Source organism: Vibrio sp. N418 (assembly GCF_000222565.1).
Taxonomy (GTDB): domain Bacteria; phylum Pseudomonadota; class Gammaproteobacteria; order Enterobacterales; family Vibrionaceae; genus Vibrio; species Vibrio scophthalmi.
In genome coordinates, this window is sequence record NZ_AFWD01000035.1 from 1 (window position 1) to 57671 (window position 57671).

The following is a 57671-nucleotide window of genomic DNA, read 5'->3' on the forward strand; positions in this document are numbered from 1 at the left end:
CCTTAGGGTGATCAATAACGTGGATGATCGTCATATTTCAAAGGTTGCACCACACTATCCAGACCTTCAACCTTGAGAGCTAAACACAGTTGCATCAAGCGGCCCAATTCCCCTTCAGGAAAACCCTTCTTATCAAACCAAAGCAAATATTCTTCTGGTAAATCAATCAACACTCGCCCTGCATATTTACCAAAAGGCATCTGCATACGCGCTAACTTGATGAGGTTTTGTTTTTCGAGCATTAGGTCTTCTAACGATGGTGTTATATTGAGTTAAGATTAACAGACAAACACCTCTTTCGGCAGAGGTATTCTAGCCCAAATAACGCGAATAAATATTTTCTCTCTCGCTCATAATCATTACGGCTGCTACCGCTCTTGCATAGTAATACCTAATCGAGCCACCCAGTAATCGATCGCGTCTTTGGCATCATCAAGGGAATCAATCATGGTCGAAATATCTTTATTTCCCGCTTGTCGGTCAATGGCGGCGAATAAGGGTTTACCAGACATAGCGTCACTAACCAACAACTCAATACTCGCACTACCGACGTTGGTGTGTTCACCGGTTGTGACTTTTGAAATGGTTGAGATCGCTAAACCAAATGGCAGCACACTGCTTGTGACCGCTAAGATTGGATTAGGGGTTTCGACATTGCTCAGTGCGATACTGAGTCGTAAAGAGTGCTTGGTGGGTTGAGCAACCACTGACTTGTAAGGCGAAATCTTATGCTTGATTTGTTCGACTAAATAACAACTTAACTCATCAATCTCCGCTTGGCTAAGCGACTCATCTTCGACAATCACGATCACTTCATCAATCACTACCGAATCATATTCAGCCAACTTACGTTGCAACCGCGAAGCATCACGTAACCCCATTTTAGCCCACACAAGATCGACACCGCCTTCAGGGCCAGGACTAAAATCTTGGTACGATGTAAACGAGGTGGCTTTAGTTAACGGGCCCGAAGCGCAACCAACCAGTAATAGCAATGTTGCGAATAGCCACCAAACTCGTTTTGTTCTCATCAGCACTGGTCTCCAATTTATTTATTGGTACATCATACCTTAAATTAATTGTCCGTGCTGATTATTTAACCGTTTCTTCGCTCGTTGAGCGAGCCCGTTATGCGGGTTGAAATACCGTATGTAAATATTCAACCACGACCTGATTTCCTTCAATATAGGCCCGCTTGATTTCCCCATCCACTGTCATGCGACTCTCTAAGTACACTTCTTTCACGTTCGGCTGCGTGCGAAGTGATGGAACAACTCGGTGAGATTCCAAGTTAAGCAAATTGCAAAATCGTGATACGAACGCCATCGAAAGTGGTCGTTCACCTCTCAAAATACTCGAAAACTCTAATTGATTCATACCCAGTTTCTTGGCGAACTCCATCTGGGTTAGGCGCATTTTAGATTTCTGTGACATCCAAACTTGGTATAACGCTTCGTTGTCTTTTACGGTAAATTCCATGATGAGTTCCTACACTGCTTTCGCCTCGATTCGGGCGCATTCATTTTGACGTTATTGTGGCGTTTTCAACAGGTATAATGTCAGTGTAAGGTAAGCGAAGTTTAAGGATTCAAGCAAATTGCGGCTTATTGAATAAGCAAAGAGGATATAATGTAACTAAGTGAAACAAGTCTCGAAAATAGCGGGCTTCTCGCCCGCTCGAAAGATCATTCAAGGTAATAGATAGGAGGGTGAATTATAACCAACTCGCCACTAAGCGTTTAAACCAATCAATAATGCGTTTAACGAAGCCGCCCTCTTCAACGGGATCTAATGCCACTAATTCAGCGCTAGCCACTTCATCACCATCGACACTGTAAATCACTTTACCAATTACTTGCTCGCTCTGAATTGGCGCAATCAAATCACCATCATAGAGCAGTTCAGCCTTAACTTTGCTCGCTTGGGATTTTGGTAGGGTAATAAACACATCTTTAGCGACACCAACGCTGAGCTCATCACTGTCCCCCATCCAAACTCGCGCTTTAGCGATCTCTTGCCCTGCATCACCTGCAGAGACCGTATCAAAAAAACGGAAGCCGTAACTCAACAGTTGCTTACTTTCCGATTCACGACTTTTGGTGCTAGACGAGCCCATCACAACCGAAATTAAACGCATATCACCGTTCGTCGCAGACGTCGCTAAGCTATAACCCGCACCACTGGTGTAGCCCGTTTTCATGCCGTCCACATTTAAGCTGCGGTCACGTAGTAAGCCATTTCGGTTGTATTGGGTTATTCCGTTATAAGCAAACTCCGTTTCACTGTATAGCGGATAAATGGTCGGCAAATCACGAATGATTGCTTGGCTCAATAACGCGATATCATACGGCGTAGAATACAGCCCATCGCTGTCTAAACCATGAGGGTTAGTAAAAGCGGTATTGTCCAGGTTTAGCTTTTCAGCCCAATTGTTCATCAAGCCAACGAAAGCATCTTCACTGCCTGCAACATGCTCTGCAATCGCCACACTGGCGTCATTGCCAGATTGCACAACTAATCCACGATAAAGATCCATTAGCGATACTTCAGTACCCACTTCAATGAACATCTTCGAAGAATCGGGAAAGTTCTTAGCCCACGCTTTTTTACTGATCGTAACTTGGTCGTCTAAGCTGACATTACCAAAATTAACCTCTTGTCCCGCAACATAAGCCGTCATCAACTTAGTTAAACTCGCTGGGTTTAAAGTCTGATGGGCGTTTTTTTCTACCAATACTTGTCCAGTATTGTAATCCATCAAAATATAACCCTTCGCACCTAGTGCTGGAGCATCAGGCGTGATCGACGGTGCAGCAATCGCAGCAGTTGAACCCAAAGTTGCAGTAATACAAACCGTCTTGATGAAACGTTTTTTGTTCATGGCACTCTACCAATTAGGAGACTTCACTCAGTATATTCAAAGCGTAGCTACTTGCAGCACTACTGTTACGCTTAGTTACGGTTATACAAGGTTTGAGGCAAATTAATGTGATATCGGTTGAAAGGTATAAAAAAGCCAGCATTCAAGCTGGCTTTCCATACAAATAATAAATGCGTTACGCAACTTGCAACGATTTTGCCTTCGAAGTGATGGCATCGCGGTAACTAAACCACAAATAACTCACCACTAAGGAGAAGAATAAATAAGACAGAGCAAAGATAAACGGAGAAGTAATCAGCTCAGCTGACATCCCCCAGCTCACCCCAACGATTGTGACCGTTAATTTGGCCAGCATGCCACACATCAGTAGCAGTAATCCTAATTGAGGAAAACGTGTCGAGCGAAAAGCAAACCAGTAGCAGCTACCCACAGCTAAAGCGGCAATTGATAGACCAAGCATGAATGAATGAAGATGATCAGCAGATGCAACACCTGCAGATAACGATGCCATGATAATTAGAACCAGTTTCATAGAATTTACCTCATAGATAAGTGGTTAAAAGCATCCTTCCATAAATGCAAACTCATTTTGCGGGTATTTTCTCAGGTAGAATTTTAATTTCAAGTGACTTTTTGAGCACTTTTCTCAGTAAAAATCTAATCCATAGCAGATGTAAATCAATGGTTAAAAAATCAACTCTTTTATTTTGTTTGATTAAAGCATCTTAGCCATTAAACAATGGAAAAGAGAGATTTCATTAACATTTATGAAACAGAGAAATAATTTAAATTTCTTGTCATATTTGTGATATCCCCCACTGACACATCATGTCCAAATAATCCGCAACCACTGATCGATTTTCAATCAGTTATCACAATAAAATCCCGTCAATAAATGTTATTCGAGCTTACTTGGACCATGCTTGTTTATCTCAACTAAAGGGAAATCAAGAAACCAATAATTAATTTTAAAAACATCATGTTGCAACAATGGCATGGCGTAAAATCCGTCATTTTAATATGGATTTTAAAATACGATATTTAGTTCAAAACATTGGCCGAAGTCACTGGAAATGTAGTTGACTTCAATCGGTTAAACCTTAGACTACTTATTAGCTAGAAAACGGTTCTTGGCTAGACGCGTTTCGTTGGAATTCATGGACTTCTATCGTTACGTCGTGCGCAATAGCAGTCTCCTTTTCCACGCTATCCGTGCCCTTAGGCTTATTTAAGATATACGAAGGAAAGACACATGTCAGATACAGTGACTGGTACAGTTAAGTGGTTCAACGAAACTAAAGGTTTCGGTTTCATCAAACAAGAAAACGGCCCAGACGTTTTTGCACACTTCAGTGCAATTACTGGTGACGGTTTCCGTACCCTAGCTGAAGGCCAGCCAGTAGAATTTACTATCTCGCAAGGTCAAAAAGGCCCACAAGCTGAGAACATCAAAGTTCTTTAACTTGTTGCCAAAATAGATTGTAATAGCCAGCTCATTTAGCTGGCTTTTTTATTGGCGACTCATACATGGCTCTAAAACCAACAATCTACAAGTTTCGTATTTCCCTTTCAGATACCAATCGTGATTATTACGATTCACTTTCTTGCACTATCGCACTTCATCCGTCAGAAACCACTAGTCGCATGATGGCTCGCGTATTGGCTTACTGTTTGAATGCCAAACCTGAATTGCAATTTACCAAAGGTCTCTCTTCAATCGAAGAGCCTGACCTGTGGTTAAAAGCGTTAGATGGAACTATTGAAGAGTGGATCGAAGTGGGTGAGCCAGCCGTCGATCGGGTAAAAAAATCAACCCGCTTAGCAAAGCGTGTACAAGTCTACGCATTCAACAGCAAAGCAGACGTATGGTGGAATCAATCTAAAAGTAAGCTTAATGCGCTACCAGCAACCATTCATTGCTTTGATGGCGATGCAATTGAAGCACTTGCTGCCGATGTAGAGCGAGGTATGGAGCTGTCAGTGATGATCACCGGTAACAGCTTATTTGTCGATGGCAAAACCTCACACGAAGTGACTTGGGAAACACTACAAAGCCATGAGTAATCTGGCTCAAGCACTGATCAATATTGGTGCAGATCAACTTGACCACGTCAGCAGTGACTCAGTGGAATGGCAAGCCTTTTGCCAACACAATGAATCATTATTTAATCGGGTTCAACTTGCTAAACCCGAGCAAGCATTCACTCATCATTTGTTGGGTATTTTGACGAAAGCTCATATTGAAGCTTTAAGTCGTGTCGAGCAACAGCGTGATTCTGTCGAGGCGATGAATCAAGCCATAGAACAGAATGTGGGCGCCGAACACCATAGACGCTTTCGATATCAAGAAGGCGATCAGCTGCTAGTCATTACGCATCTGTGGCTTTATGTACAGGGCTATCTGGGGATGGACTTTAGCCTTGCTAATGACCATGCGCAAAGTAGCGTCCAAGCCCTAATAACAATGCAAGGGGGCGATAGCCAAGCTCTTCGCAGTCAGTTGATGGCCAGCTTTTATCAAGGTAAAGCGCTTACCACGACTAACCTGCAGCAAAGCCATCCCATCATTCAATGGTTAAAAAGCCTATTCAAATAAGCAAAAAGCTCCCTTGGGAGCTTTTTATTTAATCAGACGAGCGCGAATTACAAATAACGATGAGGGCCAAAGACCTCATAGTGGATCTGTTCTCTCGGCACCTGCAATGCCTCAAGCTGTTGCACAGCATGCTCCATAAACGCTAGTGGTCCACACAGATAAAATTCACCATCACTCACCGGAATTTTCTCGGCAATTGACGCCAAATCCATCATGCCATCCTGATCGCGATACCACACCTTTTGTTGCCACTGGTTGGCCTCAATGAGCTGTGCACTTTCCACGCGAAATGTATGTTGTGCTGCGTCTTCACAGGCATAGAAATAGCTCACATTGGCCTTTTTCTGTTGTGATAATGTATGCGCCATTGCTTGAATCGGCGTCGCACCAACTCCTGCTGCAATCAACACCACAGGTTTCTCAGTGGGTTGGTAAAAGAAGTCACCTGCGGGTGGATACAAGGTCACGGAATCACCCACTTCTAACTCATCATGGAGATAATGGGAAACCAGCCCTTTGTGTTCATCACCTTCGCGCTTTACTGAAATACGGTAACTGATTCCGTTTGGCGCTTGTGATAGTGAGTACTGACGAATCTCAGTATTCTCGCTACTGCTTGGCTTCACTTCAATACCTAAGTATTGACCAGCAAAGTAGTTGAGCACCGGTTTATCATCTGCTGGTCGCAGTTCAAAACTGGTGACTCGCTGTGACTCAGGCGTTTTACGATCGATGATAAACTCACGCCCTTCACGCCAGCCGCCCGCACCTTGCGCATTCAGTTGGTAAATTTGCTCCTCACGCTCAATAAATATATTGGCAAGGAAGAGGTACGCCTGTGTCCACGCTTCTTCTACCTCAGTGGTAAACGCATCTGACGCTAACTCACGCAGCGTCTCAATCAAATGATGACCAACAATCTGATAATGCTGCGGCTGAATATTAAAGCTGGTGTGCTTATGAGCAATACGCTCCACAGCTTGAGACAGTGCAGCTAGGTTGTCGATATTTTTCGCATACGCCGCGACGGCCTCAAACAAAGCAACGCTTTGACGGCCCGTTTGCTGATGCGTCATATTAAATATGTCTTTTAGCTCCGGGTTATGGCGAAACATGCGTTGATAGAAATGCTGCGTCAGCGCTGGGCCCGCGGTTTCTAATAAAGGGATGGTGCTTTTAACAACCGCTATATGATGATCATTGAGCATAAGAGCTTTCTCCTAATTATTATTTTTAGTGCATTCAAGATGCACCACATAGAGAGCACGAACCATGCCAAGATACAATCACTTGTAATTACATGATTTAATTGAATTTACAACATAAAAACAAGTCAATAAGACATACTTGAAATATGTCATTTAGACACTACAATAGTGAAATAACTTTTTTAGAGCTGATGTTATGCAAGAAATATCTGTTTCCACCTTGCTCGATATGACAGCAGGGCTCGCAAGCGCACACAATGCACAAGATAGATTCAATCGCCTACTCGATGCGATACGTCGAGTCATCCAATGTGATTGTATCGCGTTACTCGGGTTACACGGTGACACTTTAACCCCGTTGGCGATTCAAGGTGTGACTCGAGATACTTTAGGCCGCAGATTTAAAGTGAGTGATCACCCTCGCTTTGATCAAATCTGTCAAGCGCAAGGTGTGGTGATATTTGATGCGGGCTCGCCTCTGCCCGATCCTTTTGATGGCCTGCTTATTGATTATGATGGCGATTTACCAATGCATGCCTGCATGGGCTTACCTTTGCATTATTCCGATCAATTGCTCGGAATTTTGACCTTTGATAGTTTGACTCCCAATATCTTCGACACCATTCCACGTCGCAGCCTCGAAGCGCTATCAGCGATTGTGGCATCGCACCTCAAAGTCGCCCTCACTGTTTCTCAGTTAGAACAGCAGGCAAAACGAACCCAGCAGAAATTAGAAGAGTTGAACCTTGAAGCATGGGAACGAGAAGGAGGGGAAATCATTGGAGAAAGTCCACTGATTAACGCTCTTAAAACAGACATATCGGTCGTGGCGCCTTCCGACTTCACTATTTTAATTCACGGTGAAACCGGCGTAGGTAAAGAGCTCGTCGCACGCAGTTTGCATCATCAATCAAATCGCCGCCAACAGCCCTTAATCTACGTGAACTGTGCAGCCATCCCTGAAAGCTTGTTAGAGAGTGAGCTATTTGGTCATATGAAAGGGGCATTTACCGGTGCAGATAAAACACGCTTAGGTAAATTTGCGCTTGCAGACGGCGGCACACTATTTCTCGATGAAATCGGTGAACTTAGCCTTAGCGCTCAAAGTAAACTACTGCGTGCATTGCAAAACCAAGAAATTCAGCCCGTTGGGCAAGACCAAGTCCAAAGTATTGATGTGCGCGTACTGGCGGCAACCAATCGTGAATTGAAGCGAGAAGTAGAGCAAGGTCGATTTCGCGCCGATTTGTATCACCGACTCACGGTGTACCCAATCACCGTTCCCCCTCTTCGTGAGCGTGAAAGAGATGTTGAACTGCTCGCCGGCTATTTCCTTGAGCATGCGCGTAAAAAACTTGCATCGTGCAATTAAAACTGACCAGCGAAGCCCTATTTCAACTTTCTCGCTATGACTGGCCTGGCAACGTTCGTGAGTTAGAACATGTGATCAATCGCGCCGCGTTAAAAGCTCGAGCCAAGGGTTTATCAGACAATACCGTTAGTGTATCTGCCAGTGACCTGAACCTGACCGATATCCCTGATATGCCCGAAATCAAACAAGAGCAACCACATCAGCACTCAATCTCTATTGATGCTACGCAAGGACTACGCCAAGCCACTGACCAATACCAGACACAACTGATTATTCAAGCGCTCACGCAAAGCAATTTCAACTGGGCAAATGCGGCGCGGCAACTGCAGCTTGACCGAGCCAATTTAGTCCGCTTGGCCAAGCGACTCGGCATCAACGTCACCAAGCAGCACAAAATTGATTATTAATGCTTGTTGAGTGTTGGCAAGTTGTTACAATAAAAGGGTAATTTAGTTCATCAAGGGTTATCATGAAAGTTATTCGTTGGTTGTTAGGTCGACTTATTTTGCTGGGCAATTTTGTATTTTCACCGCGCGGAATCAAGCGCACCGCAGAGCAACAACAGCAAATCGATGAAAAAGCAGCAAAGCTTGCTTTATACCAATTCGAAGCATGCCCTTTCTGCGTTAAAGTTCGTCGAGCCATGAAGCGTCAATCGGTCAACATCGAGCTGCGCGATGCCAAAAGCAACGCTCAACATCGTCAAGAATTAGAAACTGGCGGTGGTAAAGTAAAAGTGCCTTGCTTGAGAATTGAAGATCAGCAAGGCGTACAATGGTTATATGAATCATCCGATATCGTTACATACCTAGAAAAAGAATTCGCCTAATTGCAGCACCCCTCACTGATTGAGGGGTGTTTTGTTTTTGGAGTCATAATTATGGATAGAGTTAACGTCGTACCCTTTAACGCCAAGCGTCTACGCGCCATCGTGTTTGACTTAGACAATACCCTTGTTAGCTCCAATATGGATTTTAAATGGCTACGAAGCCAAGTTGGCTGCCCACAACATCTTGACCTACTTAGCTATACCAACAGTATTGATTGCCCTAATCAACGCGCCATCGCTCAGCAACAAATTCTCAACCATGAAATCAACGACGCCCAACAGTCACACACTATGCCGGGCTGTCGTGACTTACTCACCTTTATCGAACATCAAGCGCTGCATACTGCGATTATTACTCGCAATTGCCTGCAAGCAGCTCAACTCAAAGTCAGCCATAATCAACTGAATATCACTCGAATTATTAGCCGTGAACATTATCCGCCCAAACCTTCACCACTGTCATTACTCGCCCTTGCGGACGATTGGCAGATTACAGCGGATGAACTGTTGTATGTAGGTGATCATCTTTATGATTTAGAAGCGGCGGCAAATGCTCAAATGCCATCATGTTTGGTCACCCACGGTCAATCCTCGGTATTTTCGGATAGCGCATCGGTGGTCGTTGAACAGTTAAATGACCTCGTGCGGTTGCTTGAGCGGCGCTAAAGCGCAACAATAGTGTTCAAAACATTTAAAAAGATGTTCAAAATTAACTCATTAGAATAATAAACGACTACCGCCAATAGGATGCCAACATGCCAAAAAATAAAGTGCTTGTCCTGTACGCTCATCCATCTCAACACCGCTCGGAGGTCAACCAACCTCTGTTCAATGCTGCTCAAAATACCGAAGGGGTCACCTGCGTCGACCTTTATTACGAATATCCAAGTTACAACATCAATATTGATCGTGAACAGCAGCGTTTGATGGATCACGATGTGATCATTTTCCAATTCCCACTCTATTGGTATTCCACCCCTGCGATGCTCAAAGAGTGGCAAGATTTAGTGCTTGAATATGGTTTCGCTTATGGCAGCCAAGGCACTGCGCTTAACGGTAAACATTTCATGTGCGCACTCTCAGCCGGAGGCAAAGCCGACGCTTATCAAACCAAAGGCTATAATCACTTTACCATTCGAGAACTCCTCTATCCGATGGAGCAAATGGCCGCACTAACTGGCATGAAATATATGGCCCCGCTTGCTTTATTTGGTGCGCGCACAGCCAAAGAAGAGGGACGAATTACCCAGCACGAACAGCGTTGGAAACGGCTGCTAACAGCGTTAGTCAACGACCGATTCGACTACAAACGAGCTTACGAAGTGGAAAAATTGAATCACCACTTAGACGAACTCATTTTAGGAGATAACGCATGACCGGATATTTTCTGCAAGCTTTCATCTATCTCGCCGCCGCCGTCATTGCCGTGCCAATTGCAAAACGTCTCGGCTTAGGCTCAGTGCTGGGTTATTTGATCGCTGGTGTGGTTATCGGCCCAATCATTGGTTTAGTGGGAGAAGAAACAACCACCATTCAGCACTTTGCCGAATTTGGCGTCGTGATGATGTTATTTCTCGTCGGCCTTGAACTTGAGCCGAAAATGCTTTGGGGAATGCGAAACCGACTATTAGGTTTAGGTGGATTACAGGTTGCTGTCACCGCGGCACTGGTGATGGGGATTGCCATGTTCTTCAACCAAACATGGACTGTTGCTCTCGCCATCGGCTTGATCTTTGCGCTCTCTTCTACTGCGATTGTCTTACAAACCTTTAACGAGAAAGGGTTAAGCCGTACCGAAGGCGGCCAGAATGCATTTTCTGTTTTGTTGTTCCAAGATATTGCAGTGATCCCAATGCTGGCGTTTATTCCATTACTGGCACTACCAGAACTGGTTCAGCAGGCTCAGGCGATGGCATCAACGGCTGCAGAGCATCATGAAGAATTAAGCCTTGTCGCAGGCCTACCTGGCTGGGCATACGCCTTAGTGATCGTCGCTTCAATTAGTGGCTTGGTCGTCGGCGGGCATTATCTGAGTCGGCCGTTATTTCGTTTTGTTGCCAGCTCAGGTCTGCGCGAGATATTTACCGCAACCGCCCTGATGTTGGTGGTCGGTATTGCGGCTTTAATGAGTTTGATCGGCTTATCTCCCGCACTTGGCGCTTTCCTTGCTGGGGTCGTTTTAGCCAACAGTGAGTTTCGCCACGAGCTGGAGTCCAATATTGATCCGTTTAAAGGGTTACTACTTGGGTTGTTTTTCATCACCGTTGGCGCGGGGATCAATTTCGCGATTTTATTTGATGACTTCTTCCTCATCGTCGGTCTCACGCTCGGCGTAATGCTACTCAAGGCCGTTGTACTGTTTGTGCTGGCCTTTTGTTTTAGGATCCGCCAAAGCAATCGCTGGTTGTTTACGTTAAGTTTGGCTCAAGCCGGTGAGTTTGGCTTTGTATTACTCAGCTTCACCACGCAAAATCATGTTATTCCGGTCGAGTTAGCGCAAACACTTTCTTTGGTTGTCGCGCTCTCGATGTTCTTAACCCCGGGCCTGTTTATCCTATTTGATAAGGTTATTCTGCCGCGCTACGAGCAGGCTTCGAATCAGGGAGAAGCTGACGAAATTGATGAAAAAGGCACCGTAATCATCGCAGGCATTGGCCGATTTGGTCAAATCGTCAACCGTCTGCTGGTCGCCAATGGCGTTAAAACCGTGGTGTTGGATCACCAAGCAGATCAAGTGGATGTGGTTCGTCAGATTAATACTAAAGCGTTCTTTGGCGACGCGACACGCCCCGATTTATTGCACACAGCGGGCATAGAGGAGGCGGCTATGATTGTTGTCGCCATTGACAATCGTGATGCCTCTCTTGCGTTAGTGAAATACATTAAGCACACCTACCCTAATGTGACGATTCTCGCTCGTGCTTTTGACCGCGGTGATGGCTATCTGCTTCGTCAAGCCGGTGCGGATGTCATTGAATCTGAAACTTACCATTCAGCCTTAGAGTTGGGTGCGCATGCTTTGCGTGAACTAGGCCAACACCCGTTCTTAGTTGAACAGCAAAAGGCCAGCTACAAGCGAGTAGAAGATAAGAAATCGGACGCCTTGTACCAAGCGTGGTTGGATGATTCGGATAATGAGCGCTTCGACAACAACTATCGACAACTGTTCATGCACTTGGAAGAGCAGATCAAACTCGCGATTACCACTGACCGAGCAGATAAACACAACAATGATGAGCGAGGCTGGACGCCTCCGCCAAAAGGCTACGATGACGACTTTAAAGAAAATGTTTAAAGAGTTTCAAGCAAGCGCCGCTCGATTTCATCGTTCAATCAAGTAAACTAGTCTTTACTAACCTAATAAAGCTGAGCCTGTCTCAGCTTTATTTTTTATTTCCAATCCAGTAGTGGCTACACCATGCATTCTAACGATCTTGGCAAACAACTGTTTTCAATGACTTGGCCAATGTTATTTGGCGTACTCTCTTTAATGAGTTTCCAACTCGTTGACAGTGCGTTTATCGGCCAGCTAGGTATTTTACCCCTAGCGGCGCAAGGCTTTACTCTACCGATCCAAATGATCATCATCGGCCTTCAAGTGGGGTTAGGTATCGCAACCACGGCCGTGATTGCCAGAGCTATTGGCGCAAAGCAACAACGCTATGCACAACAGCTCGGCGGGTTGGTTGTTGCACTTGGCTCCGTCGGTGTTGCTATTTTCTGTGTACTTCTCTATTTGATCCGCGAACCTATTTTATTCATGCTCAGCGCGCCACAAAGCGTCTTTACCATTATCGATAGCTACTGGCTTTATTGGTTAGTCAGCTCATGGACTGGCGCGTTGCTCTACTTTTTCTACAGTGTTTGCCGAGCCAACGGCAATACTATGCTGCCTGGGAGCATGATGGTTGTCACGAGCTTACTTAACCTCGCTCTCGACCCGCTGTTTATTTTCACTTTCGACCTGGGCATTAATGGTGCTGCGTTGGCAACCATAATAGCATTCGGCTTAGGCATTTTGTTCGTCGCTCCTAAGGTAGTGAAAAAGCAATGGATGAGCTTCGATTGGCACGATCTAAATGTAGCTCAGAGTCTTGCGTCCATTGGCAATATCATGGGGCCAGCGATGGTCAGTCAGCTATTGCCACCACTCTCTTCCATGCTCGCCACCAAATTGCTAGCAAGCTTCGGTACAGCAGCGGTCGCTGCTTGGGCGCTAGGATCTCGTTTTGAGTTTTTTGCTATTGTCTCAGTGTTGGCCTTAACCATGTCGATGCCGCCAATGGTCGGTCGTCTATTGGGCGCAAACAAACTAGAAGAAATTCGTCAATTGGTGGTTCTGGCCTGCAAATACGTTCTCGGCTTTCAGGTTATTGTCGCCACAATCACGTGGTTCAGTGCTGATTTTCTTACGACTATAATGACCAGCGATCATCAGGTGAAGCAAATCCTCATGTGGCATTTAATGATTGTCCCTTTTAGTTTAGGTCCTTTAGGGATCTGCATGTTGATGGTATCTATCAATAATGCACTTGGAAAATCCTACACCGCTCTGACGATTTCAGCACTGAGGTTATTTGTGTTTTTCCTACCTTGCTTATGGATCGGCTCAATACTCGGTGGTATTGAAGGCATTTTTTGGGGCGCTTTCATTGGCAATATTGGCGCGGGATTCAGCGCTTGGTTGATGTATCAAAAAGCCTTTAAACAAGTCTCTTGCAAACTAAGTATCAAATAAGTTGCATTATGGTTGCACACTCGTTAGTCTAAATTTTCACCCGATAGGAATAGTATTAAATGCAACTTAGTCTTACTTACTCTACTTTTCGTCAGATAAGCAGCCCATTGTTAACACAACAATGGCTCCTCCTCCTGAATGCCCGTAGTCGGTAGGTAATACTCTGTCTGGCTGCGAATTTTGCAGCCAGATCGCATCACTCGTAGCCTTGTTATTTATGATTACTTATCAAGTTTTTATAACGATAAGGATACGAACCCATGAGCGATACCAGTGAGTCTACTCGCGAATCAAAAGTAAGGTCCATAGCGACAAGCACGACCAATACGCCATCACACCATTTGTCTGCGTTTTCGTCCCAATATCAGACTGGACTTCTGTTTGCTTTAGTCGGTTGTGTACTTTTTTCACTCAAACCCATTTTTGTCAAACTCGCTTATCAAGCGGGCGGTGATGCCACTTCAATCATGGCTTTACGAGCCTTTAGCTCGTTACCTTTCTACCTTGTGACTTTGGTTTTTCTGTGCCGTAAGCAGACTACGCGTATGAAATTGCGTTCTCATGGCTTTAAAGCGGCGATGATTGGCGTTTTGGGCTATTACATCGCCAGCTTTCTTGATATTTCCGCATTATCCTATATTTCAGCCCAACTAGAACGCTTGCTTATCTTCCTATTCCCTTCTTTTGTCGTACTTATCAGTTGGGTGATCTATAGGCAGCCACCAACACGAACCATCGTTGCGGCAACCTTCGTTGGCTACGCCGGAACCGCGCTAATCTTAGCGCAGGACTTCCAAACTCTTGGAAGTTCGGTGGGTTTTGGGGCGCTGCTTGCCGTTAGCTCAGCGTTTGTATTTGCTATTTATCTGGTTGCCAGCAAGCCGCTGATAGGCTCTTTAGGGAGTTCGTTGTTTACCAGTATCGGTATGGGCAGTGCGGGTATAGCGATCCTCATTCATCTTTATTTCAATGGCGCCGATATTCATACTTGGTCAGTGGAGCTAATGAGTATTGGCGTCGCTCTGGGACTATTTTGTACTGTTCTGCCATCTTACTTTATCGCCGCTGCGATGGCGCGTCTCTCGCCGACCGAGTTGAGCTTAACCAATAACCTTGGCCCCGCCATCACCGCGGCAGGTGCGGTACTGATTTTAGGAGAATTATTCACCGTTTGGCACGCAATCGGTATGGGCTTAGTCATATTCTCTGTTGTCATGATAAATCGGACAAAAAAGTAAGGTAAGCCTGTAAAGAAAGTCGTATGATTCAGCCACCTTTTTCGAGTACCTAATTTTTATGAGTCACAATCATCACCCAATCCAAGGCGCAAGTTGGATGCTTACTGCGGGGCTATCCTTCGCGATCGTCAATAGCCTTGCACAAGTCGCCAGTATCAGTTTTGGCTTATCGTCAACGACCGTTGCCTTGATCCAATACGCCATCGCATTGGTCGCGATTTTGCCTTACTTAAAAACGTTAGGTATTCGTCAGTCTCTTAAAACAGACAAGCTTGGTTTACATATTTTCCGCGTATTTTTATCGGTGATTGGTATTCAACTGTGGCTGTGGGCACTTGCTTACCCTGTGCCTATTTGGCAAGGCATCGCGTTATTGATGACCTCGCCTCTGTTCGCCACTATCGGCTCAGGTCTTTTGCTCAAAGAAAACGTTGGCGCTGCTCGTTGGGGAGCCACCATTACCGGTTTCATTGGTGCAATGATCATCCTTGAGCCATGGGGCGACGACTTTAACTGGGCAACATTGTTACCTGTTGGTGCTGCCTTCTTTTGGGCTTGCTACTCTTTGATGGTGAAAAAACTCTCTGCAAACGATTCACCCTCGACAATGGTGGTCTATTTGCTGATTTTAATTACGCCATTTAACATCTTACTCGCACTGCCTGACTGGCAAATGCCAAGTGGTCTTAATGTATGGCTGATTTTGATCGCTGCTGGTATCGCCACAGCACTCGCGCAGTGGGCAATTGTAAAAGCATATGCGGTGGCTGATGCGTCTTTTGTACAACCGTTTGACCACGCTAAACTACCACTGAATGTGTTAGCTGGCTGGGTTGTGTTTGGTTGGGTACCACCAGGTCGTTTATGGCTAGGCGCGTTTATCATCATCGCCTCCGTTGCCTTTATTACCCAATGGGAAAGTAAGAAATTTCGTAAAAAACGTTGAGTTGTTGAAATTAATCTTCCCTTTCACCGTTCTTAATATCTGAAATGGTTTGGGTTTCCTTCTACGCTTAAACAGAGGCGCTGAAACAAAGACGCTTTCCCAACCGCTTGGCTCAATTCGGGAGAAGATAATGACACAACCAATTAAAATAACGCTCTATCGCTGGGCAGGTAGCTGGGGACCTTTTAAGGTCAACATTCCGTGTGGGGAATGCACCCTGACAAAAGATATCTTACAAGATACTTTTGACAATGAATTGGCAGGTATTCCGATTGAGCTAGAAGTGAAAGATTGGTTATCTCATTGGTGGGAGCCACTCAAACTCGGTTCATGGCATGCACCAATTTTAGTGGTTGAAGGCAAGGTCGTCAGCCAAGGTGAAGCCTTAAACCGCGGTGTATTGATTCAATCCGTAATTGAACAATGGACCAAGCGCGATACCTTAAAAGGGAATATTGTTTATGGTAAAGCTACCTGTCCATATTGTGTGAAAGCGAAAAAGCTCCTCGATGAAGCAGGCATCCAGTATCAATACTATGATGTGGTGAAAGACAGTGCAGCACTGTACCGCATGATCCCGGAAGTAAAAGCGATTATCGGGCTAAAAACACCAGTCACTGTGCCGCAAATTTGGCTTGATGGTCATTACATTGGTGGTGCGGATAATCTACAAGCGTGGATTGAGGAAAAAGGACTCAACACAGTGCCTGACAACGTCATCAATCTTGAAGCAAACCAAGGTTGACTCTCACTTTCACAGCTCTGAATCTTCAAAATAAAAAGCCCCAGCACATCACATGCTGGGGCTTTTACATTCAATGATATGCGGAATTAGCTACGTTTAGGCTGTAGGTAAGTTTTACCTGCTGCTTGATAGGTATCTTTGCGTTTTACTTCAAACATGGCATCGAAGAACCAAGCAACAAAGCGAATTACTTCGTCGCCTTCATTCATCACATGCTCTACAAATTCTTGTTCTTCGCCTTGCTCATCTTCGTGAGTCGTTACATGGTAAATGCGCTTTTCACCGTCGACTTCCGCCAAGGAGAACTGACCAGCAAGTGACGCAGCCGCTTCTGCAACTTCTTGATCTTCACTGGCTTTTAAAATTGCTAATGCTTGTGGCAAAGCTTCTTGCTGACTGGCTGCTTTGACCAGTTCTTCAAACTCTTTATGTTCCATAATGTCACCTAATGGTGTTGATAACGCGAATGGCGGGCATTGTAACCTCATGTGCTCATTTTGGCGATATTCAGTTCTCGTATTCCATAAGCTTATGCAATGACAATAAACGGTCTACGCCTGTTGTTCTGTATAGAATATGGATTTTTGAGACATTAATACTGCCGCCATTACCACCGCAATCAATAAGTAGAATAGCCCTAATCCAATTTGAGTATGCACCCAGTACTGCACCAAGTAGCCGCCAAATATACCTGATATTCCCATCTGAACCGATCCAGATAGCGCCGATACCGCCCCAGCTTGTTTCTTATGTGGCTCAAGCAACATACTAATGGAGATTGGAAATGACATACCTTGAGCAAAGCTGAGCCAACTAAACGCCCAGACTAAGTGGAATAGTGTCATTTCAAAACTGAGCAACCAAAGCCCTGATAACGCAATGATAGTGATCGCAATAGCGAGTAGCTGAGAACGACTCAAAAAACGATTAAGCACGTTGAGCGCCAAACTACCACACATAAGCCCCACAGAAGGAACGATCATGATCGAACCATACTGCGCCGCAGATAAACCCAAGTTTTGTTGCAAAATAAACGGTAAGACAGACAACGAAACGAGCGAGGCTAGATAGCTTAACCAATTGTAACTGGCGCTGGAGATCACTTGTCGATTTGTCATCAAGCGACGATAGTTTTTCATCACAGCCAGCAAATTGAAACGACTCGCCTCGTATGGCAAGGTTTCCGGTAGGATGAAAATACCGAGTAAATAAATTGCGGCTAAATAAATAAAAACAAAAATGAATACAGCTTGCCAACCAAACTGATAAGTAATCCAACCACCTAATACTGGGGCAAAAATAGGGATTACTGAAGCTGTGACCGAAATATAGGCAAAAGCTTTGGTTAGGTGCGCACCATCGTAGCTATCACGCAGTACACTTCGCCCCAATACCGAAGCACTCCCCGACCCTAAGCCTTGCAACAGACGGCCAAATGCTAACCAGTATAGATTGTCGATAAACAGTAAGCAGACGATCGTGCCGAGCAAATAGATCCCCTGCCCAAAAATGAAAACAGGCCGGCGGCCAATTGCATCCGAGAGCGGACCATAAAAGAGCTGTGAACCACCAAAACCAACCAAAAATAGGGTAACTAACAGCTGAACATCGGCTTGATCGACCGATAGCGATTGGCTGATGTGAGGCAGTGCTGGTAAATAAATGGACACGCCGACTTGGCCGGTTGCGATGATCATCATCGCCAGCAATAGAGGGATTTTATTAAAAGGAGAAGTTTGCTTGCTTTTCATGCGATTGAGTTTAAATTGTAAACTCACAAATGATAATACTCTAAAAAGGAAACTAATTAGTTCCTTTAGGGATTTAATAATAAGGTCATACAATGGACTGGCTACAGAACGTAAAAAGCTACATTTTGGTCGTAGATGAGGGCAGCTTCAACGGCGCAGCAAGACGTTTAAACACCACCAGCTCAGCAGTGAGTAAGCGCATTCATTGGCTTGAAGAGCGTATTGGCGTGCAACTTCTAAAACGCACTACGCGCTCAGTTTCACAAACTGAAGCAGGCGCGCTGTTTTACGAACGCGCGAAAGTACAATTAGACGGTTGGCAATCGATTGTTGATGAAACGCGCTCCATTGATCAATCCCCTGCAGGGCTTCTCAAGATTGGAGCGACACTAGCGGTGGGTTCGAAATTTCTTGTCCAATATCTGGATGATTTTCTCTCTCTCTACCCTGACATTCGTATCCAGTTAACCACCACCACTCCAGGGCAACTACCGGCACTCAGCTTAGATCTGTTCATTAGCCGTGAAATTGAACAATTAAATTCTCTGAGCTTTATCGCTACCCGCCTTTTTGAACACAAAGCCGGATTTTACGCATCGCCCCTCTATCTCGGCCGTCATGGTGAGCCAAAAACGGCGCAAGATTTGAGCTTACACAATATGCTCAATTGGGGGGAAAACCCGCAGCGAGAAGTTAAACTCTCAAAAGGGCAACGAGTTCTGCTTTCTGGTAACTTCGCCACCACCAACCCAGAGGCGCTCTTCTATGCAGCTAAAGCTGGGATGGGCATATTGCTAACCAACGATGTCATGATCAAAGAAGAGCTAAAACTCGGCACGTTAAAACGTATCCTACCTGACATCACCGCCGATGAGGCAACGGTTTATGCTTATCATCCTAAGTTAGATTACAAAAATACCCGAACTCAATTGTTTCTCGATTACTTAAAATCACGCCTAGCCTAAATTGATACGCCTTATTTGCAAACATATGCGCCATGTACCATATTTAACGATGCGAACTCTGTCAATAAGTGACCAGAATCACACAAATAAGGAGCATTCGTCATGGCTAAGGATAACAAACCCGACGTAATTGACATTGATGAACTCAACCAAATTATGGCACTTGATGGGCCAGAACTACTCCATCAGGTCACATTGAAATTGCATAAAGCATTTAACAGTCAATGTTGTTGTGTCATCGAAATAGACAAGCTGAACTTTACCGCGCATACCCTCTCCTTTGCCTGCGAAAAACAGAACCAACAACAGTTTAGTTATTCTTTGGCGGGAACACCTTGTGATGTCGTTAGTAAATCAAACAAACTCTTTTATTTATTTGAACAAGGTGTTTCAAAGCAGTTTCCACAAGACACTTACCTGATTGATCACGGCGTCGAGGCCTATCTAGGCGTTCCGTTACGTAATCGCTCTGGTGATATTTTGGGCATCCTGCTTTCTACTTTCACCAAACAAACAATTCACAATCAAAATCTGATTGATTGCCATCTATTATTTGCCAACATTATCGTTCACAGCTTGAGATCAAAATGGCTTTCTGCTCGCTCCGACACACTGGTTCATCAACTCAGCCACGAAGTCTCTCACGACAATCTCACCGGACTACTCAATCGCAGTTACTTGTCTAATTCGCTCGAACATATCATCGAAACACGAGCTGAGCCTTTAACACTCGCCTATATCGACATTGATAATTTCAAATCGATCAATGACCTATACGGCAACTACATTGGCGACCAAGTGATTAAATTTGTCGCAAGAGCCGTTGAATTTGCGGTTCCAGAAGACCATCAAGCCTACCGTATCGCAGGGGACGAGTTCGCGTTTGTCACCTTCTCTAGCGATCCATTGGCCATCTGCCAAACCTTGATTTCACGCTTAAATGAAGGCTATGTCGACCCATCACATACGATTAAAATTAGTGTCAGCATTGGTCTTGCTCGCACCTCTGAACAACGATTGACCTCTGACCAATTGATATTAAATGCCTCACTGGCCTTAAAAGATTGTAAGCAAACTCGCAACAGCAAAGTGCAAAGCTACGATACCCACCTCAGTGCTCAGTATTACCGTCGTACTATGGTGATTGACGCTCTGCGCAACGAACTTGATCGTACTTCGAGTAAAGGGGGGGAAATTTATGTCGCAGTACAACCTATCGTTTCATTAGATTCGCCGACGTGGGATTATTTTGAAGTACTGGCTCGCTGGAACAGCGAAACGCTTGGCGTGGTCTCACCAATGGAGTTTATTGAAGCGGCAGAACAGTCCGGTTTGATCATTGAATTGGGTGAGCGTATCGTTGAATTGGCTTGTCATGCAAAATGGGAATTAGAGAAAGGCCTCGGTTATAAAGTTCGCCTTAGCCTGAATTGCTCAGCTCACGAACTGAGTGACTCCTCGCGCTATATGCGCCATCTCACAACCACCATTTCACGCTTTCACTTCGAGCCGAGAGAATTCACCATAGAGCTCACTGAAACAGTGCTGCTATCGCAAACCAATGAAGTCCGATACATATTAGATAAACTTCGCAATCAGGGGTTTACTATTGCTCTTGACGATTTCGGTACGGGTTACTCAAGCTTAAATTACATCCATAGCTACCCTATCGATACGATTAAGATCGATGCGACTTTCATTAAAAATATGCTGTGTAACGAAACAGCTGAACACGTTGTTTGTTTAATAGTACAACTTGCACAACAGCTTGAAGTGAATTTAGTGGCCGAAGGGGTTGAAAGTGAAGACGCGCTACAAAAGCTCAGTGATATGGGGTGTACACAAATACAAGGTTATTACTTCTCGAAACCGGAGATCCCGCTCAATATTATCAGCTACTACTCAAATCTGTGTTTAATGCAACCAAAGACCATTTCTAATTAGCTGCCTATGTTGCAATAGGAGAGAAATAAAGTGCCACTAAAACGGCACTTCAATTTGCATCATGACATTATCTTGATCTTCGTCGTGCCAAAGATAGTCGAGTCTAAACCGAGGCTGACCAATGGTCTTATCGCCAAAACCAATGCTAAACATTAGACCGTGATTCATTAACCACTCTTCCGTGGTCTGTTCATCACCTTGAAGAACATTATCTTCAGGAGACCACCAACCAACACCAAAATAATTATCTGCGTAGTTTTGGGTTAACACCGGATTGGATTCGGTTTTCAACACCCAATCAGACCAATAGTTGGATTGGTTATATTTTTCCTTCACCAGCAATAGGGGGGGAATTATTTTATTTACTGGATAAACACTCTCCCCAAGCATGGGAGAACACAGCTCACGATCGAGATCGTGTGTTGTTGAGTCAGCTCCAATACTGACTCCTTGGTTATTTTCAATGCAAGCGTAAGCAGAAGCTGAAAACAGACCAAAAACAAGCAAAACGCTTTTCTTAGCCATAAGCACCTCAATACATTCACCGAGCCTTTGACTGACTAATGAATAATACTGATAGATAAGTTAGTAATAGTTATTTTCCACTAACATAGCGCAAACATTGGGGGTTGTTAAGTGATTAATTTTCTGTCCATCTGCCAATAAAGTGCGAATGTCGGTGCTGCGAATCTTAACTTTCTCTGGGCATGCCATGACAGACCAACGACGAACAATTTCTTGTGCATTATGGAACTTAGCAAAATTGAAAAAATTGTCAGGCCCGATCACGAACGTAAGTTCAGCTGTTGGGTTTTCAACTTGCAATGCCTCAAGTACGGCATAGGTCGTTACCGATGATTGTGCACGATCCAATAATATTTCTTCAATCGTGCAGCGCTCGACATTCGTCATATTCAAATCGACGATAAAAGCATCGACCAATTGAGTTCGTAACGCATAATCCAGCATCTCTTTTCCCCAAGCATGCGCGATGCTTGGAAGCAGTAAAATACGGTCAAAATGCGAGAGTGATTCTATAACACTCTTGTGACCTAAACTGGGTGGGTTGAATGCGCTGCCAAATACGGCGATTTTCATAATTTTTACCTTGAATGGGCGGAAATCCGTGTTCTCGGTTTTCTATTTATTGGTTTTAGGTATGATACTACGATAAACAACCTTGCTGCAGGAAGAAAACTAATGGAACAGTTGATTCGCGATGAAATGCGCGTCTTACCATCGATTGACCCTCATTTTGAAATCACCCGTCGCGTCGATTTTATCAAACGTAAATTAACAGATTCTGGCTGCAAAGCGCTGGTTCTCGGTATCAGTGGCGGCGTAGACTCCACGACCTGTGGCCGACTTGCCCAAATTGCGGTAGATGAGCTAAATGACCAAAGCGGTGGTGGCTATCAATTTATTGCAGTGAGATTGCCTTATGGCGAGCAAAAGGATGAAGACGAAGCGCAACTTGCTCTACAGTTCATCCAACCAAGCCACTCCGTTTCCGTCAACATTAAAGAAGGCGCAGATGGCCTGCATGCTGCCTCTCTGCTTGGTCTTGAAAATACGGGGCTGATCCCACAAGATCCTGCTAAAGTGGACTTCATCAAAGGCAATGTAAAAGCACGTGCACGTATGATTGCCCAGTACGAAATTGCCGGTTTTGTTGGTGGCTTAGTGCTTGGTACGGATCATTCAGCAGAGAACATCACCGGTTTCTATACCAAGTTTGGTGATGGTGCTTGCGATCTCGCGCCTCTGTTTGGTTTGAATAAACGTCAAGTCCGTGAAGTTGCCGCCACACTGGGCGCTCCTGAACAGTTAGTCAAGAAAGTACCGACTGCCGATTTAGAAGAACTCGCACCACAAAAAGCCGATGAAGATGCGTTGAACCTGACTTATGAGCAGATTGACGACTTCTTGGAAGGCAAACCCGTTTCTCAAGAAGCCTCTGATCGTCTCGTACACATATATCGCACGACGCAACATAAACGTCAGCCTATTCCGACCATTTACGACTAACACGTAAATTAAGGCTAAGCGAAAGCGAGTGCTACGATTTTTAGCCAGGTAAATAAAAAGGGAGCCGTTGGCTCCCTTCTTTCATTCCAAGTAACATTCTACACGCGCTCTTCCAAGGCGATATTGTTGTTTGCCCATAGCAACGCCTGTAGTCGATTCTTAGCGTTTATTTTCTTAAAGATATTGTGCAAGTGTGTTTTAACGGTGTTCTCACTGACAAACAGCTCATCGGCAATTTGGAGGTTAGATGCCCCATGGCCTAACAAACGCATGATCTCTTTCTCACGTTTGGTTAAGTTGGCATACACTTGCGATGTCGTTACCGTATTCGCACAACGGAAATGTTCGATATAATCTTGTGCGACCTTACGTGATAACCACATCTCATCTTGCATGACTTTTTCCATACCTTTAAGCAGCAGGCTAATGTCATCTTCAACATAAAACACACCAACAAGATTACGCCATTTAAACAATTGCGATGATGCGACCTCTTTCGGACAGTTGATCACTATCTCTTTTGCATTGCTATTGACCGACAGCCGAGCTTGATTATAGATTTCAAAATTAGAATCATTGAGATAATTAAAATCAATCAATACATAGTCACCGAGCAACGAATCATCGCTCTCAGTTCCAATGCTCAAATCGTCAAGAGAAACTAAACGCACCTCTAACTCAATGCCACGCTCTAATGAATCCTTAAACAACTTCGACTGCATGCTGATGTCAGATAACAAGGTAATGTTATAGGTACTGTTGGCGCTCATATTCGTTTCTCCACACTGTGCTCTGGCTTTTATAATGTAAAACTATCGTTTAGAAACAAATAGTCAACATTCACCCAGTTCACACTTCTTCAGATATGAATAATTTAAACAACAATTTCATCAGGTTACGACGATCATCTTAATTTTGAGAACGTAGGTAATTACTTGAACAACTCATATGCACACGGCTGCAATGTCGCATAAGCGATATAAACAAAAGTCCTAACAAAGAAATGATAGAAGCGCTGCCCCCTGAGCTACCTGAACTTCCTGAACTTCCTGAACTTCCTGAAGAAGTCTGTGTAACGGTAGTCGGATCAACCAAAACGCGCTGTCCATTTTGAACTTGGATGTAATAAGTGGGTGACACATTGCCCGTAATGACATTGTCTATCCATGATTTGTAATCATAGACATCCGTAAACACCGACGTCACAGCTTTGGTTCTATCACCACACCTCTCAAAACCAAAACTGGCAACCCCAACTTGAATCCTCGGTCCCGTTCCATTCTCTTGATAATACACTGGCCCACCAGAATCTCCTGAGCAGATAGAATCTTTATCACCGCCGTCATCAGCACCATCAAAACAGATCTGTTTATCGGAAATATTTGTCCCCAACGCAGCAATACAAGTAGCATTATCGATATAGGTTAACTCGACTTCTTGCAAGTTCGGGCTATTTGCCGCTGGGACTTCAAGATAATCATTTTTACCGTGCCCCACAGCAATAAAGCGATCTGCCACGGTAAAGCCACGATCCTTAGAAAAATTGAGGCTCGAATATAAATCCCCACGACCAATAGAACGATCAAGTTTTAAAATTGCAATGTCATCCGGCCAAAGAATATCTCGTTCGTTTTCGAATCCATTTGGAATATAGTATTCAATCACACGAGGATAAGTTAACGGCGCATAGTTATTTTCATTTTGTAAGCTAGCGGCGACAGTGATATGAGGTAATTGAGAAGAATCAGCCGCCACACAATGAGCAGCCGTTAATACATAGTAGTCATTTATAATCGTCGCACCGCAAAAACTTCTGGTCGAATATTGGCGATCATCTTCATAAAACAGACTCGCAAAACTCGGGAAATCTCCGACATTCGCATCAGAACCATTCACAATATAGGTACTAATATCGCTGGTATGAGCTGCTGCAGAGAAACTGAGTAAGCTTACCATCACTGCCTTTCTCATCTACTTCATCCTTGGTCTATCTCTATCGTGTACAACTCTATTTATACGAATCAAACTATCCTATTAATCGTAATTCATGCGGTAACACATCATTTTAAAACAACAAAAATACACGCACAACAAACAAATCGTACACCAAAAACACACAATTATGTAGCAATTCTATTTGCTTCAGTTCCTAGTACATTACCTTTTGAGTACAGCTAACGCTCTTGAGTCTTGTTTTTTTGCTGACAATGATTCTTCTATTGCGCCTCAAGGTGCTTCACAAATCACACCATTAGTTTGCGCTCAATATCAAAGTTTCTCCGATTAGGATTGCGTTCATAGATAAACTCTTTCAAGCTTTGGCATCAACATGCAATCCATGCCTTAAGTTGTTTTAGGAGTCGTTGTCGTGGTCGTGTATTCATCAAAAGGTCGATTTAGATCTCGAACAATAGCGAATTTATCCGTTGTTCAATCGCTGTTTATCGCCTTTTGCGTGGCAATTCTAGCCACCTTTGCAACAGCCATCTATTACAGTTACCTTGACTATATTAATCCGCATAATGTCCATGGCCGATGGATTGAAATCGGCACTGCCAACTACAATCAAGATACACTAGAGTTAAATTCAACGGGCGTTTTTCGGAATCAGCGGCTGATCGCGACTCAGTTTGAATTTGATGGCAGCAAGATTTTCGTATCTACCGGTGCTGGCGTTTCAATTTACCAGCTTGCTGGTACATTCAACTCCCCTCAATTACGCCGCTTACAGCCAAATAGTCCGACTCAACGTTTTATAAAACAGGGATTCGAACACACTGTTGATATGGAAGGAGGAGGGATAGCGAAGCGTCGTCGTGCTGCTCTTGCAGAACATTTCAGCGAAAAATGATCGGCACGTTTACAACTGGGGCTTTTTCTTAACGGCACCATTTTCGTGGTTATCGCTAGCGTATATACTTGGCCACAACTTACACCCGATTTTTTGTAGGCATTAAGTTATTACTAGAATCGGCTTGTTTTACCCATTCAACAACGGATCACGTTGGGGTGATACAACATTATTAACAATAAAGAAATCACTAAATGAATCAACTGAACCAGCTCTTGCCGACTGATTGGGCTTCCTTTTCTAACCAACTCGATACCAATGTCTTGTTTATTACTATCGCAAGCTTTGTGGCCTGGATTATATGGCGCATCCTCTATGGCCGACTAGAAGTCTTGGTTAGCCGCACCGCCTTTCATTGGGATGATTTAACACTAAGCGCGCTTAAAACACCGATTAGTACACTGATTTGGTGTTGGCCTGCCACGATTTCACTGGGTTTTTTATTGCAGACCCATATGGGATCTAAGCTAAATTGGCTCAGTACCCTAAAACTCATTTTAGTCATTGGTATCTTTGTCTGGATAACGATGCGCCTTATCAATAACGTCGAAGAGTTTGTATTAAACAAAAAGAATCGCGATGAAACTACCGTGCAAGCAGTCGCAAAAGTTGCTCGCTTGTTCTTTATTGTAATTGGCGGACTCACGGTAATGCAGGCGTTTGGTCTGAGTTTATCCGGCCTATTAACGTTTGGTGGTGTCGGGGGTTTAATTGTCGGTTTGGCGGCCAAAGATCTCCTTTCGAACTTCTTTGGTGGCATGATGATCTATTTTGATCGTCCATTTAAAGTCGGTGATTGGATCCGCTCACCAGATCGCCAAATCGAAGGAACCGTTGAACGTATTGGCTGGCGCATGACCATCATCCGCACTTTTGACAAACGTCCAATCTATGTACCAAACTCCGTGTTTAGCAACATCGTGGTCGAAAACCCTTCACGCATGCTTAATCGCCGAATCAACGAAACCATTGGTATCCGTTATGATGACTGTGCAAAAGTAGCACTCATTGTAAACGACATAAAAAGCATGTTAGAGACACATCCCGATATTGATGCCAACCAAACACTCATCGTCAATTTCAATGCTTTTGGCCCCTCTTCGCTTGATTTGTTGGTTTATACCTTTACCAAGACAGTGAACTGGATTCGGTACCATGAAGTGAAACAAGATGTCCTGCTCAAGATCATGACCATAATCCATCAACATGATGCTGATATCGCCTACCCAACCCAGACATTAAAAATCGACCCAGTGCATGCGGGTGAGATTCCGCAAGTGATTACCAAGTAGAGTTTTTAAGCGGGGGGAGTTAGCAAACTTTTGCTAACTCCCCGTAAACATCTCCTCGTGTAGTAGAGCATCACCATTAGACGATTTAGACTTTCGTGACTGATACGCTACCCGACAAAGTAAACGTTAGTGTATACTTCTGTTTCAATCTAATAAAAGTACTCTCTTTCGTGTGCTTTTGGTTATGTAGAATTGACTCATGATAAAAAGAAGCGACATTAAGCAAGACGATATCATTAAATCTGCTATTACGGTTTTTTCGCAAAAAGGCTTTAAGCAAGCCAGCATGGAAGGAATAGCGAAAGAAGCGGGCGTCTCCAAACGTACTTTATACAAGTACTACCCAAACAAAGAAGCGTTATTTGAGGTCATTGTCAGCACGTTGATGTGTCGATTTGATGATCAGTGTCAGGCTGAATTTAATCCTTCAGTTTCCATCGCAACTCAATTGGCGCAACTTACGCTAAAACAACTTTGTTATATCAATACTGAAGATTTTCAAGCCACTGCAAGGTTGGTGATAGCTGAATGCATCCGCTGTCCTACTGCATCACAGATGCTAATACAAAGATTTTCCGCCATTGAGGATACTTATGGCCTTCAAGAATTGATCCGACAAGGCGTTGAAGCAAAAGCGCTCAACGTTGCCAATATTGAATTAGCGATTGAACAATTCATTGGCAGTATTAAAGCCGTCGTATTTTGGCCGCAACTCCTAGCCCATCAACCACCACCAAGTTGCGAAGAATTAGAGCGAGTAGTAAACGCTGCCGTTAACGGTTTCGTGGCGACATACGCGAGCAAGTAACGTTACAGATTAATCTCTGAACCAGCTAACTCTGTGTCATTTGAGCTCGACAGCAGAAGAATAATCACTAATGTCTGCCTACGATCTTTATTTGCTGCAGATGACCCGATAAAATGCGTCAAAGATAAAAACGAATTGGAATGATCATGGCAAAGTTAACACTGCAAGAGCAAATGTTAAAAGCAGGCTTAGTAAACGAGAAGAAACTAAAAAAAGCGAAAAAAGGCTCTAAAAAGTCTCGTGTGCAAGCTCGTGAAGTAAAAGCTGCGGTTGAAGAGAACAAACGTCAGCAGCAAGAACGTGACAAAGAATTGAGCAGCCAGCAAAAAGAGCAACGTTTAAGCAACGAAATCCGCGCTCAAATTAAGCAACTGATCGAAATGAACAAAGTTGATTTAGGCGATGGCGATATCAAGTATAACTTTACCGATGGAACCTTGGTTAAATCCTTCTATGTTGATATATTAATCCGTAAGCAGTTGATCAGTGGCATCTTAGCGATTGCACGTTATGAAGAAACTTACGTTGTAATCCCAAGTGTTGTCGCAAATAAGATTGCTCAACGTGACGAGCAAGTCATCATTGAACAGAAAGAAGCAGAATCAACCGAGATCGCCGAAGATGATCCGTACGCAGATTTCGTCGTCCCTGATGACCTAATGTGGTAAATGCAATCGAGCTGCTCTATTTTATGGGCAGCTCTCTTTGTTTTTTATCAACAAGTTACATTATTAAATAATATTTCCCCTACGTTAAAACCTCTTCAACACATCTTTGGTCTGCTTAATTCGCTGTTACACTGAATATCTTTGCTTTATGTGCAATGAATTGCATTAATAATCCATGCGCTTTGCTATTATCGCGACGATTTTAACTTTTTGTCGTCGTCGAGTTGTTCATGAGATCACTATTCAATAATCATCAGTTGTCCCACTGGATCTTTACCAGTGCGATCACTTTTTCGATTGTTCCTATCGTCTATATCGTGCCAGTGTTTGTATTTCAGATCCCAGTAGAATCTATTTATGATTACCTATTGGAAGTCGTGCGCCTGTACTGCGTAATTTTATTGACTTCGATGATTGGTAAACTCGTCAATTCGAAGGTGATAAAATTAGGGCTAATGATTGCAGTCGTAAATGGCGTTTATGACTCAATAACCGAAATCGTCTACATAGATTTAATGATCAGTAATCGCTTCCCATTTGCCGATGCATTATTGGATGAAGCACTGCTCATCATTGGCTACGGGTGCATCATTAAAGGCTTATATCAACACTTCACACGTGTCAATAAGCTTACTTTGACCGATAACCTCACTAAGTGCTATACGCTTGCAACACTTGACCTCGTCCCACTAGGTGCCTATCAGGTGTTTTATTTTGATATCAACAACTTCAGTGAGATTAACCGGACGAAAGGCCATAACATCGGCAATAAGGTACTGACTGACTTTGCCTCACAATTGATTGATGGCTGTTACGATTTTGGCTACGTATTTAGAATTGAAGCGGACAAGTTTCTTGTGGTGGTCGATATCGATCAAGCACAACTCTATATTGATTCAGTAACCAAAGCCTATGAAAGAAAAGAGATTAGCTTCAGTTCCGGAACAGCCGCGTGCCTAACTAACTGTTTTAAAGACGCCATTGCAGAGGCGGAGGAAAATCTACATGAAATGAAACGTTGTAATAACTCCCTTTATAGCAAAGAGTTCGAACTCGAAGGTTATGAGTAAGACCATCACTAGTCACTCAATTAATCGAGTTGTACCGCGCCACGACACAGTGATAACTCAGTTCTCTGAGTATCAAGTAGGTTGACTGACAAATAAATTAATGCCTGAAAGCGCAAGTAACCCCGCACAAGTGCGATTAAAGCGTTTTGCCATCTTCGGCTGAACAAACCAATGGCGAAGATATAACCCAAATAACGCATAAAGACTTATTGCCATCAGTTCTAATAATAAAAATGTCACGCCTAAGATGAAAAACTGTTGATTGATGGAGCTCGTAACATCGACAAACTGAGGCAAAAATGCCGTAAAGATCAAAATCGCTTTCGGGTTGCCCGCCGCTAAAAGAAATTCTTGCTTTGCTAAGCCAAAGGAGCTTTTCGTTGAATCGACATTCGCTAAAGGAGTCGCTTGAGAGCGCCATAGATTCCATGCAACCCAACCCAAATATAGCGCGCCAGACAATTTAATTGCCAAGAAAATCGCTTCTGAGGTGTAGAGCACGACTGCCAAGCCAGATCCCGCAAGCGCAATCATGAATGAAAATGCGACAATACGCCCTAAACCTGCAAACAAGGCGGACTTAAAACCAAAGCAACGGGCATTATTCATCGACAACAAATTGTTGGGTCCGGGCGTCATATTCAAAGCAAAGCACGCAGGGATAAACAACAGTAATTTCCATAATTCCATGATCGTTTCTCTTGATGTTACTAAGTTGGGCGTAACGTTAATCGTTGAGCACACTGAAACGATTAACTTTCTTCTTACGAGTAATCGCTTGAAGTCAAACAAATCATATTGCCTCAATCACCGCTGTTTTCCTTCTTTTGAATCACCACTTCACTCACACACCCGCCTGAAAGTCATGTAATCAAGGTTTAACTAAGCACCAATTGCACCTCAGTTAACCAACTGGTCAAGCACATAGCGCAGAAAACTCTCTATGCTAAGTGCATGTGTAAATAAACAGTACTAAAAATATGAAGAGTCAGTTTTTACTTAGTTTTAAAGAACATATGCGCTCTCGCTACTACGCGACGAAAACAATCGAGGCCTATGCATTTTGGGTTGCGCGTTATATTCACTTTCATGAGTTCGAACATCCAAGCAAGCTGGGTGATGAACATATCGAAGCCTTCTTATCTGACTTAGCCGTAAAACAACGTGTAGCAGCAAAAACGCAAGCTCTCGCGCTCAATTCCTTGTTGTTTCTTTATCGAGAGTTTCTGCTGGTTTCTGTTGATCCTAATATGAAATTTCACAAATCCCTTAAAGACATCAAGCTACCTGTGGTGCTTACAAAACAAGAGATGCGACGCTTCGTCGAACATATTGATCCAAGGCATAAGCTTCAGTGTATGTTGCTGTACGGTTCAGGGCTGCGTTTAATGGAGTGCATACGACTGCGAATACAAGATATTGATTTCGACTACGGTGCTCTGCGTATCTGGCATGGTAAAGGCGGTAAGAATCGCACCGTCACCTTAGCCAAAGAGCTCTATCCTTTGCTGAGTGAGCAAATCGCGTTAACACAACGTTTCTATGATAAAGATATGCAGACTAAAGGCTATGGTGGCGCTTGGATCCCGCAAGCTCGGCTTCCCAAGTACCCTCAAGCGCAATACGAATTTCGTTGGCACTATCTCTTTCCATCGACTCGACTCTCGGTTGATAAAGAATCCGATCTAATGCGCCGTCATCATATGGCAGAAACCGTTTTACAACGATCGGTAAAACGCTCCGCTGTTGATGCAGGAATAGAGAAACACGTAACTTGCCATACGTTAAGGCACAGTTTTGCTACACACTTGTTGGAAGGAGGCGCAGATATACGCACCGTTCAAGAGCAACTCGGCCATAGCGATGTGAGAACAACGCAGATCTACACGCATGTCATTGACCGCGGTGCGAACGGCGTGTTAAGCCCACTATCTAGTTTATAGTTCAAAAACTGGGTAAAGCGAAATAAAAGTGTGTTAGCAGAATTTATACGTTGGAGGGAAAATTGAAGATTAGAAAAGAAAAAAGGAGAGCCTAAGCTCTCCTTTTATTAAACCTGAACTGCTAATTAAAGAGCAGCTTTCGCTTTTTCAACTAGTACAGCAAATGCTGCTTTGTCGAATACTGCGATGTCAGCAAGGATCTTACGGTCGATCTCGATAGATGCTTTCTTAAGACCGTTGATGAAACGGCTGTAAGATAGACCATTTTGACGAGATGCCGCGTTGATACGTGCAATCCAAAGTTGACGGAATTGACGTTTCTTGTTGCGACGGTCACGGTAAGCGTATTGACCAGCTTTGGTAACTGCTTGGAAAGCTACGCGGTAAACACGTGAACGTGCACCGTAGTAACCTTTAGCTTGTTTTAGAACTTTCTTATGACGTGCACGAGCTTGTACACCACGTTTTACGCGAGGCATTATGCTTCTCCTAAACTAAACGAATATTAAACTAAAAAGAATTAAGCGTATGGCATCATACGAGCAATTGCAGCCACTTCACACTTAGGAAGGATTGCATTTGGACGTAGCTGACGCTTGTTCTTAGTAGTACGCTTAGTCAGGATGTGACGTTTTGTAGCGTGCTTAAACTTAATACCACCAGCAGTTTTCTTAAAACGCTTAGCAGCACCTTTGTTGGTTTTCATCTTAGGCATGATGAATAACTCCGCATTGTTGAGTTGTTTATAACAATAGTAATTAGGGCGAACAAAACCTAGCCGTTTATCTTTTTCAAGAAAAGCGACTAGATTTTCTTACTTGCAAAAGCCGTTAATTACTTCTTTTTAGGGGCCAACACCATGATCATCTGGCGACCTTCTATTCGAGTTGGGAAAGACTCAACAACAGCAAATTCTTCTGTGTCAGCTTTCAATCGATGTAGAACATCAACGCCGATGTCTTGGTGAGCCATCTCGCGGCCACGGAAGCGAATAGTTACTTTCACTTTGTTGCCGTCTTCAAGGAAACCAGTCAGGTTGCGTAGTTTTACCTGATAGTCTCCAATATCAGTTCCAGGTCGGAATTTAATTTCCTTGATCTGAACCTGTTTTTGCTTTTTCTTCTGCTCTTTAGCAGACTTGCTCTTTTCAAAGAGGAATTTGCCGTAATCCATCACGCGACAGACTGGTGGCTCCGCGTTAGGGCTGATCTCTACAAGGTCCATACCTGCTTCTTCAGCAGCAGCTACAGCTTCTTGAATTGATACAACACCAACTGACTCACCGTCAGCACCAGTTAAACGAACTTCACGTACGCCACGAATTTCACCGTTTAAACGGTGCGGGTTTTGTTTTACCGGCTGTTGGCCGCGTCTTCCGCCTTTAATAGCTTATTCCTCCAGATTGAGCTTACGGCTAGTAATCTCGGCTTGGATGTATGTAATTAAATCATCCACTTTAAATTTGCCAAGATCCTTGCCTCTACGTGTACGGACTGCGATTTCGCCTGCTTCCATCTCTTGGTCGCCACAAACTAGCATAAACGGTACACGCTTCAATGTATGTTCGCGGATTTTAAAGCCAATCTTCTCATTTCTCAAGTCCGCTTTGGCTCTAATTCCACTTTTTTGCAATTTTTTTGCTACTTCTTGTGCGTAATCAGCCTGTTTGTCAGTAATGTTCATAATTACTGCTTGTTCAGGAGCCAACCACGTTGGGAAGAAGCCCGCATATTCTTCAATTAGAATACCGATGAAACGCTCTAGAGAGCCTAAAATCGCGCGGTGGATCATAACTGGTACAAGGCGCTCATTGCTCTCGCCTACGTAAGTCGCACCTAGGCGATTTGGTAGGTTAAAGTCTAGCTGTACTGTACCACATTGCCACGCACGGTCTAAGCAGTCATGTAGAGTAAATTCAATCTTAGGACCGTAGAATGCACCTTCGCCCTCTTGAATTTCGTATGGGATATCCATCGATTCAAGAGATAGTTTAAGCGCTTGTTCTGATTGATCCCAGATTTCATCAGAACCAACACGGTTTTCAGGACGTGTTGATAGTTTAACAACAATGTTGTCAAAACCGAATGTCTGGTATGTATCATAAACCATCTTGATACAGCTCGTCACTTCCTCTTGGATTTGACTCTCAGTACAGAAAATATGAGCGTCATCTTGAGTAAAGCCACGTACACGCATGATACCGTGTAGAGCACCTGATGGTTCATTACGGTGACATGAGCCAAACTCAGCCATACGTAATGGTAGATCACGGTAAGATTTCAGGCCTTGGTTAAAGATCTGAATGTGACCTGGACAGTTCATCGGCTTCAGTGCGTAATCACGGTTCTCAGAAGAAGTCGTGAACATCGCCTCAGCGTATTTGTCCCAGTGACCAGAACGCTCCCAAAGAACGCGATCCATAATAAGTGGACCTTTTACTTCTTGGTAGCCGTACTCGTCTAGCTTAGAACGTACAAATACTTCTAGATCACGGAAGATTGACCAGCCATTATGGTGCCAGAACACCATACCTGGTGCTTCTTGCTGCATGTGGAATAGGTCAAGCTGCTTACCGAGTTTACGGTGGTCGCGTTTAGCCGCTTCTTCAAGGCGAGTTAGGTGCGCCTTAAGTGCTTTCTTATCATGGAAAGCAGTACCGTAAATACGTTGTAGCATTTTATTGTCGCTGTTACCACGCCAGTAAGCGCCTGCAACATTCAACAGTGTGAAGTGTTGGCAGAAGCCCATGTTTGGTACGTGAGGACCACGACACATGTCAATGTATTCTTCATGATGGTATAGGCCTGGACGGTCGTCACGAGCAACGTTCTCATCCAAGATTTCCATTTTGTAAGTTTCGCCACGCGCTTCGAATGCGTCACGCGCTTCCTGCCAGCTAACTTTCTTTTTAACAACTTCGTACTTGGTCTTCGCAAGCTCTTTCATACGCTTTTCGATCTTTTCAAGATCGTCTTGCGTTAGCGACTCTTCTAGATCGATATCGTAGTAGAAACCGCTGTCGATCGTTGGACCGATCGCCATTTTCGCTTGTGGGTAAAGCTGCTTGATTGCATGACCTAGAAGGTGAGCACAAGAGTGACGAACGATTTCTAGACCGTCCACTTCATCTTTTACTGTGATGATTTCTAGGCTTGCGTCTTGTTCAATAAGATCGCATGCATCAACGCGTTGACCGTTAACACGACCAGCGATGGTTGCTTTTGCAAGACCAGGGCCGATAGATTGTGCAACTTCAAGAGTAGAAACTGGGTTGTCAAATTGACGCTGACTGCCGTCAGGAAGAGTAATAATAGGCATGTATAATCCTTACAGTGGTGTTGCATACCAAGCAACACTTGCTTATTTAATCGCTTTAAGCCATTTAAACCGATTAGTGAATTTGGTTTTTCGTTCGCATTTAGAGACAAATACGGATGCCCCTTCCTACGAATAGGCGCACATTGTAACCGAACCAGACAAAATAACAATCAAAGTCACACATTTCGATGAATAACCTTTACTCGTGATTATTTCATAAGCAATACAACAAAAACGCCGCCAAGCGAAAGACGCTGGCGGCGTTTAGATATATTGCTGTATGCCTGTAAGCTTTGCTTTTCAAGGCTTAGGGGGATACCCCTAACATTGTAGCCCTGTTTCTAGTCATACCATTTCTCGTATTCTCGCATCAAGAAAGACAACATTGACCACGACACGCCTTACAGGGTAAAGAACGATAATTGTGCTTTTTGCTTCTCAGCTAGCTGAGACAGTTCATTACTCGCACTCGCGCTTTGGCTAATACCTGTAACATTCTGATTTACCAACTCAGACATGTTCACCACGTTACGGTTAATGTCTTGCGTCACTTGCGATTGCTGCTCAGCTGCCGTTGCAACTTGTGTATTGGCATCATTAATGTGCGTAACGGCTTCGGTAATACCCACTAACGCTTCATTAGCGTGACGCGCTAGGTCGTTATTCTTGGTCAACATATCAAGGCTCATCTGCATACCATCGTTCGCAAGGCCCGACTGCTTCTGTAGCTCTTCAATAATACTTTGAATTTCAACCGTTGAAGCTTGTGTACGTGCAGCCAGCATGCGCACTTCATCAGCGACAACCGCAAAGCCACGGCCCGATTCACCGGCACGTGCCGCTTCAATTGCTGCGTTTAACGCCAACAAGTTGGTTTGTTCAGAGATACCACTGATCACTTCAATCACATTGTTGATTTGCTCAGATTGTTCTTTCAGCTTAGTCACGACCAGTGCCGCATCGTTAAGTGCATGGCCCATTTGTTCACTGGCAGCATTACTTTCTTCAAAGGTCGCTAAGGCAGAGAGGGCTAATTGTTCTGCGTCACGAGCAGTGGTATCAGCCAATTGTGCATTATCGCTAACGTTGTCAGCCGTACATGCTAACTCGTTAACCGCTGAAGCGACTTGTTCAATCTCCATCAGCTCCTGTTGAGCATTGTTTTCTGCTTGCGTCATTACCGCTGCAAGTTCTGTTGATGCCGACGCGACTTCTTCACTAATACGAGTTAAGTGATCAACGGTCGAATGCAGCTGCTCAACGGTTTGATTTACATCTTGGCTAAGCTGTGCCACTTCGTTGTCACCATCAGTCTCCGCACGGACAGATAAATCACCGTGAGCAATCTTACGCATCACTTGTTGCAGAGTCTGAATTGGCGTCACAATCATACCTGACAGGAACCATGCCACAACTAATGACAAGCTCAAAACACTTAGAACTGTCCACATAGCGAAACTTTGTACGTTCTGCGCCGCTTTTTCACTTTCTGCCATCGCCGTTGTGGCGACTGCGTTTACTTTCTTAGAAAGTTCATTAATTGAACCAACCATCACATTGCCGGCAGTACGATATTTGGCAATAAAGTCATTATATTCTTGCTGTGATACCAAACCTTGGTCACGACGGTTGAAAAACGTTACCGCTTGCTCTGACTGACGTACATAGTCTTCAATCGTACGGTTCACTTGATTAACTTCGGTGCGGAATGTACCTCGTTTTGCCATGCCATCTAAGTCACGTTGGATCTCGCGCATACTTTGCTTCAGCTCGGCAAGAAATGAATCGCGACGATCGGCATCGTAAATGGCATACACCGCACTAATACGTAGTGGGTAAACTTGGTCGTCGATTTTGGCTAACGAATCTTTATAGTAAACCAAGGACTGGGTGTTATCAGAAACCACCGCTTGCTCTTGCTGTAGATTGTTTTTGGTGATCCAAAGGGCAATAAAGAGAGCGAAAGTAGTGAACAGCACTGGCAACAGTACTTGGGTGCGAATAGAAAGGTTTTTCAGTGAAAACTGCATGGTTGGCCTTTATTATCAGGTTCTAAGTGCGCATCCATGCTTTGGGAATTCTCCCATCGAGGCGGCGAGTCTATTACAATTACACACCACAAGTCCACCCGATTAAGTCATTAAATTATAACAACTTAATATACAAAACCCGTCAAAAAAACGTCACCACGGTCAATATGCCGACAAGTTTTTTAAGCCACTGAACTAAAAGAAAAAAGCCAGAGCATTGCTCTGGCTTGAAGAAATGATGGGCTCACGCCAGTTAGAAATCGTAACGAACACCAAGACGAAGCGTATCCTCACCTTTAATCACTAGACCACTATCTACATCTTTTACTTCATCCAAACCGTTTAGGTAGTATGAAAGATAAGTGCGGAAATTACCGTTAAACTTGTAGTAGCCGACCAGTTCTACGCCTTCGGTCTTGTCATATTTTGCGCTATCCGCTTGTTCATTTTCTTGCTTGGTATAAAGCGCAGCCGCTGAAAACTGTTTATTGAATTGATACTGAGCGACAAATTCCATCGCAGTAAATTCTTTATCTTCCGTACCGCTGGCTTTGTCATTTAGGTCGCCGAATGAATATGTGCCTGCAAGGTAAAGGTTTTCTATTGTAAAACCTAAGCCAAATAGCGCTTCAGAAGCACTACCCGCCCCTTGACCTAAATCAGTACCAGAGAAGGCCAAACCTAAATCTAACCCCATTGGCAGTGAATAAAGACCAGAAATACCGTAGCCATCCGTGTCTTTCGCCTGGTTCGCTTGATAAGTTGCTTCAACTTGCAGCGCATCAAAATCGCCTGCGTACTTAAACACGCTGTTTTGCTTGTCGCTTGCAGACTCAATCACTTGCTGAATGCCAGAAAACTCGGTGATATCGGTCATATCTGACACAATCACTGATGCCATATCTTGACGGCCAAAAGAGACTGCGCCGAATTCACCTTGAAGACCAGCGTACATGTAGCGGTTTTCAAATAGGTTATCACCAGTATCTTGCTCACCTTCGTAAACGGCAAAAGCGGTCAACTCATCCGTAATTTGAGATTTACCTTTAAGGTTAAGACGTGCACGCGTACTGTCTTTCATCGTACCGTCGATCTCAGCCCCTTTTGATGTACCGATAAAGTCACCACGAAATTCAACACGACCACCAACTTTCAACTCAGTGCCATCCGCACTATATACTGTTGCGGCTAGCGCTGAACCTGAAGTTAGACCGGCAAAGACGGCAAGTGCCACTGCTGCTTTTTTCATTTTCTTTTCCCTAAGTTAGTCGTGAGCTATGCGCTCAATTGCTTTTGCTGGTGACTAAATTAGCGATCAAATATGAAAATCACATGGCACAAAAATGAAAGTTAAATTTCATATCTATTTGTTTTTTATTACAAACTCACTTTTTGTGGGGTTTTAAATAGCAAGATTAACCCAGTATTAAAAAGCTAACGTGCGTCTTTCGGAGAGCCCATGACAACCATGGTGGTGATGGAATTGACATGCTCGCACTCGCCCAATACATCGGCGTGAAATTTTTTATAGCTGATGAGATCCTTGGTTTCAACACGCAATAGATACTCTGTCGAACCGGTAATATTGTGGCACTCCACCACTTCATCTACGTCACGAACATGCTCTTCAAAAGCCAGCTGTGCTTGCTTGCGATGACTAGCAAGCCCAATCGAGACATAAGCAATAAAACCAATACCTAGCTCGATGGTATTGAGCTTTACTTTATAACCGGTAATCACACCACGCTTTTCTAAATCTTGTACTCGACGCAGTGTAGCTGAAGGTGACAGACCTATGATATTGGCCAAATCCACATTCGAGATTCGACCGTCCCTTTTTAGCTCCTGCAATATTCTTTCTTCAAATCTATCCATAACGAACTTTCATTGCTTATTTAATTCAATACCAAGCAATAAAAGCACAAAATTGAGCCAATTACTACGTAGACTATTTTTAGACCGGTCAGCAATACATCACTCTATTGAACTTCACTTTCAAAACAGCGAGAGAATATTATGCAATGGGAACAACTTACCGCACTGGCGCTGTTTGCGTTTGTATCTACCTTTACACCCGGACCGAATAATTTAATGCTGATGTCTTCTGGGGCAAACGTCGGCTTTAATAAAACCATTCCCCACATGCTTGGTATCACCATTGGCTTCCCTGTCATGGTGATACTAGTGGGATTCGGCTTAGTTGAATTATTTGAGCAATACCCGATCGTACATCAAGGTCTCAAAGTCGTCAGCTTAACCTATTTAGCCTATCTCGCCTGGCAAATCGCACGCAGCCAACCTCCTAGCGAAACCACCCTTAACTATCAACCACTTAGCTTTTGGCAAGCCGCTAGCTTTCAGTGGGTGAATCCAAAAGGTTGGTCCATGGCGCTAACGGCAGTGAGCGTATACAACCCACATAATAGCTGGCTTGGATTAACGATTATCGCACTGGTTTATGCCCTCGCGAATGTCCCATCCGTTTCATTTTGGACCGTAGCAGGGCAAAAACTACAGCACTTTTTAACCACACCAGTTCGAGTGCGAACGTTTAACTATTCAATGGCGCTGCTACTCGTGGCATCAACGATACCGATGTTGTAAATCGTTATGTCATCATAAGCAAAACAGGCAATGATTAAATACACGCTTTGATCGCCACGTTAACGCGCCCTAGACCTAGATTTATCATTCCTCTCTAGGGCGTCACAAATGTAAATTAGTTTAAAGATGCTGTTTGCGGACGATATTGAGTGTTATTCTCAATAAAAATCACTATTCACTATCGAGTTGACTATGCCGCAAGCGACTAGACCTCAAACTTCCACTTCTCAAGCAGTAACGGTTCGCAGTAATAACATCATTACGCCAAACATGCAGCGTCTTGTCTTACAAGGCGACGTGCTAGCAAACTTCCCAAGCGATTGTGAAGGCGGCTACATCAAACTGCTGTTTAATCAAAACGGTAGTACCGACTTATCTTCGCTTGCTGAGGGTGAACGTCCAATGATGCGCACCTATACTATTCGTCGCTTTATGGCCGATGAAAACGCCATCGAAGTTGACTTCGTTCGTCACATTACAGCGGACAACCAGTGTGGGTTTGCATCACGTTGGGCGATGAATGCCACACTAGGTGATACGATTGAAATTCGTGGACCAGGCACAATTTCTAGCCTAAATCTTTCTGCTGACTGGTTTGTATTAGCCGCGGATATGACGGCACTGCCAGCGTTATCAGCCAAGGTGCGTCAGTTGCCTGCAGAGGCCAAAGGTTACGTCGTCGTTGAAGTGCTTAGCGAAGAAGACATCCAAGAGCTTGTGGTGCCAAAGGGTATTGAAGTGCATTGGGTTACCAGTGACCTAGCTGAGGCAGTGCGCCAACTTAACTGGTTAGAAGGTCAAGCTTCTGCATGGGTAGCGTGTGAATTTGATGCTATGCGTGCACTGCGTCAATACCTGCGTAATGACAAAGCCATCGAGCGTGATTTTATTTACATCAGTAGCTACTGGAAAAATGGCGTATCAGAAGATGGCCATAAAGTGATTAAACAGCAGGATGCGCAGGAGAACGACTGATTTAGCGGAAACCAACAGCATAAATCTCTCGCTTGTGATTTGCTCAGTCACGCCCTCGTAATAAGAGCGTTGCTCTGGCTATAACGAGATTCCCTTAAGAAGGGAGTCTCGTTATTAGTTACAATACCACTGAACCAACAAAGACCAAGCCTCTTAATCCGCCATCTTCTCAGCCAAAAAATCGATCAATAGACGTACTTTCGGTGATAAGTTGCGGTTTTGTGGAAACAGCGCCCAAATCCCTTCACGTTCATCACGATACTCTTTTAACACTTCCACCAATTCGCCGCTGTCTAGCCCTGCTTGAACGTAATAATCAGGTAACTGTACTAACCCCAATCCGCGTTTCGCAGCATCAAGCAGAGAAAAACCCGAGTTGCATTGAATTCGCCCACTCACTCGCAATGATTTCTCAGACTTTTTATCTTGAAAGTGCCAATACTCCACCGACCCGACTAAACACTGATGATGTGATAATTCAGATAGCGTATGCGGCGCACCATAACGTTGAATATAGTCCGGGCTCGCACACACATAAAGTTGGCGAGAAGAGAGTCGCTTAGCGATCATGGTAGAATCGCGTAAACGTCCCAAACGAATGGCAATATCATACCCATTCTCAATCAAATCAACCGTTTGGTTAGTCAGGTTCAACTCCAAATCTAATTGCGGATAAAGCAATAAAAATTCGTGCAGTAATGGCGCAATATGCATTTCACCGTAAGTGACTGGGGCGGTAATTTTTAGTTTGCCTTTTGGCGCTGTCTGCAACTGCGTTACCGCTAATTCAGCCAGCTCTAATCCTTCCACGAGCAATTTACATTGTTCAAAATAGACCTGTCCCGCTTCCGTTAACGTCACCTTACGAGTCGTTCTGTGCAATAACTTTACCGCCAGACGATCTTCCAATGCTGCCACTCTGCGGCTTATCTGCGCTACTGAGGTATTGAGCTTTCTTGCTGCGCCAGTAAAGCTATTGGTTTCTGCAACCGCAACAAATTCACTTACCCCTTCCCAAATCGCCATCGTCACTCTCTATTATTACGTATTGGTAAAAATCATTTACAGTTTAACCGGATTATCATTTGATGTGAAATACCTAAAATAGGCACCATCTGATGAGGCAGCGTGACATAAAAACCTCAACTATTCTTAAACACAGAATTGATACCAGTGAATTTGCACTGGTACGTTAATAAGGAAACTCCAATGGCGCTTGATATCAAACCGGGTCAAACTCACATTAAATCTAAAGCAATGGTTGCTTGGGCAGCTGGCGAACCTCTAAAAATGGAAGAAGTTGATGTTCAACTTCCAAAAGCAGGCGAAGTGCTGGTACGCATCGTTGCCACTGGTGTTTGTCACACTGATGCATTCACACTATCAGGTGACGATCCAGAAGGTATCTTCCCTTCAATTCTAGGCCACGAAGGCGGCGGCATCGTTGAAATGATCGGCGAAGGCGTAACAAGTGTTGAAGTTGGCGATCACGTTATCCCTCTTTACACCGCAGAATGTGGCGAATGTAAATTCTGTAAATCTGGTAAAACCAACCTATGCCAAGCCGTTCGTGAAACGCAAGGTAAAGGTCTAATGCCAGACGGTACTAGCCGCTTCTCTATCAATGGCGAAACCATTTTCCATTACATGGGTTGTTCTACTTTCTCTGAGTACACAGTGCTTCCAGAAATCTCACTAGCGAAAGTAAACAAAGAAGCGCCACTTGAAGAAGTGTGTCTGCTAGGCTGTGGTGTAACAACAGGTATGGGCGCGGTTCTAAACACTGCAAAAGTTGAAAAAGGCGACAACGTAGCAGTATTTGGCCTAGGTGGTATCGGTCTATCTGCAATCATTGGAGCTCGCATGGCGGGTGCAAACCGCATCATCGGTGTTGATATCAACGAGAGCAAATTTGAGCTAGCAAAACAACTTGGCGCAACTGACTGCATCAACCCAATGAAATTCGACAAACCAATCCAAGATGTGATCGTTGAGATGACTGATGGTGGTGTTGAGTACTCATTCGAGTGTATCGGTAACGTAAACGTGATGCGTCAAGCACTTGAGTGCTGCCACAAAGGTTGGGGCGAATCAGTGATCATTGGTGTTGCCGGTGCTGGCCAAGAGATCTCTACTCGTCCATTCCAACTTGTGACTGGCCGTGTATGGCGTGGTTCTGCTTTCGGTGGTGTTAAAGGCCGCTCTGAGCTACCAGAAATCGTTGAACGTTACATGGCTGGCGAATTTGGCCTACAAGAGTTCATCACTCATACCATGGGTCTACAAGACGTTAACGAAGCCTTTGAACTAATGCACAAAGGTGAGTCTATCCGTACTGTTCTACATATGGATAAGTAACATCTTTACCTATTGCGAATGATTAAATCATTCCTTTTAAAGGTCGGTGCCGCCACCAGCGGCATCGACACTCTTCATCAGCATGCTTATCTATATGGTTGATGAATGACAAATTTCATTTGGCTCGAAGTGGTTTAGCAACCGCTAATTATCCCCTCGAGGCAAAGAGCAATCTCATTGAGGATGAGTATGACCATCGAAAACATTAGCCAAGCGAAAGTCTTTGGCGGTTGGCACAAACAATACACGCATCAATCTGACGTTTTAGCCTGTTCGATGCGTTTTGCTATTTTTCTTCCACCTAATGCATCACCAAGTAACCCTGTTCCTGTGATGTATTGGCTATCAGGCTTAACTTGTACTGATGAAAACTTCATGCAAAAAGCTGGCGCTTTCCGTATTGCGGCTGAGTTAGGTATCGCGATTGTCGCTCCTGATACCAGCCCTCGTGGAGAAAATGTCGCCAATGATGAAGGCTATGATCTTGGCCAAGGTGCAGGTTTCTATCTCAATGCAACCCAGCAGCCTTGGGCAAAACACTACCAAATGTACGATTATATCGTGACAGAATTGCCTAAACTGATTGAAGCAAATTTCCCAGTCAGCGATGTAAAATCGATTTCTGGACACAGCATGGGTGGCCATGGTGCGTTAACAATTGGTCTAAAGAATAGCGCGAATTATCGTTCAATCTCAGCGTTTAGCCCAATCAGTAACCCAATTCAATGTCCTTGGGGACAAAAAGCATTTACGGCGTATCTCGGTTCTTCGGTAGAAACGTGGAAACAATATGATGCATCTGAATTGCTAAAGCGTAACAAATCAGCGCTGCCAATCTTAGTTGATCAAGGTGACGCAGATGGCTTCTTACATGAGCAATTGATGCCAAATGCATTGCAAGCGGCTGCGGATCTACATGGTTCCGACCTTACTTTGCGTATGCAAGCAGGTTACGACCACAGCTACTATTTCATGTCGACATTTATTGAAGAGCACTTACGCTTCCATGCTAAGTACCTTTTCGCTTAAAACGCAGTGTCGATTGAATGATGTTAGTGAGCATCACTAAATAATATCACTGCCTAAAACCCCGCCCTCTCAAATTTCACTGGCGGGGTTTTTACTCTCTACTTAGCGAAAATCATGCACACCAACTTACCCTTATCAGAACGTTCCTTTCTTGGCTCTCTTTTTGTCGCTTTGCTCCCTCGTCAGGCTAAGCTAAACTAGCCGCTATCTATGTTCGCTTGTTTTATTCAGAGTCGATAATGTCAAAAATTAAAATCGTACTACTTGCGCTGGTGCTAATTGCCGCTGGCGTGGCTGCTTGGGTATTCATCCCAACTCACACCTCTCTCGGCCCACAAGTTTCTTCAACGCCGATTGGCGAAGAGTTTAGTTTGGTCGGTTACAAAATCGTGTCTACCGATCGTAAACTCAATAAAATGAACCAATATTTTCTGATCGCCAACGGGTCAGAATTGGGTGATAACGAACCTGTATTGACTACATCCGATCAATTCCTGCGCGTTGTTGCGGTTAAAGACAACACGTTTAAACTCAGCGTAAAAGGACGTATTGAGCAATATCGTAATGATATCTGGGTGGAAAAAAGCGACGGCACGGCACACCATTGGTTGGCCAGCATGCAATCAGACTACGTGAAATAATCCTCACGACTTAGCTTCAGAACCACCGCAACAAATATCCAATTACCCACCTTGCCTCCCCCTAAGGTAACGCAAGGTGGTATTCCTGCTCTAAACAGGTAAAATCGCGCCTCATCGTGTCGCTGATAGAAGTTTACCATGCACCAACCAGAGCAATTATTTACCCGCTTTAACGCCGCTATTGATCAGTTCGATCTACCAAGCGCGTTCACATTCCCGTTTTACTATCAGCCACATCCGCTTTGTGTGCTTGCGGCCAACGAGTTACAACAACACCTCGCGACTCAAACAGCATGGCAACATGATTTTGGTCTAACTGACGAGCAGCAACTTGCGACTGATGAGCCAACAACGGTGACGGGAAATGGCACCGGTAAAATGTTTGGCGTGTTATTAGTGCGCTCGCCTCAAGGCGAACTGGGTTATCTCAGTGCCTTCTCGGGTAAAATTGCTGAGCAAAACCTATTGCCAAACTTTGTCCCTCCAGTGTTTGATATGCTGGCTGAAGAGTGCTTTTTCCGCACAGAGCTAGAAGAAATCACCGCATTAAATACCCAAGTTAAAGCACTGACGGCAAATCCATTGGTCGCAGAACTTACCCAGCAGTTAGCGCAATATAAAGCAGACTACCAAGCACAAGAAGCACAGCAGCGCCAAGCGATGATCGATGGTAGAGCAACTCGTAAGCTACAACGCCAACAAGCTGAGCAGACGTTGGGTGGCCAAGAATTAGCCGCCGTTGTTGATGATCTTGCCAAGCAAAGTGTGGCGGAAAAAAACGTACTCAAGTACCTAAAATTAGAATGGGATGAGAAAATTAGCCTTGTAGAGGCTCAACTCTCAACATTGACTGATGCCATCACTCACGCAAAGCAGCAGCGAAAGCTCCTTTCCAATGCGCTGCAAAACAAATTGTTCGAACAATACCGCTTCCTTAATGCGCGCGGTGAAGAAAAATCGTTAAAAGCCATTTTTGCCCCAAATACTAACCCGGTACCGCCTGCGGGTGCGGGCGAATGTGCCGCGCCAAAAATGCTGCATTACGCCTATAAGCATGGCTTTACCCCATTGGCGATGGCGGAATTTTGGTGGGGCGTGTCGCCAAAGTCAGAAGTACGCCAACACGCCAAGTTCTATCCTTCTTGCCACGGTAAATGTAACCCGATCCTTGGCCACATGTTACAAGGGCTAGAAGTCGACCCAAACCCACTTGAAGATAACTGGGCCGCGGACAAAGCGTTAGAAGTCATCTATCAAGATGAAGCGATTGTGGTGGTCAACAAGCCCTCAGGTCTACTTTCCGTTCCTGGCAAAACCATCAAAGATTCCGCTTATACTCGCGTACAAGCGATGTTTAACGACGACGCAGAGGGGCCATTTGTGCTGCACCGCCTCGATATGGCGACCTCCGGCTTACTGGTTTTTGCTCTAACGCGCCGTGCGAATAAGAGCTTACAAAAGCAGTTTATTACTCGCGGCGTTGAGAAGCGTTATATCGCGATGGTCGAAGGGATCGTTGAGCAGACTGAAGGGGAAATTAACCTGCCAATGCGTGGTGATCCGGATGATCGTCCACGCCAATTGGTCTGTTTTGAGCACGGAAAGCCCGCCACTACCTATTGGCAATTAATAGCGACTGAAGATGGCCGCAGTAAACTCTATATGCATCCTAAAACGGGCCGTACGCACCAACTTCGTGTCCATTGTGCCCACCATATGGGGCTAAACATGGCGATGGTCGGTGATGGTTTGTATGGCGAGAAAGATTCACGATTGCATCTGCATGCAGAGCAACTTTCGTTTGATCACCCCTACGATCACCGTCGTATGGTCTTCAACGCCAAATGTGACTTTTAAGTAGGCACGCGGCCGAAACATCGACGACTTGTCGGATATCAATACAAAAACGCCTAAGCTCGGCTTAGGCGTTTTAATTATCCTGAAAACAGAACGATTAGCGAGAAGGACGATCCGTCTCTTGAAGCGGACGAATCACTCGGCACGGATTACCTGCAGCGACCACATTGGCTGGAATATCTTTTGTTACCACACTGCCTGCACCAATCACCGAGTTGTCGCCAATCGTGATGCCCGGACAAACCACCACACTGCCACCTAACCAAACATTATCACCAATCGTAATTGGCAAGCCAAACTCAATACCTTGCTCTACCCGCCCTTGAACATCCAAAGGATGACCAGCGGCATAAAGCTGGATATTAGGGCCAAATAAAACGTTGTCGCCAATCGTGACCTTCGCGACATCAAGCACCACGCAATTGAAGTTAGCAAAGAAGTTTTTGCCAATCTCTATATTGGATCCGTAATCGCAACGAAATGGCGGTTCAATATACGCACCCTGTGAGTTGGGGATCAGACGATCAATCGCGTCACGCCACTCGGCTGAATCTGGCAGCGCATTATTAAGTTGCTGCAGTGTTTTACGACACTCAATACGCTCGCTGTACAAGGTTTTGTCCCAAGCGTCGTAAGGCTCACCGGCTAACATCTTCTGTTTTTCAGTTTTCATTGTTCTTCTCTGTAGGGCAACGTATTCGCGCCTTTAGCATCCTTGCAACATGCAGAGGACTGACTATTTTCGTTTGTTATATACCACGCAGAAGTTACCGCGTTTGGTTCGACACTTAGAGCAGCGCTCACAGTCAACCTCATCGCGTTGTCCCTCTTTCCAACGTTTGATCAAATCAGGTTCAGCCAATAATGGGCGAGACAGTGCAAAGTACCCGATGCCGGTATTTTCAGCCATCTCTTCAATGGCATGAATATCACTCAAGCCGCCAACGGTAATGATAGGTACGTTTACATCTTGGCTAATGGCATGTCCGTACTCGTGGAAGTAGCCTTCTTGCTGCAGGGTAAAACCATCAAAAGACTCACCCACTAAGCTACTCGCATTACCGTGAATGTTGCCTGAGATAATAATCGCATCAACACCAATCTGTTCGAGCTTTTTACAGATTACACGAGTCTCATCAAACGTTGCGCCACCCGCGAAAAACTCTGATGCGGTCAACTTAACCAAAATTGGGAAATCGTTACCGACAAGTGCACGACAAGCCTGATAGATTTCAATCAAAAAGCGCATACGATTTTCTAAGCTACCACCATATTGATCATCACGACGGTTATAATACGGGCTTAAAAATTGGTTGATCAGATAGGTGTGTGCGGCATGAATCTCAACACCATCAAATCCAGAATCTTGAGCGCGTTTTGTGGCAAGAGCAAACGCTTCAACAATATAGTCAATCTCTTGCTGCGTCATCGCTTTACCGAGCGTTTGCGTGCCTCGCTCAGCGACCTCACTCGGAGCAAAGATCACTCGTTCGCCAACATTAAAGGTGGTTTTAGTACCACCATAAGCTAACTGCATCACGATCTTGGCATCATATTGATGCACAAGTGACGTCAGCTTTTGGTACTCGTCGATGAATGAGTCATTGTACATCCCCATCATGCCTGCATTAGGCTTCTCTTCTTCAACAATGTTGGCATAACCGGTCACAATCAGGCCCACTTCGCCTTCCGCTAACTCTCGGTAAACGTCGTACAACTTTTCGGTCATATGACCATCTTCAGTCGCCAAATTTTCCCATGTTGCACTACGGACGAAACGGTTTTTTAATGTCATGCCGCCAATGCGGGATGGTGAAAACAAAATGCTCAAATCTTTTCCTCAATCAAATTCTAACTCCTTTCTTCCCCTTGCTCTCGATACCGATTCAGCTCGAAGCGCATAGTGAGAAATAAAGGAATTGGTTGCTTCATCGACACAACCAAAAAGAACAGCCCTACAATTGCAGGGCTGTTCTTCATTAGTGACTATTGCCAATATGAGCGGCATGGTAACGACTTCGACAAGTAAAAACCTTAATCTGGATTAAGGAATCTCACGCTTCAAGCTTGCAGCTAAGGAAAGTTACTTATCCAAACCTTAGTTTGGCTAAGTAACTTTTATCAGTAATACTGACCTAGTCATCACGGCGCTAAACTATTTATCTAGTGACTATCTCAAAATGTGACCGCCCGCATAACACCCTTGGTTCGAAACCCTTTATCTTGTTTGTAGAGGCAATAAGCCTTAAGAAAAAATAGAGGATTTTATGATTGTTTGGTCGATAGCAGGTTTACTTATCTTTTTTGCTACTCAGTTTTTTACGCCAGCGAAAGCTAACCCTTTAAAACAAGCAGCGTGCGCTCTCATGTCATGTCTACTTGGACCACTGATGATTGTGGCGTTTGTGGGATCACTCACTAACACCAATATTTGCCTCAAACATTCTATTTCAGCGTAATCAGCGATAGTAAAATCCGCTGGTTATCACCTAACCAGCGCGTTTGTGCGATATTCCCCTGACAGCCCTCTAAGTTTGCAGCCTTAATGCCCCTTTCTAAATAGCCAATCCCAATCTGACACGGCACTCCTTAGCGAATTATTTGATTTTACCGTGATCAACATTGACTGATTCTGCGATTTTTGACGTATACTCACCACTTAAAATACTACGGTGGATACCTCATGAGCCAAGCGCCAACTAAGATTACTTTCTTTGAATTTCTAACCCCGTTGATCACCTCTGGTATGAAGACTATTACCATTCGTGATGAAGCTGAAAGCCACTATGTTCCGGGCACACAAGTCGAAGTGTTTACCTTAGAAACTGACAAAAAAGTGTGTGAGATTAAGATTTTGTCTGTTGAGCCACTATTGTTCGATGACATCAATGAATTCCATGCGGAACAAGAAGCCCTACCGTTAGATGAATTAAAGCGATTAATTGGGGAGATTTATCCTGATCTCGACCAACTTTATATGATCAGCTACGAGTTGGTGTAAGACTGACCTATCGGCTATTAAATGGTGATAAAAAAGAGGCTTAAAGCCTCTTTTTTATTGCCTGATGTTTCAATCACCCTTTCTACTTATCGCATCCACTCATGAAAGTTTGAATTACTCAATGAAACCATGAGCGTCGGGCAGCCAAGACATACTGACGGCGTTTCATATTCGCACAAATAAAAATCGTTACCATAAAAGGCAAATACCACACTAATGCCTTTACCAAGGGCTGAGTCAATACCGGATTAGGCATCACACCGTTAGTCAAAAAACCGCTAGAAACGAAAGCCATTAATGCTGGACTAATCAGATACATAAAGCCTATAAACACGCCCAAAATAACAAAGTGCACATATCGGATTAAACCCGTAAATATCGCCAGCAATAAACTAAACACCATCGCAAGCGCACCACTTAAAACCAGAACTTGAATAAGAGTAAAAACCAACTGCAGATCGATAAATTCAGCATTAATAGCCCAAGATTTAACGCTAGGTACTTGGCTAAGCAGCATCAACAACATTTCCGTTGAATAGCGTATGTACCACTCGTTCGAGAGCAAGGTAACGTAACCAGCAAAGATCAGTAAACCGATCGCTAACGATGCCAACCCAGCCACTAATTTATACATACCATCCCTCTGTTAGTTTACTTCAATTTCACTAAATTCATCGCTAACACTCAGCCTTAACCCACTCTGTGATCCAAGCCTGCTACGTGAAAGTTAGAATGAACGATCCAATTTTCATTCATTATTAACTAAAGATTGAAACATTACCGTTCGGTTTATCCCGATTTCAGCAACAAACTCCTGATCATGGCTAACCAAGATCAGTGCCGCTGGATACTCCTTTAATGCCTGACTAAGCACCCGCTTAGAGTGTAGGTCAAGATGATTGTCTGGTTCATCCAATAACAACAATGGTGAATCAGCTTGGTGCCCTACAATGGTCATTGCGAGCTTCATCTTTTCGCCACCACTCAGACTTCCACTCAAGCGATGAACCTCATCACGCCTAAACCCGATGCCCGCTAATAACGTTCTTGCTTCACTTTGATTGAGATGAGAGCAATAGTGAACAAGGTTATCGAGCAGTGAATGCTCAGGCTGCAATAGTGAAAAGTGCTGGTCTAAATAGAACACCGAACAGTTACAGCGCAACTCGGGCATAGTCTGCCGTTTAATAAGCTGTAATAATGTCGACTTTCCACAACCATTATGACCCATTAACCAGACCTTATCTCCACTGCTTAACTGAACGTTAAGTGGGTAACATTGGCTAAAAGGAACGGTAAAATTGATAATATTAAGCAACGGTTTAGCTGTTAGTTGTGGAGATTTTAATCGCATCTTGATTACTTGCTGTTCTTGTTGCTGAGCTTGCAACGCATCTAATCTTTGATTCAAACGTTCGCTTTGTCCTCGCTGATTGGTAGCACGATTCGCCGCACTGGCTTGCGCACTATTTCTCATCGCATTAAGTAATATTTTAGGTTGTCCACCTTGTTTGCGAACTTTATTGCCTTGGGCGGCTCGTTTATCCGCCTTTTCTTGATTTTTTTGCTGCTCAAGCTTGGTTCGTCGTAACTGTGTTTTAACCACATTCATTTGACGATCCAATGCCTGCTGGTGGGTCGTTTTCTGGGTTAAATAATCATCGTAATGACCACCATATTGCCGAAGTTCCCCGCCGTTTAACGCCCAAATAGTCGACATTTCACGCAACAAAGTCCGATCATGACTGATCAATAAGATCGCGCCTTGCCACGAGCGCATTTTATCCACCAACCACTGCTTCGCCTGATAATCAAGATGGTTAGAAGGTTCATCGAGCACCAGTAATTCAGAATCACTCTCAAACAGTTGCCACAACTGCAGTCGTGCCAGTTGTCCTCCTGAGAGATGACGAAGCGGCAAATCAAAATCTAACGGTAAACCCAATTTCCCAAGCAATTCTCCAAGTTGCTGTTTCAAATCCCAGCGCTCAGCAACATCATCAAACAAATGTGCTGCACAATCCCCCTGCTCTATACGATCAAGTGCAGTTAACACCTTATCCACCTTGAGCATTTGATCGATGGTTTGATCGGATTCGAGCCACTGTGAGGTCAGTTGTGAATAGTAACTAAGCGTGGTATTAATCGTGACCGTCCCCGATGTCGGCTGTCGCTGACCGCTCAATAATTCAGCTAACAAGGATTTTCCGCAGCCATTACGACCGACTAATCCCGTTCGCCTATTAATGAGCGAACAACTGATTGATGAGAAAAGAATGCCGCCATCAGAAAATTGATAACCGACGTTATTTGCTTGAATTAGATTTTTACCATTTGAGTGAATAGATGTATTTGGCATATCACCTCCTAATATTGGAGGGCAAATAGACGTAGCGGTGCAACTCCAAGCCATCGCGAACACACCGCCTAAAGGCGATGTCGAACCAAGCAAAAGAGTTCAAAAGGTAAAGACGAAGCTACGCCCACTAACCCTGTAGTCCAAGAAAATATTGAGCCTAAATAGGCTGATGATTTGGATGACAGGTATTAGCAATCCATCGTGGCGTAAACTCCTACAGAAATGATGGTGGAATTCTATCCAAGCATGATATTTTGGACAATCTATTCGTGACAATAATCGCTTAAATGTGATGAGAGCCAAACACAAACACCATGACGACTCCAACTTTATATATTTTTTCTGGCCTACCTGGCAGTGGTAAATCCACCTTAGCCCAAGCTTTAGCCAAGCAGACTGGCGCGATTTATTTACGAATTGATACCGTTGAGCAAGCGCTGCGAGATTTATGTCAATTGAAAGTCGAGGGTGAGGGTTATCGACTGAGCTACCGTATTGCCAGCGATAACCTAAAACTAAGCTTAAACGTTATTGCCGACTGTTGTAATCCCATTCAACTGACTCGAGATGAGTGGCAGTCGGTTGCGAGTCTCGCTGGCGCAGACTATATCAATATTGAAATCGCCTGCTCTCATCGTGAAGAGCATCAACAGCGTATTGAAACGCGCCTCAATCCAATCGCCAATCTCATTTTACCCACTTGGCAACAAGTGGTTGAGCGTCATTACGAGTCATGGAGCAACACGGCAGAATCCAGCAACGTGGTCCGCATTGATACCGCGGGTCAATCGATTGAAGCCTCTTCTGCTGCACTTTTTCATCAACTTAAACTCGCTCGGTAGCCGAATTGAGGTTTTTTATACCGAGGCAATCCCACGCCAACGTTTCATCGCCTCTTTAGCGGCTTCAATTCCAAGTTGGTAGCCATGCTCTAAAGAGGCGGTTTCACGGCTCAAACGTTGCAACTTGAACTCTTCTGGCGGACAAATTGAAATAATCTCCACACCTTGCGGTGGATTAGCAATCAGTTCCAATGCTTGATTGTAACGCTGATAACGAGTCAACATCGGTTCAACCAATGCAGGAGTTTGACGCAGCATGCGTTTGATGATCAGCGAAAATCGATCTTTACTTTTACGGTAGCTTTCCGGGCGACTACGTAGCACCATAATCTGCTTGGCTCCACGACGAATGGCTTCTGCAACTGGAATGGCATCCGCAACTCCGCCATCAACGTAGCGCCTCCCCTCCAGTTCAACGCCGTGGCGATATAAAATCGGCAAAGCACTTGAGGCTTTCATCGTTTCAACCAAACTGTCTACATGAGGAGTCAAATACTCTGCCTGGCCGGTATCTTGCCGTGTTACGACCATGAAAAAAGGACGCTTATCCGCTTGTAAGACGGCGGTATCGATACCGAGCTCTTTTAGGGTTATCGCCCACATCCAATCGAGATCCATCATGTCTCCACCGCGTAGAAACTGAGGAAGATTAAAGAACTCGCGGCGAAGGCTGTAATCAAGGTAAATTTTATGATTTCTTCCCGGCATCTGTGCCAAATACGCGGCTAAATTGCTGGTACCTGCTGATACGCCCCAAAAACTATCAAAAGGAGAGAACTCTTGCGCCATAAAATGATCTAAAATGCCGCATGAGAATATGCCTCGCATCGCGCCACCTTCTACAATGAGCGCTCTTTCTCCCACCAGCTCAATATGCCCTTTCAATTCGTCCTTACTCATACTGCTATGCCCTTCCGAGAACATTTGAATACATGTCTACTGCGATAATGACAGACAATAACAGAATTTTCCTCGGCCATTTACGATTGGTTATCACAATAAATCATCATGGTAGTAATGACTCCCATCAACAAGCCTGATATTGTCTAATTCTTCATCACCTTTTGGCGCAATGGAATGTTTCAACAAGTTGTCGGGATACTCTTTCCTGTCTTCGCGTTAGTTTTGACCGGCTACTCTGTTGGGCGTTGGATTCGTCCCGATTTTGCTGCAATTAACCGCATCAATATGGATGCCTTTACCCCTGCACTGGTCTTTTCCTCTCTGGTCGCGATGCCTTTAGATACTGAGCAGATCCCACTGCTTAGCGCGGCATTAATCGCCGTACTCGTTCCCGGATTGGTGATGATCCCGATTTGCAAGATCATGAAGTTAGATTTTAAGGCGTGGGCTCCTCCGCATATGTTTCGTAATAGCGGTAACTTAGCCATTCCCCTTTTTACTTACACATTTGGTGAATCGGCGCTCGCCTCAGCAGTGCTGTTATTTGTTGTGTCCGCCTGTACGCATGTCAGTATCGGCTTGGCGGTGCTCAGCGGGGGAAATCCATTTAAGCAAGTGATCAAAATGCCCGTCTTTCTTGCTGCAGCAAGCGCACTTATTCTCAACCTCAGTGATGTGTCCGTTTGGATGCCCTTGTATGAAGCCACCAAGCTCCTCGGTCAAGCCGCCGTGCCAGTGATGTTATTATCTCTGGGTGCACAAATGTGTAATATGCGTTTAAGCGGATTGAAAATAGGTCTCGTGTGTAGCATCCAGTCACTGGCCACTGGCGCGATCGCTTTTGCAATCATTTATTGGTTGATTCCACTGCCAACGATGCAATTACAAATGATGGTGTTATTTGCCATGCTGCCGCCCGCCGTGATGAATTTCCTCTTTGCGGAACGCTTTCAAATATCACCGTCAGAAGTGGCTTCTATGGTGCTATATGGTAACTTTTTCAGCGTATTAACCTTGCCAATTTTGCTCACTTTTGCTCTGTCACTATAGCCCCGCATTATAGAGCCGCGAGTCTAGACATTAGGCTGTCGCGCTATATCTAGATACCGTGATTAAAACTGGTCTTCTGGATTAGTTAGTAATGACTCGCCACTATGATCAGTTGCACGACTATCTTCTGGATTACGTAAATTGCAGCTATCAAGGGATAAACAACCACAGCCAATACACCCATTAAGATCGCGTTGCAATGCTTGCAACTGCAAAATACGATGCTCAAGATCGGCGTGCCATTGTGTTGCCATCGCTTCCCACTGTGCTTTAGTTGGCGCTTTGTGTTTAGGTAAAATCGCAAACGCTTGGCCGATTTCTTCCAAAGACATCCCAACTTGTTGCGCCGCTTTAATTACCGCGACACGACGAATCACGCTGCGCTCATAGCGACGCTGATTACCCGAATTTCGCCAGCTGCTAATCAACCCTTTCTGCTCATAAAAATGCAACGCCGACACCGCAACTCCTGCCCGTTCTGCCACTTGCCCTACTGACATCGTCATACTTGCTACCACCAAATGTTTACTGTTTATCTCACTAAAGCTTAACTCAAGTTAACTTGAGGTTCGAGGACCAGCCTACTGAGTGAGCGATGAGTTCGCAAAATCAGGATTCAAGCCAACAGTTTTCGCAAAAATATCTTAACTTCCCTCGCAACCTCCGCGAATGTAAGAGTTCACTTACAAAAATAACTTCTTAAATAGCAATAAATTAACTCACTTCAATTGAGATAATCACCTGTAATGGCATCATAGTTGGCCTATTGAAAGAGATGAGAAAGTGAATGAGCGGCAAACAAATCTTAGTCGTCGATGACAATCGTGATCTACGCGAAGCATTAAGCGATTACCTTGGGAAAGCCGGCTTTGATGTTATCGGTGCCGAAAATGGCCAAGCCATGTGGCGAGTGCTAGAAACACATCAACCTGATCTCATCATCCTTGACATCATGATGCCCGGCGATGATGGTTTTTGCTTATGCCAACAACTTCGCCGGACCTCGAACGTACCGATTATTATGCTCACCGCAGTGACTGAAGAAGCCGATCGCGTCGCTGGGCTTGAAATGGGCGCGGATGATTACATAACCAAATCCTTTAGCCCTCGTGAACTGCTCGCCCGGATCAAAACGATTCTCCGTCGCAGCATCACCAGCCAAAGTGCCAAATTAGCACGTCGAGTACGTTTCGAAAATTGGTTACTCGATACAGTCACTCGCCAATTGACTCACTTGCCAACACAAACCATCAAGCAACTTAGTGGCGCCGACCTTTCGTTACTCGGGTTGTTTATCTCCCATGCCGAATCGATTCTGTCGCGCGATGACATTGCCCGTGAAATCTGGGGGCGAGACAGCGATCCATTTGAGCGGGGTATCGATGTGCAAATTAGCCGCCTACGTCATCACCTTGATGACAAAGATCGCTCACTGATTCTGACCGTACGTAACAAGGGTTACATGCTTACAGCTGGCGTACAGTATGAAAGTTAAAGCGTGGAGCAACTCCTTGGCAATGCGCACCAGCTTATTCTTGCTGTGCGTCATTATTTTAGCTCAGTTTTTAGCCGGATTAATTTGGTATCAACACAGCAGCGAAAAGGATCAGCAAGGGCTAACGACGACGGTCAACAGCTTAGCGCTCAGTGCTGCTTCAACCATTTCTTTTTTCCAAACATTGCCACCGGAATATCGTCATCTGGTCCTTAATCAACTGCGAAGTATGGGCGGAACACGCTTTTTTGTTTCACTCAACAACCACCAAATACCTGTCGCTCCCCTGCCTGATAGCAAACGAAAAACCATGGTGATCAACGAAGTGGAGTCGGTATTGCGCCAAGAACTGCACAATGCCCCGACGATTCAGGTCGAGTTTACTCGCCGCGACAAACTGAAAGTATTTAACAAAGAGCTGCCCATAGATGAGTTGCCGTTGCTATGGGGTCATTACTCACTCTCTTATGGCGATCTCAACCCACCGATTTTAGTTATTCAAGTCAAAGTCGATCAACACGCGTGGTTCTATTTAGCCGCGGTACTACCTGCGCCTTATATCAACTTAGAGACCAACTATTTCGAAATTCGCGAGTGGTTTACCCTGCTACTTTCGGCGTTGGTGTTGCTGATCTGTACTTGGGTAGTCGTGCAGCGCGAAATCCGGCCCATCCGTCGCCTAGCCAAGGCCGCCACACTTATGTCAAGCCGATTGAAAGTGCCCGAATTAAAAGAAGAAGGCAGCGCAGAACTCAAAGCGGCAGTGCATGCATTTAATAAAATGAATCGCCGCATCGACAGTCATATGAAAGATCGTGAGATGCTGTTTGGCGCTATATCTCACGATTTAAAAACCCCCATTGCTTGTCTAAAACTGAGAGCCGAAATGCTTGATGATGAGGTTGAACGGCAACGCTTTTCACGCATTGCCAACGATCTCGACCTGATGGTTAAAGGCGCATTACAGTGCATCAAAGAGACCGATATCCACGAGGATATTGAGCCGATCGATTTACGCCAATTAGTGGTGCATATCGCGGCTATCATCGATCCCAATGGCGAACGAATTTTCATCCATGGCGGGCCAGTGCAAGCTTATGCAGGCAAGCCATTAGCAATTAAGCGCTGTATGCAAAACTTGATTGATAACGCCGTCAAATACGGTCATAAGGCGGAAATTACGCTTGCGGAAACGGCCGATGCCATCACCATAATGATCGAAGATCATGGCACTTCGTTAGATAGTCAATATCTCGAAGCCAATCAACTCGAGAAACTCTTTCAACCCTATTTTCGTGGTCACACCGATAAAGAGGGTAATGGTCTTGGCCTCACT

Annotated in this window: 58 protein-coding genes and 1 pseudogene (1 of these 59 running past the window's edge); 32 read left to right on the plus strand and 27 right to left on the minus strand. The window is 44.5% G+C overall.

Features of this window, described 5'->3' with window-relative positions; translation table 11 throughout:
* Nucleotides 1-11: 11 nt before the first annotated feature.
* The 5 genes from RH86_RS05425 to RH86_RS05445 form a co-directional block, all read right to left on the minus strand.
* Nucleotides 12-242: a DUF3820 family protein gene (locus tag RH86_RS05425; RefSeq protein ID WP_005598258.1), complete on the minus strand. Its 231-nt coding sequence runs from the start codon at nt 240-242 to the stop codon at nt 12-14.
* Between the two features lie 126 nt (nt 243-368).
* Complete coding sequence (locus RH86_RS05430; RefSeq protein WP_009385424.1) at nt 369-1031, minus strand: DUF3313 domain-containing protein; 663 nt, start codon at nt 1029-1031, stop codon at nt 369-371.
* A gap of 97 nt (nt 1032-1128) precedes the next feature.
* Nucleotides 1129-1479: a helix-turn-helix domain-containing protein gene (locus RH86_RS05435; protein WP_005598261.1), complete on the minus strand. Its 351-nt coding sequence runs from the start codon at nt 1477-1479 to the stop codon at nt 1129-1131.
* Nucleotides 1480-1714: 235 nt separating this feature from the next.
* On the minus strand, nt 1715-2881 hold the full coding sequence (locus RH86_RS05440) for a D-alanyl-D-alanine carboxypeptidase family protein (protein ID WP_009385425.1): 1167 nt from the start codon (nt 2879-2881) through the stop codon (nt 1715-1717).
* A 175-nt stretch (nt 2882-3056) separates the two neighbouring features.
* On the minus strand, nt 3057-3413 hold the full coding sequence (locus RH86_RS05445; RefSeq protein ID WP_009385426.1) for a hypothetical protein: 357 nt from the start codon (nt 3411-3413) through the stop codon (nt 3057-3059).
* 720 nt (nt 3414-4133) lie between these two features.
* On the opposite strand from RH86_RS05445, the gene RH86_RS05450 reads away from it, so the two are divergent.
* From RH86_RS05450 to RH86_RS05460, 3 genes are all read left to right on the plus strand, one after another.
* Entirely contained in the window at nt 4134-4343 is a 210-nt protein-coding gene (locus RH86_RS05450; RefSeq protein ID WP_005598267.1) for a cold-shock protein, read from the plus strand.
* Nucleotides 4344-4408: 65 nt separating this feature from the next.
* Nucleotides 4409-4945, plus strand: a complete 537-nt coding sequence (locus RH86_RS05455; protein WP_009385427.1) for a YaeQ family protein — start codon at nt 4409-4411, stop codon at nt 4943-4945.
* Nucleotides 4938-5477, plus strand: coding sequence for a hypothetical protein (locus RH86_RS05460; RefSeq protein WP_009385428.1), 540 nt, complete (start codon nt 4938-4940; stop codon nt 5475-5477). Before RH86_RS05455 ends, RH86_RS05460 begins: the two co-directional genes overlap by 8 nt.
* A gap of 47 nt (nt 5478-5524) precedes the next feature.
* Here the strand turns inward: RH86_RS05460 and hmpA are convergent, their stop codons facing one another.
* A complete protein-coding gene (gene hmpA, locus RH86_RS05465; protein ID WP_009385429.1) occupies nt 5525-6685 on the minus strand; it encodes an NO-inducible flavohemoprotein in 1161 nt (386 codons plus the stop codon).
* 196 nt (nt 6686-6881) lie between these two features.
* Here hmpA and norR point away from each other — a divergent pair.
* From norR to RH86_RS05510, 9 genes and pseudogenes are all read left to right on the plus strand, one after another.
* A pseudogene (gene norR / locus RH86_RS05470) lies at nt 6882-8464 on the plus strand (nitric oxide reductase transcriptional regulator NorR).
* 62 nt (nt 8465-8526) lie between these two features.
* Nucleotides 8527-8886: a glutaredoxin family protein gene (locus tag RH86_RS05475; RefSeq protein ID WP_009385430.1), complete on the plus strand. Its 360-nt coding sequence runs from the start codon at nt 8527-8529 to the stop codon at nt 8884-8886.
* Between the two features lie 51 nt (nt 8887-8937).
* On the plus strand, nt 8938-9552 hold the full coding sequence (locus RH86_RS05480; RefSeq protein ID WP_009385431.1) for an HAD family hydrolase: 615 nt from the start codon (nt 8938-8940) through the stop codon (nt 9550-9552).
* A gap of 89 nt (nt 9553-9641) precedes the next feature.
* Complete coding sequence (locus tag RH86_RS05485; protein ID WP_009385432.1) at nt 9642-10262, plus strand: NAD(P)H-dependent oxidoreductase; 621 nt, start codon at nt 9642-9644, stop codon at nt 10260-10262.
* Nucleotides 10259-12181 carry a monovalent cation:proton antiporter-2 (CPA2) family protein gene (locus RH86_RS05490; RefSeq protein ID WP_009385433.1) on the plus strand — a complete coding sequence of 641 codons (1923 nt, stop codon included), beginning with the start codon at nt 10259-10261 and terminating at the stop codon, nt 12179-12181. Before RH86_RS05485 ends, RH86_RS05490 begins: the two co-directional genes overlap by 4 nt.
* Before the next feature lie 123 nt (nt 12182-12304).
* Nucleotides 12305-13624 (plus strand): MATE family efflux transporter, encoded by a 1320-nt coding sequence (locus RH86_RS05495; RefSeq protein WP_009385434.1) that lies wholly within the window; start codon nt 12305-12307, stop codon nt 13622-13624.
* A 260-nt stretch (nt 13625-13884) separates the two neighbouring features.
* Nucleotides 13885-14862 (plus strand): DMT family transporter, encoded by a 978-nt coding sequence (locus tag RH86_RS05500; protein WP_009385435.1) that lies wholly within the window; start codon nt 13885-13887, stop codon nt 14860-14862.
* Nucleotides 14863-14920: 58 nt separating this feature from the next.
* Nucleotides 14921-15808: a DMT family transporter gene (locus RH86_RS05505; protein ID WP_009385436.1), complete on the plus strand. Its 888-nt coding sequence runs from the start codon at nt 14921-14923 to the stop codon at nt 15806-15808.
* A 130-nt stretch (nt 15809-15938) separates the two neighbouring features.
* Nucleotides 15939-16553 carry a glutaredoxin domain-containing protein gene (locus tag RH86_RS05510; protein WP_009385437.1) on the plus strand — a complete coding sequence of 205 codons (615 nt, stop codon included), beginning with the start codon at nt 15939-15941 and terminating at the stop codon, nt 16551-16553.
* A gap of 86 nt (nt 16554-16639) precedes the next feature.
* On the opposite strand, the gene RH86_RS05515 is transcribed toward RH86_RS05510, so the two are convergent.
* Nucleotides 16640-16990 (minus strand): hypothetical protein, encoded by a 351-nt coding sequence (locus tag RH86_RS05515; protein WP_009385438.1) that lies wholly within the window; start codon nt 16988-16990, stop codon nt 16640-16642.
* A gap of 114 nt (nt 16991-17104) precedes the next feature.
* Nucleotides 17105-18304, minus strand: a complete 1200-nt coding sequence (locus RH86_RS05520; protein ID WP_174269664.1) for a multidrug effflux MFS transporter — start codon at nt 18302-18304, stop codon at nt 17105-17107.
* A 92-nt stretch (nt 18305-18396) separates the two neighbouring features.
* On the opposite strand from RH86_RS05520, the gene RH86_RS05525 reads away from it, so the two are divergent.
* Nucleotides 18397-19269, plus strand: a complete 873-nt coding sequence (locus RH86_RS05525) for a LysR family transcriptional regulator (RefSeq protein ID WP_009385439.1) — start codon at nt 18397-18399, stop codon at nt 19267-19269.
* Between the two features lie 102 nt (nt 19270-19371).
* Nucleotides 19372-21213 (plus strand): putative bifunctional diguanylate cyclase/phosphodiesterase, encoded by a 1842-nt coding sequence (locus RH86_RS05530; protein ID WP_009385440.1) that lies wholly within the window; start codon nt 19372-19374, stop codon nt 21211-21213.
* 36 nt (nt 21214-21249) lie between these two features.
* On the opposite strand, the gene RH86_RS05535 is transcribed toward RH86_RS05530, so the two are convergent.
* On the minus strand, nt 21250-21738 hold the full coding sequence (locus RH86_RS05535) for a hypothetical protein (RefSeq protein WP_009385441.1): 489 nt from the start codon (nt 21736-21738) through the stop codon (nt 21250-21252).
* A gap of 60 nt (nt 21739-21798) precedes the next feature.
* A complete protein-coding gene (locus RH86_RS05540) occupies nt 21799-22311 on the minus strand; it encodes a nicotinate-nicotinamide nucleotide adenylyltransferase (RefSeq protein ID WP_009385442.1) in 513 nt (170 codons plus the stop codon).
* A 102-nt stretch (nt 22312-22413) separates the two neighbouring features.
* On the opposite strand from RH86_RS05540, the gene nadE reads away from it, so the two are divergent.
* Nucleotides 22414-23241, plus strand: coding sequence for an ammonia-dependent NAD(+) synthetase (gene nadE, locus RH86_RS05545; RefSeq protein ID WP_009385443.1), 828 nt, complete (start codon nt 22414-22416; stop codon nt 23239-23241).
* Nucleotides 23242-23339: 98 nt separating this feature from the next.
* Here nadE and RH86_RS05550 read toward each other — a convergent pair whose 3' ends face one another.
* Nucleotides 23340-24011 (minus strand): LuxR C-terminal-related transcriptional regulator, encoded by a 672-nt coding sequence (locus tag RH86_RS05550; protein WP_009385444.1) that lies wholly within the window; start codon nt 24009-24011, stop codon nt 23340-23342.
* 139 nt (nt 24012-24150) lie between these two features.
* The gene (locus RH86_RS05555; RefSeq protein ID WP_009385445.1) at nt 24151-25212 is read right to left on the minus strand and encodes a S1 family peptidase; all 1062 of its coding nucleotides are present in this window, start codon (nt 25210-25212) and stop codon (nt 24151-24153) included.
* A gap of 397 nt (nt 25213-25609) precedes the next feature.
* Here RH86_RS05555 and RH86_RS05560 point away from each other — a divergent pair, with 397 nt between their 5' ends.
* The 5 genes from RH86_RS05560 (at nt 25610) to RH86_RS05580 (ending at nt 29930) form a co-directional block, all read left to right on the plus strand.
* Nucleotides 25610-26092: a DUF2850 domain-containing protein gene (locus RH86_RS05560; protein ID WP_009385446.1), complete on the plus strand. Its 483-nt coding sequence runs from the start codon at nt 25610-25612 to the stop codon at nt 26090-26092.
* 194 nt (nt 26093-26286) lie between these two features.
* Nucleotides 26287-27384 (plus strand): mechanosensitive ion channel family protein, encoded by a 1098-nt coding sequence (locus RH86_RS05565; protein ID WP_009385447.1) that lies wholly within the window; start codon nt 26287-26289, stop codon nt 27382-27384.
* A 199-nt stretch (nt 27385-27583) separates the two neighbouring features.
* Nucleotides 27584-28192 carry a TetR/AcrR family transcriptional regulator gene (locus tag RH86_RS05570; RefSeq protein ID WP_009385448.1) on the plus strand — a complete coding sequence of 203 codons (609 nt, stop codon included), beginning with the start codon at nt 27584-27586 and terminating at the stop codon, nt 28190-28192.
* Nucleotides 28193-28338: 146 nt separating this feature from the next.
* Nucleotides 28339-28860, plus strand: coding sequence for a DUF2058 domain-containing protein (locus RH86_RS05575; protein WP_038219303.1), 522 nt, complete (start codon nt 28339-28341; stop codon nt 28858-28860).
* A 230-nt stretch (nt 28861-29090) separates the two neighbouring features.
* Nucleotides 29091-29930: a GGDEF domain-containing protein gene (locus RH86_RS05580; protein ID WP_009385450.1), complete on the plus strand. Its 840-nt coding sequence runs from the start codon at nt 29091-29093 to the stop codon at nt 29928-29930.
* A gap of 72 nt (nt 29931-30002) precedes the next feature.
* Here RH86_RS05580 and RH86_RS05585 read toward each other — a convergent pair whose 3' ends face one another.
* A complete protein-coding gene (locus RH86_RS05585) occupies nt 30003-30620 on the minus strand; it encodes a LysE family translocator (protein WP_009385451.1) in 618 nt (205 codons plus the stop codon).
* Nucleotides 30621-30910: 290 nt separating this feature from the next.
* Here RH86_RS05585 and RH86_RS05590 point away from each other — a divergent pair, with 290 nt between their 5' ends.
* Entirely contained in the window at nt 30911-31873 is a 963-nt protein-coding gene (locus RH86_RS05590) for an integron integrase (protein WP_009385452.1), read from the plus strand.
* Nucleotides 31874-31998: 125 nt separating this feature from the next.
* Here RH86_RS05590 and rplT read toward each other — a convergent pair whose 3' ends face one another.
* From rplT to RH86_RS05625, 7 genes are all read right to left on the minus strand, one after another.
* Nucleotides 31999-32352 (minus strand): 50S ribosomal protein L20, encoded by a 354-nt coding sequence (gene rplT, locus RH86_RS05595; protein WP_004401084.1) that lies wholly within the window; start codon nt 32350-32352, stop codon nt 31999-32001.
* Between the two features lie 41 nt (nt 32353-32393).
* Nucleotides 32394-32588, minus strand: a complete 195-nt coding sequence (rpmI, locus tag RH86_RS05600; protein WP_005599947.1) for a 50S ribosomal protein L35 — start codon at nt 32586-32588, stop codon at nt 32394-32396.
* Nucleotides 32589-32707: 119 nt separating this feature from the next.
* The gene (gene infC, locus RH86_RS05605) at nt 32708-33259 is read right to left on the minus strand and encodes a translation initiation factor IF-3 (protein WP_081467400.1); all 552 of its coding nucleotides are present in this window, start codon (nt 33257-33259) and stop codon (nt 32708-32710) included.
* A 3-nt stretch (nt 33260-33262) separates the two neighbouring features.
* Nucleotides 33263-35191 carry a threonine--tRNA ligase gene (gene thrS, locus RH86_RS05610; RefSeq protein WP_009385458.1) on the minus strand — a complete coding sequence of 643 codons (1929 nt, stop codon included), beginning with the start codon at nt 35189-35191 and terminating at the stop codon, nt 33263-33265.
* A gap of 401 nt (nt 35192-35592) precedes the next feature.
* Nucleotides 35593-37221, minus strand: a complete 1629-nt coding sequence (locus RH86_RS05615) for a methyl-accepting chemotaxis protein (RefSeq protein WP_009385459.1) — start codon at nt 37219-37221, stop codon at nt 35593-35595.
* A 253-nt stretch (nt 37222-37474) separates the two neighbouring features.
* Nucleotides 37475-38470 (minus strand): porin, encoded by a 996-nt coding sequence (locus tag RH86_RS05620; RefSeq protein WP_009385460.1) that lies wholly within the window; start codon nt 38468-38470, stop codon nt 37475-37477.
* Nucleotides 38471-38655: 185 nt separating this feature from the next.
* Nucleotides 38656-39096, minus strand: coding sequence for an Lrp/AsnC family transcriptional regulator (locus RH86_RS05625; RefSeq protein WP_038219306.1), 441 nt, complete (start codon nt 39094-39096; stop codon nt 38656-38658).
* 141 nt (nt 39097-39237) lie between these two features.
* On the opposite strand from RH86_RS05625, the gene RH86_RS05630 reads away from it, so the two are divergent.
* Together RH86_RS05630 and RH86_RS05635 are read left to right on the plus strand one after the other, a co-directional pair.
* Nucleotides 39238-39825, plus strand: coding sequence for a LysE family translocator (locus RH86_RS05630; RefSeq protein WP_009385462.1), 588 nt, complete (start codon nt 39238-39240; stop codon nt 39823-39825).
* A 192-nt stretch (nt 39826-40017) separates the two neighbouring features.
* A complete protein-coding gene (locus RH86_RS05635; protein ID WP_009385463.1) occupies nt 40018-40800 on the plus strand; it encodes a siderophore-interacting protein in 783 nt (260 codons plus the stop codon).
* Nucleotides 40801-40953: 153 nt separating this feature from the next.
* Here RH86_RS05635 and RH86_RS05640 read toward each other — a convergent pair whose 3' ends face one another.
* Nucleotides 40954-41826 carry a LysR family transcriptional regulator gene (locus tag RH86_RS05640; RefSeq protein ID WP_009385464.1) on the minus strand — a complete coding sequence of 291 codons (873 nt, stop codon included), beginning with the start codon at nt 41824-41826 and terminating at the stop codon, nt 40954-40956.
* 183 nt (nt 41827-42009) lie between these two features.
* On the opposite strand from RH86_RS05640, the gene RH86_RS05645 reads away from it, so the two are divergent.
* The 4 genes from RH86_RS05645 (at nt 42010) to RH86_RS05660 (ending at nt 46685) form a co-directional block, all read left to right on the plus strand.
* The gene (locus tag RH86_RS05645) at nt 42010-43158 is read left to right on the plus strand and encodes an S-(hydroxymethyl)glutathione dehydrogenase/class III alcohol dehydrogenase (RefSeq protein ID WP_009385465.1); all 1149 of its coding nucleotides are present in this window, start codon (nt 42010-42012) and stop codon (nt 43156-43158) included.
* A 189-nt stretch (nt 43159-43347) separates the two neighbouring features.
* The gene (gene fghA / locus RH86_RS05650; protein ID WP_009385466.1) at nt 43348-44187 is read left to right on the plus strand and encodes an S-formylglutathione hydrolase; all 840 of its coding nucleotides are present in this window, start codon (nt 43348-43350) and stop codon (nt 44185-44187) included.
* A gap of 239 nt (nt 44188-44426) precedes the next feature.
* Nucleotides 44427-44828 carry a hypothetical protein gene (locus RH86_RS05655; protein WP_009385467.1) on the plus strand — a complete coding sequence of 134 codons (402 nt, stop codon included), beginning with the start codon at nt 44427-44429 and terminating at the stop codon, nt 44826-44828.
* Nucleotides 44829-44966: 138 nt separating this feature from the next.
* A complete protein-coding gene (locus RH86_RS05660; protein ID WP_009385468.1) occupies nt 44967-46685 on the plus strand; it encodes an RluA family pseudouridine synthase in 1719 nt (572 codons plus the stop codon).
* 97 nt (nt 46686-46782) lie between these two features.
* On the opposite strand, the gene RH86_RS05665 is transcribed toward RH86_RS05660, so the two are convergent.
* Nucleotides 46783-47358, minus strand: coding sequence for a sugar O-acetyltransferase (locus RH86_RS05665; RefSeq protein WP_009385469.1), 576 nt, complete (start codon nt 47356-47358; stop codon nt 46783-46785).
* A 63-nt stretch (nt 47359-47421) separates the two neighbouring features.
* Nucleotides 47422-48516: an NADH:flavin oxidoreductase gene (locus RH86_RS05670; protein WP_009385470.1), complete on the minus strand. Its 1095-nt coding sequence runs from the start codon at nt 48514-48516 to the stop codon at nt 47422-47424.
* 852 nt (nt 48517-49368) lie between these two features.
* Here RH86_RS05670 and yqfB point away from each other — a divergent pair.
* Complete coding sequence (gene yqfB / locus RH86_RS05680; RefSeq protein WP_009385471.1) at nt 49369-49686, plus strand: N(4)-acetylcytidine aminohydrolase; 318 nt, start codon at nt 49369-49371, stop codon at nt 49684-49686.
* A gap of 118 nt (nt 49687-49804) precedes the next feature.
* Here the strand turns inward: yqfB and RH86_RS05685 are convergent, their stop codons facing one another.
* Both RH86_RS05685 and RH86_RS05690 read right to left on the minus strand, forming a co-directional pair.
* Nucleotides 49805-50320: a hypothetical protein gene (locus tag RH86_RS05685; protein WP_009385472.1), complete on the minus strand. Its 516-nt coding sequence runs from the start codon at nt 50318-50320 to the stop codon at nt 49805-49807.
* Nucleotides 50321-50434: 114 nt separating this feature from the next.
* Nucleotides 50435-52045, minus strand: a complete 1611-nt coding sequence (locus RH86_RS05690) for an ATP-binding cassette domain-containing protein (protein WP_009385473.1) — start codon at nt 52043-52045, stop codon at nt 50435-50437.
* Between the two features lie 314 nt (nt 52046-52359).
* Here RH86_RS05690 and RH86_RS05695 point away from each other — a divergent pair, with 314 nt between their 5' ends.
* Nucleotides 52360-52887 carry an AAA family ATPase gene (locus RH86_RS05695; protein WP_009385474.1) on the plus strand — a complete coding sequence of 176 codons (528 nt, stop codon included), beginning with the start codon at nt 52360-52362 and terminating at the stop codon, nt 52885-52887.
* A gap of 15 nt (nt 52888-52902) precedes the next feature.
* On the opposite strand, the gene RH86_RS05700 is transcribed toward RH86_RS05695, so the two are convergent.
* Nucleotides 52903-53787: a patatin family protein gene (locus tag RH86_RS05700; protein WP_009385475.1), complete on the minus strand. Its 885-nt coding sequence runs from the start codon at nt 53785-53787 to the stop codon at nt 52903-52905.
* Between the two features lie 177 nt (nt 53788-53964).
* Here RH86_RS05700 and RH86_RS05705 point away from each other — a divergent pair, with 177 nt between their 5' ends.
* Nucleotides 53965-54840: an AEC family transporter gene (locus RH86_RS05705; protein WP_009385476.1), complete on the plus strand. Its 876-nt coding sequence runs from the start codon at nt 53965-53967 to the stop codon at nt 54838-54840.
* Between the two features lie 62 nt (nt 54841-54902).
* Here RH86_RS05705 and soxR read toward each other — a convergent pair whose 3' ends face one another.
* Nucleotides 54903-55346: a redox-sensitive transcriptional activator SoxR gene (gene soxR / locus RH86_RS05710; RefSeq protein ID WP_005599922.1), complete on the minus strand. Its 444-nt coding sequence runs from the start codon at nt 55344-55346 to the stop codon at nt 54903-54905.
* A gap of 281 nt (nt 55347-55627) precedes the next feature.
* Between soxR and RH86_RS05715 the strand changes: the two genes are divergently transcribed.
* Both RH86_RS05715 and RH86_RS05720 read left to right on the plus strand, forming a co-directional pair.
* Complete coding sequence (locus RH86_RS05715) at nt 55628-56335, plus strand: response regulator transcription factor (RefSeq protein ID WP_009385477.1); 708 nt, start codon at nt 55628-55630, stop codon at nt 56333-56335.
* A protein-coding gene (locus RH86_RS05720; RefSeq protein WP_009385478.1) for an ATP-binding protein crosses the window boundary here: on the plus strand, nt 56325-57671 show its 5' portion. 99 nt of this gene lie beyond the right edge of the window; 1347 of the gene's 1446 nt are visible here — the first part of the coding sequence; the start codon lies at nt 56325-56327; the stop codon falls past the right edge of the window. Before RH86_RS05715 ends, RH86_RS05720 begins: the two co-directional genes overlap by 11 nt.

Excerpts from the sequence above, each read along its gene's own strand:
- RH86_RS05540 (WP_009385442.1), bottom strand. The coding sequence starts at position 22,311 with ATGAAAATCGCCGTATTTGGCAGCGCATTCAACCCACCCAGTTTAGGT.
- RH86_RS05655 (WP_009385467.1), top strand. The coding sequence starts at position 44,427 with ATGTCAAAAATTAAAATCGTACTACTTGCGCTGGTGCTAATTGCCGCT.
- hmpA (WP_009385429.1), bottom strand. The coding sequence starts at position 6,685 with ATGCTCAATGATCATCATATAGCGGTTGTTAAAAGCACCATCCCTTTA.
- rplT (WP_004401084.1), bottom strand. The coding sequence starts at position 32,352 with ATGCCTCGCGTAAAACGTGGTGTACAAGCTCGTGCACGTCATAAGAAA.
- RH86_RS05690 (WP_009385473.1), bottom strand. The coding sequence starts at position 52,045 with ATGCCAAATACATCTATTCACTCAAATGGTAAAAATCTAATTCAAGCA.
- RH86_RS05665 (WP_009385469.1), bottom strand. The coding sequence starts at position 47,358 with ATGAAAACTGAAAAACAGAAGATGTTAGCCGGTGAGCCTTACGACGCT.
- RH86_RS05645 (WP_009385465.1), top strand. The coding sequence starts at position 42,010 with ATGGCGCTTGATATCAAACCGGGTCAAACTCACATTAAATCTAAAGCA.
- RH86_RS05695 (WP_009385474.1), top strand. The coding sequence starts at position 52,360 with ATGACGACTCCAACTTTATATATTTTTTCTGGCCTACCTGGCAGTGGT.
- RH86_RS05700 (WP_009385475.1), bottom strand. The coding sequence starts at position 53,787 with ATGAGTAAGGACGAATTGAAAGGGCATATTGAGCTGGTGGGAGAAAGA.
- RH86_RS05440 (WP_009385425.1), bottom strand. The coding sequence starts at position 2,881 with ATGAACAAAAAACGTTTCATCAAGACGGTTTGTATTACTGCAACTTTG.
- RH86_RS05705 (WP_009385476.1), top strand. The coding sequence starts at position 53,965 with ATGTTTCAACAAGTTGTCGGGATACTCTTTCCTGTCTTCGCGTTAGTT.
- RH86_RS05460 (WP_009385428.1), top strand. The coding sequence starts at position 4,938 with ATGAGTAATCTGGCTCAAGCACTGATCAATATTGGTGCAGATCAACTT.
- soxR (WP_005599922.1), bottom strand. The coding sequence starts at position 55,346 with ATGACGATGTCAGTAGGGCAAGTGGCAGAACGGGCAGGAGTTGCGGTG.
- RH86_RS05635 (WP_009385463.1), top strand. The coding sequence starts at position 40,018 with ATGCCGCAAGCGACTAGACCTCAAACTTCCACTTCTCAAGCAGTAACG.
- RH86_RS05455 (WP_009385427.1), top strand. The coding sequence starts at position 4,409 with ATGGCTCTAAAACCAACAATCTACAAGTTTCGTATTTCCCTTTCAGAT.
- nadE (WP_009385443.1), top strand. The coding sequence starts at position 22,414 with ATGGAACAGTTGATTCGCGATGAAATGCGCGTCTTACCATCGATTGAC.
- yqfB (WP_009385471.1), top strand. The coding sequence starts at position 49,369 with ATGAGCCAAGCGCCAACTAAGATTACTTTCTTTGAATTTCTAACCCCG.
- RH86_RS05685 (WP_009385472.1), bottom strand. The coding sequence starts at position 50,320 with ATGTATAAATTAGTGGCTGGGTTGGCATCGTTAGCGATCGGTTTACTG.
- RH86_RS05565 (WP_009385447.1), top strand. The coding sequence starts at position 26,287 with ATGAATCAACTGAACCAGCTCTTGCCGACTGATTGGGCTTCCTTTTCT.
- RH86_RS05495 (WP_009385434.1), top strand. The coding sequence starts at position 12,305 with ATGCATTCTAACGATCTTGGCAAACAACTGTTTTCAATGACTTGGCCA.
- RH86_RS05580 (WP_009385450.1), top strand. The coding sequence starts at position 29,091 with ATGAGATCACTATTCAATAATCATCAGTTGTCCCACTGGATCTTTACC.
- RH86_RS05505 (WP_009385436.1), top strand. The coding sequence starts at position 14,921 with ATGAGTCACAATCATCACCCAATCCAAGGCGCAAGTTGGATGCTTACT.
- RH86_RS05475 (WP_009385430.1), top strand. The coding sequence starts at position 8,527 with ATGAAAGTTATTCGTTGGTTGTTAGGTCGACTTATTTTGCTGGGCAAT.
- fghA (WP_009385466.1), top strand. The coding sequence starts at position 43,348 with ATGACCATCGAAAACATTAGCCAAGCGAAAGTCTTTGGCGGTTGGCAC.
- RH86_RS05435 (WP_005598261.1), bottom strand. The coding sequence starts at position 1,479 with ATGGAATTTACCGTAAAAGACAACGAAGCGTTATACCAAGTTTGGATG.
- RH86_RS05640 (WP_009385464.1), bottom strand. The coding sequence starts at position 41,826 with ATGGCGATTTGGGAAGGGGTAAGTGAATTTGTTGCGGTTGCAGAAACC.
- RH86_RS05430 (WP_009385424.1), bottom strand. The coding sequence starts at position 1,031 with ATGAGAACAAAACGAGTTTGGTGGCTATTCGCAACATTGCTATTACTG.
- RH86_RS05535 (WP_009385441.1), bottom strand. The coding sequence starts at position 21,738 with ATGGCTAAGAAAAGCGTTTTGCTTGTTTTTGGTCTGTTTTCAGCTTCT.
- RH86_RS05555 (WP_009385445.1), bottom strand. The coding sequence starts at position 25,212 with ATGAGAAAGGCAGTGATGGTAAGCTTACTCAGTTTCTCTGCAGCAGCT.
- RH86_RS05575 (WP_038219303.1), top strand. The coding sequence starts at position 28,339 with ATGGCAAAGTTAACACTGCAAGAGCAAATGTTAAAAGCAGGCTTAGTA.
- RH86_RS05480 (WP_009385431.1), top strand. The coding sequence starts at position 8,938 with ATGGATAGAGTTAACGTCGTACCCTTTAACGCCAAGCGTCTACGCGCC.
- RH86_RS05625 (WP_038219306.1), bottom strand. The coding sequence starts at position 39,096 with ATGGATAGATTTGAAGAAAGAATATTGCAGGAGCTAAAAAGGGACGGT.
- RH86_RS05615 (WP_009385459.1), bottom strand. The coding sequence starts at position 37,221 with ATGCAGTTTTCACTGAAAAACCTTTCTATTCGCACCCAAGTACTGTTG.
- RH86_RS05515 (WP_009385438.1), bottom strand. The coding sequence starts at position 16,990 with ATGGAACATAAAGAGTTTGAAGAACTGGTCAAAGCAGCCAGTCAGCAA.
- RH86_RS05620 (WP_009385460.1), bottom strand. The coding sequence starts at position 38,470 with ATGAAAAAAGCAGCAGTGGCACTTGCCGTCTTTGCCGGTCTAACTTCA.
- RH86_RS05485 (WP_009385432.1), top strand. The coding sequence starts at position 9,642 with ATGCCAAAAAATAAAGTGCTTGTCCTGTACGCTCATCCATCTCAACAC.
- RH86_RS05450 (WP_005598267.1), top strand. The coding sequence starts at position 4,134 with ATGTCAGATACAGTGACTGGTACAGTTAAGTGGTTCAACGAAACTAAA.
- RH86_RS05445 (WP_009385426.1), bottom strand. The coding sequence starts at position 3,413 with ATGAAACTGGTTCTAATTATCATGGCATCGTTATCTGCAGGTGTTGCA.
- RH86_RS05570 (WP_009385448.1), top strand. The coding sequence starts at position 27,584 with ATGATAAAAAGAAGCGACATTAAGCAAGACGATATCATTAAATCTGCT.
- RH86_RS05510 (WP_009385437.1), top strand. The coding sequence starts at position 15,939 with ATGACACAACCAATTAAAATAACGCTCTATCGCTGGGCAGGTAGCTGG.
- RH86_RS05530 (WP_009385440.1), top strand. The coding sequence starts at position 19,372 with ATGGCTAAGGATAACAAACCCGACGTAATTGACATTGATGAACTCAAC.
- thrS (WP_009385458.1), bottom strand. The coding sequence starts at position 35,191 with ATGCCTATTATTACTCTTCCTGACGGCAGTCAGCGTCAATTTGACAAC.
- RH86_RS05490 (WP_009385433.1), top strand. The coding sequence starts at position 10,259 with ATGACCGGATATTTTCTGCAAGCTTTCATCTATCTCGCCGCCGCCGTC.
- RH86_RS05525 (WP_009385439.1), top strand. The coding sequence starts at position 18,397 with ATGGACTGGCTACAGAACGTAAAAAGCTACATTTTGGTCGTAGATGAG.
- RH86_RS05425 (WP_005598258.1), bottom strand. The coding sequence starts at position 242 with ATGCTCGAAAAACAAAACCTCATCAAGTTAGCGCGTATGCAGATGCCT.
- RH86_RS05500 (WP_009385435.1), top strand. The coding sequence starts at position 13,885 with ATGAGCGATACCAGTGAGTCTACTCGCGAATCAAAAGTAAGGTCCATA.
- RH86_RS05550 (WP_009385444.1), bottom strand. The coding sequence starts at position 24,011 with ATGAGCGCCAACAGTACCTATAACATTACCTTGTTATCTGACATCAGC.
- RH86_RS05590 (WP_009385452.1), top strand. The coding sequence starts at position 30,911 with ATGAAGAGTCAGTTTTTACTTAGTTTTAAAGAACATATGCGCTCTCGC.
- RH86_RS05520 (WP_174269664.1), bottom strand. The coding sequence starts at position 18,304 with ATGAAAAGCAAGCAAACTTCTCCTTTTAATAAAATCCCTCTATTGCTG.
- RH86_RS05660 (WP_009385468.1), top strand. The coding sequence starts at position 44,967 with ATGCACCAACCAGAGCAATTATTTACCCGCTTTAACGCCGCTATTGAT.
- RH86_RS05585 (WP_009385451.1), bottom strand. The coding sequence starts at position 30,620 with ATGGAATTATGGAAATTACTGTTGTTTATCCCTGCGTGCTTTGCTTTG.
- rpmI (WP_005599947.1), bottom strand. The coding sequence starts at position 32,588 with ATGCCTAAGATGAAAACCAACAAAGGTGCTGCTAAGCGTTTTAAGAAA.
- RH86_RS05715 (WP_009385477.1), top strand. The coding sequence starts at position 55,628 with ATGAGCGGCAAACAAATCTTAGTCGTCGATGACAATCGTGATCTACGC.
- RH86_RS05630 (WP_009385462.1), top strand. The coding sequence starts at position 39,238 with ATGCAATGGGAACAACTTACCGCACTGGCGCTGTTTGCGTTTGTATCT.